This is a genomic window from Achromobacter sp. ACM03, assembly GCF_014851665.1.
GTDB classification, from domain to species: domain Bacteria; phylum Pseudomonadota; class Gammaproteobacteria; order Burkholderiales; family Burkholderiaceae_B; genus Achromobacter; species Achromobacter aegrifaciens.
The window spans coordinates 851,379-908,032 of sequence record NZ_JACVAD010000001.1; the positions used below are offsets into that span (position 1 = coordinate 851,379).

Sequence of the window (56,654 nt, forward strand, 5' to 3'; positions counted from 1 at the left end):
TGGGCGCCGCGGCCGGCTTGCCGAAGCCCGGCTTGTCGGTTCCGAACTGGCCGCTGCGATGCGCCGCCTCAGTTTGCGTGCGCGGCGCATTGGCCTTGCCTTGCTCGGTGTCCGCCTTTTCATGGTCTGCGCGCTTGGTTTGCATGTTCGTATCCCCGGGCTCGTTCAATGGATGCTTGCAGCGTGCGCATGGGCACCGCCTGCGGCAAGGTGCCGGAGCAAGCGGCGTGCCCGGCCGGCCCGGGAACGCCGCTTGCTTGCACATGCGGCCAGGCCCGGGCGATGCCGGGTCCCCATCCTAGGAGTCAGCCATGAATCTGTCCCGAGTCGTTCTCCCCGCCGTCGCCCTGAGCCTTTCCGCCCTGGCTTTTCAGGCGCAAGCCCAAACCGCGCAGACCAGCGGCGGCGCCGTGCGCAGCAACGCGCAGATCGATGACCAGTACAAGCTGGACAAGAAACGTTGCGACGGCATGAAAGGCAACCAGAAGGACGTCTGCCAGCAGCAGGCCGAAGCCACGCGCGACAAGGCCCGGGCCGACGCCAAGGCAGGCAAGGAAAAGGCCGAGGCCTCGCATGACGCGGCCAAGGTGCGCAACGATGCCGACTACAAGGTCGGCAAGGAAAAATGCGACGCCATGTCCGGCAATGCCAAGGACGCCTGCATGGCGGACCTGAAAACGCGGTACGGCAAATGAGGTCAGGACCGGTCCTGTTTCCGGCCAGGCGCCGCTGCGGCGCCTTCCGCGTCCGCAGCGGCGTATTCCTCAAGCCGGTTGTACAACGTCTTGGGGCTGATGCCGAGCACTGCCGCGGCCTGCTTTTTCACGCCGTTGCAACGCTCCAGCGTCGCCAGGATCAGGCGCCGGTCCGCTTCCGCCAAGGTTTCTCCCACGGGCACGCTGACCTGGCCGCCCGCGCCCTCGCCCGCCGGCGACACCCGGGGCGTCAGCATATCCACTTCCAGCGTATCGCCATCCGCCATGATGAAGGCGCGGCGCACGTAGTTCTTGAGCTCCCGCACATTGCCCGGCCATGCGTATTGCTGCAGCGCGGCCAGCGCGCGCGGCGAGAATTCCTTGTTCTTGCCGGATTCCTGGTTCAAGCCTTGCAGGAAGCGATTCGCAAGGAACAGGATGTCGTCGCCGCGTTCACGCAGCGCCGGCAGCTTGATGGGGAAGACGCTCAGCCGGTAATAGAGGTCCTCGCGCAGCTTGCCATCCTTCACCGCCTGCTCGGGATCGCGGTTGGTCGCGGCGACGATCCGGATATCGCAGGCGATCTCCCGATTGGTGCCCACGCGCATGAACTGCCCGGTCTCCAGGACCCGCAAGAGCTTGACTTGCAGGTCCAGCGGCATTTCGGTGACTTCGTCCAGGAACAGGGTTCCGCCGTCAGCGCGCTCGAAATAGCCCTTGTGCTGGCGGTCCGCGCCGGTGAAGCTGCCGCGCTCGTGCCCGAACATTTCGCTTTCGATCAGGTTGGGCGAGATCGCGCCGCAATTCACCGCGATCAGGGGACGCTGGCGCCGCGCGCTGAGTTCATGGATGGCATGCGCGGCCAGTTCCTTGCCGGTGCCGCTTTCGCCGATCAGCAAGGTCGTCACATTGGTGGTGGCCACGCGGCCGATCTGACGGTAGAGTTCCTGCATGCAGGCCGACGCGCCGTACATCTTTCCGTAGCGCCCCGGTTCTTCGAACGGAGCCCCCCGCAGATCGCCGCTCGAATTCGCATTCACGCGCGCGAAGATTCCGTTCAGGCGTTCCATGCAGATCGGCTTGACCAGGTAATCGGTGGCTCCGAGGCGCAGGGCCTGCACGGCGTTGTCGACGGTGCCGTGGCCGGTCATCACCACCACCTCTGCGCTGGCGGCGGCGTCGCTCTTGAAAATTTCCATCCCGCTGCCTTCAGGCAAGCGGATGTCGGTCAGCACCAGATCGGGCGCGTGCCGCTCCAGCTGGATCAGCGCATCCTTGACGCTGGCGGCCAGGGCTACTGAAAAGCCGCTTTCGCGCCCGATTTCGGCCAGGGTTTCGCGTATCGCCGGGTCGTCATCAACGATCAACAGATGAGGCATGCTTGCTCCGTGTCGCGGATGTTGAGGGTCAGTGATTCAGCATAGCGATAACCGCCGGCCCGGTGGCAAATGTTCGACACTTTCCATCAACATTTTCGAATGCTTGCAAATCGTCGCATACCGTACTGCGTCGATTCTCTAGCATGGAAACAGACTCACGGCCCGCGCGGGCCCTCAGGAATCAGCATGCCCAATCGCAGCACTACTACTGCCCCGCGTGCAGCGGCGTCCGCGAAGTCCGACGCGCTGCTGGACCCATCAGCCCTGTCCCCCGTGATGCAGAAACTCGGCGCGCAACTCCAATTGGCCGCAGCCACCGACGCCAGCGTCTTCATCGTGGGAGAAAGCGGGACCGGCAAGGAAATCGTCGCGCGCGCCATCCATGACGCCAGCGAACGCCGCGAACAGCCTTTCGTGGCGGTCAATTGCGGCGCCATCAGCGGCAGCCTGGCGCATGCCGAATTGTTCGGGCATGAAAAAGGCAGCTTTACCGGCGCGGTCGCCCAGAACGCCGGCTACTTCGAATACGCCAGCGGCGGCACGCTGTTCCTGGATGAAGTCACCGAAATGCCGCCCGACCTTCAGGTGAATTTCCTGCGCGTGCTCGAGGCCGGCACGTATCAGCGCGTAGGCGGCTCGGATTTGTTGCGCGCCAATGTCCGCATCATCTGCGCCAGCAACCGCGATCCCTTCGCCTCGGTCGCTGAAGGCCGCCTGCGCCAGGACTTCCTGCACCGGCTCCTGGTGATTCCGTTACGCGTGCCGCCGCTGCGTGAGCGTGGCGAAGACGCCCTGGTGCTGGCGCACTGGTTCCTCGACACCTTGAATGCTGCAAACGGCACGCGGAAGTCGTTCTCCCCCCGCATGCTGGAAGCGATCTCCCTGCATGATTGGCCGGGCAATGTCCGTGAACTGCGCAACGCGGTGCAGCGGGCGTTCATTCTGGCAGACGGTGAACTCGAAACCGAGCTATTGCCCCGGTCGCGCGAGGCGCAGCGGCCGATGCTGCGTAACGGCGCGCTGACCCTGCCCATCGGCATGTCGTTGGGCGAGGCGCAGCGCGCATTCATTCTTGCGACGCTGGCGCACCATGCGGGCGACAAGCGCATCGCCGCGGAGACGCTGGGCCTGAGCCTGAAGACGCTCTACAACCGCCTCGAAGACTACGACCAGAACGGGCAGGACGACGCCGGGGCTTGAGCGCCAGGGCCGATCTTGCGGCCACCGCGCGCGAGAGGCGCGAGAGGCGCGAGAGGCATTTCTTACCACTGGCTTGTAATACTGGGGCTGCGCCGCGCGCGCAATCAACCCGCCTCGCCCGCCGAGACGCCTGGCATGGTCTTTGCTTCAGTACAAGGATGGACTGCCGCCGGCAGCCAGTCCCCAGGAGGCTCGATTGGTCTACCCCACGCAAGAACTGCGCCTGCGCCAGCAGATGGCGCTGGCGCCTCGCCTGCAGCAATCCGTCAAGCTGCTGCAGATGACCGCGCTGGAATTCACCACGGCAGTGGAACAGGCCTTGGCCAGCAATCCATTCCTGGAGGATCCCGACGAGCTGGAGGACGACCTGCCGGCCGCCGCGGAGGGCTTTCCTCCTGCTGACCCGCCCCAGCCCGCGCCGCTGGAGCCTGCGCCCCAGGATGATCTGCCCCCGCCTGATGCTCCCGCCTATTCCGGCGACTACCCCACGCGCGCGCAGGGCGACGGCCCGGACCGGGACCAGGGATTGTGGGTCAGCGCACCCATATCGATGAGCCAGCGCTTGTCCCAGGAACTGGGCAACTATCAATTGCAGGCGCGCGACCGCCTGCTTGCCGAGTACATCATCGACGCGCTGGATGACGACGGCTATCTGCGCACGCCGCTGTCCAATCTGTGGGAAGACGCGCCGCGCGGCGCCGAGCCCGTCCCGGATGAATGCGAATGGATGACTGCGCTGCGCCTGGTCCAGCAATTGGATGCTCCGGGCCTGGCCGCGCGCGATTTGGCCGAGTGCCTGACGCTGCAGCTGGCGGCGGCAACCGGCATCAGCGACGAGTTGCGGACGCTCGCCCTGCGCATCGTGCACGAGCAACTCGAGCGGCTGGCCCGCAACGACTGCGTCGGCTTGCGCCAGCAGCTGGGCTGCTCCGAGGACGCCTTGCGCGAGGCCTGCGCGCTGATCCGCAGCCTGGACCCGAAGCCCGGCGGCCGCTATAGCGCCGAAGCGCCTGTCTACGTCGTGCCCGACGTATTCGTCGACAAATGGCAATCGCGCTGGCGCGTGCTGCCCAACCGCAACGCCATGCCCCAGGCGCGGCTGCACCAGACCTATGCCGAATTGTTCCGGCGCGCTCGCCTGGACGACCGCAGCCCCATGGCCCAGGAGCTGCAGGAAGCCCGCTGGCTGGTGCGCAACGTCGAACAGCGCTACATCACGATCCAGCGCGTGGCCGAAGCCATCGTCAAGCGCCAGCAGACCTTCTTCGAGTATGGCGACGTGGCCTTGCGGCCGCTGATGCTGCGCGAGGTCGCGGATGACCTGGACATGCACGAATCCACGGTGTCGCGCGCCACCGTCGGCAAGTACATGGTGACGCCGCGCGGGGTGTTCGAGTTCCGCCACTTCTTTTCGCGCGAACTGGCCACCGACACCGGCGGGTCCTGCTCCGCCACGGCGGTGCGGGCCCTGATCAAGGAGATGGTCGAGGCCGAGGATCCGGCCATGCCGCTCTCGGACGTGGCCTTGACCCAGCAACTGGCGGCCAGCGGCATACTGCTGGCGCGGCGCACGGTATCCAAGTACCGCGGGCAATTGCGCATGCCTCCCGCGGAACTGCGCCGCCGTCACTAGGCCGGCGCCGGCCAGGGCTTGCGCGGACTAGTGGCGGGACTCCTGCCCCGGCCTGCTGGGCGCGCTGTCCAGCATGCCCTGCACGCGCTCGGTCAGCTTGTCCAGCTGGAAGGGTTTGACGATCAGCTCCAGCCCCTGTTCAAGAAAGCCCTGGCCGCGCGCCGCGCTTTCGGCATATCCCGTCATCAGCAGCACGCGCAGGCCGGGACGCGCCACGCGGGCGGCGTCGGCCAGTTGCCGGCCATTGAGCCCCGGCAGCCCCACATCGGTTACCAGCAGGTCGATGCCGCGCGCGGATTGCAGCAGGTCCAGGCCGGCCTCGCCGTCCACCGCCGTCAGCACCTCCAGGCCGAGTTCGGCCAGGCATTCGCGCACCATTTCCCGCACGTTCGCATCGTCTTCCACCACCAGCACGACTTCCTTGCGCGCTGCGCTGGGCGTAGCGGCCGCCGGGCGTTCGCCATCCTGCACGCTTTCGGGCGCGCCGTCGTAGCGCGGCAGGAATAGCCTGACCGTGGTGCCCACGTCCACCGTGCTCTCCAGGCTGGCCGCGCCGCCAGCCTGCCTGGCGAAGCCGTAAATCATGGACAAGCCCAGCCCGGTGCCCTGGCCCAAGGGCTTGGTGGTGAAGAACGGGTCGAAGGCGTGCGCCAGCACGTCTGGCGGCATGCCGCAACCCACGTCCGTCACCGATACTTCCACGTAGCGTCCCGCATGCTCTCCGGCGCAGAGCGACAGGAGCGGATCGTGCGGCTCCACATTACGCGCGGCAACCGTCAGCGCGCCGCCGTTCGGCATGGCGTCGCAGGCGTTGATCACCAGGTTCAGCATGGCATTCTCGAACTGGTTCTTGTCGCAGCAGACCGCCCACAATTCCTGCGGCAGGTCCAGCCGCAGGGCCACGCGTTCGCCGGTGTAGCGGTGGAACAGCGCCACCATGGACTGCAGCGCGGAGGCCACGCAGAACGGCTTGGGGTCAATGGGCTGGCGGCGCGAAAAAGTCAGTAGCCGCTGGGTCAGGTGCGCCGCCCGGTTCGCCGAATCCATGGCGACGTCCACGAAACGCAGCGCCTGTTCCGGCGCGCCGGCCGTGATCTTGCGTTGCACCAGGTAGAGCGCGCCCGAGATCCCCTGCAGCATATTGTTGAAATCGTGGGCGATGCCGCCGGTCAGGCGTCCCACCGCTTCCATCTTCTGCGACTGCCGCAGCGCGTTCTCGGTGTCGCGCAAGGCCTCGGCCTGCAGCTTCAGGTCGGTGTCGTCCCGCCCCGTCATGTACAGGCTGTCCTGGGTCCAGGACATGCTCCATGTAATCCAGCAATAGCCGCCCTCGCGCTTGAGCAGGCGGTTTTCCAGATGCCTTGCGCCGGGACGCGGACCCGCGTCGCCCGAAGACCAGCCCCAGGCCGCCAGCGTCGCCGCCAGATCGTCCGGATGGATCAGGTCGGCCAGCGCCAACGACATGAACTGTTCAGGGGTCCAGCCTAGAATGGGCCGCACCGCAGGGTTGACGCTGACGAAGCGCCCTTGGCGGTCGACCACCGCAAGCAGTTCCGGCGAAAGGCGCCAGATCCGGTCGCGCTCCGCGATCGCGTCTTCCACGCGCTGTTCCAGCATGCGCGAATACTGTGAACGCTCGACCGCGCCGCACATGCGCTCGGCCACTTCCTCGAGGAAGGCGATATCGCTGTTCTTGAGCCTGCTGCCCGATGCGGGACACGCCAACATCGCGCCGGTATGCCGGCCCCAGCGCCGCAGCGGCACGACGATGGCCCACGGTCGGATCTCGCCGCCGGCTTCTCCCAGCAGCGGCGCCAGGTATGTGGTGCGCCCCAGCCGCAAGGCCGCGTGATAGTCGTCGCCCAAGGCATCGAGCGTGTGCGGCGGCTGGCCAAGCAGCGTGGACCCCGGGGGCCAGACCGAAGATATGGCGGGAGCCTGGTCTTCGCCCTGCGTATCCAGCACCGCCATCTGGCCAAGCGCCAGATGCAGGCACAGCCCTTCGCATGCGGCCTGCTCTATGTCCTCCTGGCGATGCAGCTCGCGCATGCGGTCGCCCAGCGCGCCGAGGTAATTCTTGCGGTGCTGCCCTTCCCACAGCTCGGCCTCGGCTCTCTTGCGCGCCGTCACGTCCAGGAACAACGCCATCATCCTGTCGGTTCCGTCCTTGCGCGCGCGGGCCTCGTACCAGGCCTCCGTGGGCGCGGGCACCATGAACTCGAACTGGGCCGGCTCGCCGGTCTCGATGACCTGCGCGAACGTATCCATGATCTGGCCGGGCACGCCGGGAATCATCTCGCGCAGTGTATGGCCCAGGGTATCGCCTTCCTTCATGCCTGTCTGGCGCTCGAAGGCGGGGTTCACCTCCAGGAAGCGGAAATCGACGATGCGGCCGGCGTCGTCGCGCAATGCCTCACTGAGAAAAAAAGCCTCCTGCATGCCGGCAAACATGGCGCGCCAGCGTTCGCCGCTCTGGCGCAGCGCCAACTCCGTCAGATGGCGTTCTATTGCCAGGGCGGCGCTACGCGTGACCAGCGCGATCGCGTCGATATCATGGGCGGAGGGCGAACGCACCACGCCGTAGTAATTGGAGAAGACGCCCAGCAGACGGCCGTCGGGCGCCTTGATCGGGGTGGACCAGCAGGCCCGCAGGCCGTGGGACAAGGCCAGGTCGCGCCAGCGCGCCCAACCGGGGTTCAAGGCGATATCTTCGACGTAGACCGGGCTGCCGGTGTATGCGGCCTCGCCCCAGGACGCGCTGTCCGGGCCGATAACGGCCTTGTGCACCGCGCTGTTGTAGGCGGCCGGCAGGCTGGGCGCGGCGCCATGTACCAGAAAGCCGCCGCTTTCATCCACCAGCGCGATGGAAGTGCGCAGTTCCACGCTGGACTGCGCCTCGATGGCATGCAGCACGTGCTCCAGCACCTCGGCCAGCGGCATGCCGGCGGCTATGCGCTGCAACATGATGCGCTCGTCTTCCAGGCGGGCAAGCGTGTCCGTCCAGGGTAGCGCCACTCGGTCCCGCTTGGTCAGCATGTCGGCCCCCTTGCCCCTAGACTGTATTGCGGCAATGGCCGCGCAGCCGAAACGCTAGGTAACGCGACGCTACGGTTAGCGCGCGGGAGACGGACGAATCAAGCGTCCGTCTTCAGCGGTGCACCCTCCAGCCGCAGCGCCTGCAAGGCTTCGGGCTTGTCGACCAGCACGCATTGTTTACCGGTGCGGGTGCAATGGTCCTTCACGCGCCAGTAGGCGCCGTGGCTGACGCAGCCGGTCTGGCAGATCACCAGATCCGCGGCCACCAGGCTGGCTTCCAGCGTGTCACCATCGGCATCCGCGCCGCCATCATGGCCGAGATAGCGCCCGCCGGCCAGTTCGACCACCTTGCGCGTCAGCGCCAGGGCCACCGCGTCCTCGCCCACGCACAGCACCGCCTTCTCGCGCAGCACCACGGCTGACGGCGCGGGACGCCAGGCAGGAGGTTCCGCGAGTGTTTCGAGTTCACGTGCGGCAGCGCCGGTCCGCCCTTGCCAGGCCAGGCGTTCACGCATGAGCGTCTGCACGCGCTCCATCAGCTGGGCGACGCTGCGCGCCAGCGCCACGCGCTTGGGCAGGCCTGGAATGGAAGTCTCCAGCGTCTTGCGGTCTTCACGCGCCCAAGCCAGCGCCGTGTCGCGCACGATGACGGCTGCGCGCAGGCACATGGCCTCGCTCTCCAGATACAGGATGCGCGCGGCCTGCGCTGCCAGGAGCCGGCTGCAATGCGCTTGCGCCTGCCCGTAGGCGGCGAGCAGCGCGGCATGTTCGCGTTGCAGGTTCTGGCTGTCGGGAGAGGTAGGATTCATCGCGGCCCTCGGAACTGGATGGGATGGCGCTCACCGAGCGTGCCGCAAATTATAAATGAGAATTACTAGCTTTTAGGCCATCCTAAGATATGCCCCGCCCCACCGCGGCGGATGCCGGCACGCGGCCCGTGCGCTTGTACAGGCCGGCGCTGATCGCCAGCGCCAACGCGAGCAGCCCGCCGGCCATCGCGGCCACGCCGGGCCACTGGCCCGTGGTCCAGAAGTGTCCGCCCAGCGATCCGAGCACGCTCGATCCCACGTAGTACACCAGCAGATAGAGCGACGCCGCCAGCGCCTTGTAGCCGCGCGCCATCTGTCCGACCCAGCCGCTGGCGACGGCGTGGGCCGCGAAAAAGCCGAAGGTGAACACCACGATCCCGGCGATCAGCAGAGGCAGCCAGTTGGACAGCGTCAGCAGCAACCCCGCCAGCGCCAAGCCGGTGGCGGCCGACAGCATCGCGCCGCGTCCATGGCGGTCGGCCAGGCGGCCGAACCAGGTCGAGGCGAAGATGCCGACCAGATAGACCACGAAGATGAAGCCAATGAAGGTCTGGCTCAGCGAAAACGGCGGCAGCAGCAGGCGAAAGCCCACGTAGTTGTACACCGTGACGAACGCGCCCATCAGCAGGCCGCCCAGCGCGAACAGCCCGCACAGGGGGCCATTTTTCAGGTGCGAGGCGGCGCCTGCGCGCACATCGCCCCACACGCCAGCCCAGCCCCGGCCCCGCTGGGGCGCGAACCTGCGCGACGCAGGCAGCAGCCAGACGAACAGCACCGCCGCCACGATACCCAGGAGGCCCAGCGTGCCCAGCGCGGCGCGCCAGCCGAAATGATCCGACACCAGGCCGGTGATGACGCGGCCGGACAAGCCGCCGAACGCGCTGCCGCCGATGTACAGGCCCATGGCGAAACCCAGCGTTCCTGGCTCGACCTCTTCGGCCAGGTAGGCCATGGCCAGCGCCGGCACGCCGCCCATGGCCAGCCCTTGCAGCGCGCGCAGCGCCAGCAGGCTGTGCCAGTCGGGCGCGGCGGCGGCGATGGTGCCGAGCACGGCGGACGCGAACAGCGACAGCGCCATGGCGCGTTTGCGCGGCACGGCTTGTGAAAACAAGCCCACGAAGAAGATGGCGACGGCCAGGAAAGCGGTGCACAGGGACAGCACCAGGCTGCTCTGCGCGGGCGATACGCCGAACGCATGGGTGAACAGCGGCATCAGCGGCTGCACGCAATACAGCAGGGAAAAAGTGGAGAAACCGGCCGCGAACAAGGCCCACTGGGCGCGCCGCAAACCGGGCGTGCCGCGGGCGAGATGATCGGTGGAAGCAGAGACAGGCTCCGCCGGCGCGGACGCGGCGGTTGGGGATGAGGGACTGGCTAATGGGGCAGACATCGGGATTCTCGAGAACAGCGGGCATGCAGCCCACGCCACCAAGGTAGACTTTTCCCCTGCATATGTCCAATATATGAAAGTCATCCCGACCATATTTAATAACGATGGAATTGCGCCACCTGCGGTATTTCACCGCCGTCGCCGAAGAGCTGCACTTCACGCGCGCCGCCGCCAGGCTGGGCATAGGCCAGCCGCCGTTGAGCCAGCAGATCCAGCAGCTGGAACGCGAAATCGGCACCCCGCTGTTCCTGCGCCTGCCGCGAGGCATCGCGCTGACCGAGGCCGGCGCCCAGTTCCTGGAAGACGCCCGCGCCATCCTCGCCAGCGCCGACCGCGCCATCGACACGGCCCGCCGGCTGGGCCGCGGGGAACGCGGAGCAATCACCGTGGGATTCACGGCGTCCGCGGTGTTCCACCCCTACCTGCCCCGCGCCATCCGGGCGTACCGGGACCGGTATCCCGACGTGCGCGTCACGCTCACCGAGAGCAATACGGTCACGCTGCTGCGCGGCCTGCGCGCGGGCGACGTCGACGTGGCCTTCGTGCGGCCTCCCTATGTGCTGGACCCGGAGTTCGAGTCCGAGCGCGTGCTGGACGAACCCATGCTGGTGGCCCTGCCGCCAGACCATGCGCTGAGCCGCAAGCGCAGCGTGCCCATCGCCGCGTTGGCGGACGAGGATTTCGTGCTGTATCCGCGCCCCATCGGCGCGGGCCTGTACGACGCCATCATGTCGGCGTGCCAGCGCGCCGGCTTCGTGCCGCGGGTCATCCAGGAAGCGCCGCAGATGGCCTCCATCGTGAGTCTGGTGGCTGCCGGCGTGGGCATTTCGGTCGTGCCTGCGGCGATGCGGCACATGGGCGCGCAAGGCATCGAGTACCGGCCCATCAAGGGCGACGCGCCGCACGCCCTGCTGGACATGGCCTACCGCCGCCACGACCGCTCGACCGCGGCGGGCAACGCCGTGGACATGCTGCGCGCGCTGGCCCACCCCTAGGCCGCGCCACGGTATCGCCCTGTCGCGTTTGTCATTTTCTGTAAGATCAGCGTCCGGGCCGCAATGTAAATTTGGCGCGCGCGGCGGTCCGTCCCTGTCCAAGGACACGGCGTCGCGCGATTCCAACCTGTACAAAGGTGAAATAGTGCGACGTACCCTTCTGGCCTTGGCCATCGCGACGATCCCCGGCCTGGCCGCAGCCGCCGGACTGCCTTCCTCCATCGGTTCCGTGACCGTCTACCAGGACCGCGCCGTCGTGACGCGCGCCGCCAGCAGCGAGCTGGCCGCCGGCGAACACGAGCTGGTGCTGGAGAAGCTGCCGGCCAGCCTGCAGGAAAATTCGCTGCAAGTCTCGGCCAAGAGCACCGGCCAGGCGACATTGCTGGACGTGAAGGTGCGCGACGCCTATCAGGCAGACACCGCCAACGAGCGCGTCAAGCTGCTGGAGGAACAGGTACGCAAGCTGCAAGGCCAGCAGGCGCTGCTGGACGACGAGGCCGCGGTGCTGGACAACCAGCGCGAGCTGGTGCTGATGATGCAGCGGGGCGCCACCGAACCGTCGAAGGACGGCGCGCGCCTGACGCTGGACGAACTGAAGGCGATCCAATCGCTGAGCGCGGACTCCCTGGCCAAGTCGCTGGCCGGACTGCGCCGGGTGGCCGAACAGAAAGAGGTGCTGGAGCGCGAGCTGACCGCCTTGCAGAACCAGCTGGATCAGCTGCAAAGCTCGCTCAACCGCCGCACCAAGACCGTCACCCTGCGCGTCAACCTGGCCCGCGCGGGCAAGCTGGACCTGAACGTTTCCTACGCCGTGGCCGGCGCCCGCTGGACGCCCGCATACGATGCGCGCCTGCGCCCGGCCGATCGCAGCGTGGACCTGGGTTATTTCGGCGTCATCCGCCAGGACACCGGTGAAGACTGGAACAACGTCAAGCTCACGCTGTCCACCGCAAGGCCCTCGCTGGGCGGCGGCGCGCCCGCGCTGCAGCCGTGGATCGTCGACGTGGCCGCCCCGCCGCCTCCGCCCCGCCCGCGCCCCAGCCCCGCGCCGGTCGCGGCAGCCAGGCAAGAAGCCGAAGCCAAGATGTCGCGCCAGCGCGTCCAGTCCTTCGAGGACGCCGGCGCGCCGGTCGCCGAGATGATTCCCGAGCCGCTGGAGCAGGCGACCGCCCAGGTGCAGGCCGAAGCGACCAGCGCATCGTTCCAGATCAAGAGTCCGGCCACCCTGCCGTCCGACAATTCCTCGCAGCGCGTGGCCATCGCCACGGCCAAGCTGCCCGCCACGCTGCAATACCAGTCCACGCCGGCGCTGCGCGAAGCCATGTTCCTGACCGCGCACGCCAGCAACAACACGGAGTTCCCCTTCCTGGCCGGTTCGCTGAACACCTTCCTGGACGACGCCTTCGTCGCGGCCAGCTCCATGAAGGCGGTGATGCCCGGCGAGAAGCTCGAATTGGCGCTGGGCGCCGACGAAGGCATCTCGATCAAGCGCCAGCTGGTCAACCGCTATACCGAAAGCACCGGCTTTTCGGGCAGCGGCAAGCGCGTGACCTATGAGTACAAGATCACGGTCAAGAACAACAAGGCCACCAAGGAGCAAGTGTCGTTCAAGGACCGCCTGCCCATCTCGCGCAACGAGAAGATCGTGGTCAAGCTGTTGTCGCCGGCAGACCGCGAGATCAAGCGCGAGGAAGACGGCAAGCTGGTATGGGACTGGGAAATGGAGCCCGGCAAGTCGCGCGAGACGGTGCTGAAGTTCTCGGTCGACTATCCGGGCGACATCGAGGTGTCCGGCATCTGACGCGCTCAGCGCATCTGGAACGCCTCTTGGTGAAACAGCTCGCTCACCGGCATGCCGCGCCGGTGCAGCCCGTCCTTCAAGGCATCGGCGAATCCCGCCGGGCCGCAGAACCACACGCTGGGCCATGCCGCGCCCGGCTTGTGGTCCGCGGCCAGCTCGGCGGCCGTCAGCGGCCGCTGGGTATCGCTGTAGCGCACATGCAGGGTCACGTTCGGCACGCGCGCGCATAGCGCTTTCAGGTGATCCGCGAACGGCGCGTCGTCGGCGTTGCGGGCGCAGTAGTACAGGGTCGCGACCGGTGCGGTATCCGGGTCCGTCTGCAAGGATTCCATCCATGAAATGAACGGCGTGACCCCGATGCCCGCGGCCACCCAGATCTGCGGCCGCCCATCGTCGCGCTGGAAGTCGAAGCAGCCGTAAGGGCCTTCGATGATGACGTCCTGCCCCACTTGCAGGCTGCGCTGCAGACGCCGCGTGTAATCGCCCAGCGCCTTGATCGAGAACTGCACCCGGCCGGTGCCGTCGTCCGCGCCGGACACCGTAAAGGGATGCGCGCCCTCGCGCCGGTCCGCGGTCAGGAAAGCGAACTGCCCGGCGCGATGGTGCCAGTTGCCCTCCACCCTACAGGTCAGCGCCAGGATGTCGTCCGAAAGATGGTCGATGGCCAGCACCTGCCCCCTGTAGCGGCGCCCGCGTCCGATATTGCCGGTCAGCGCCATGACGGCGCAAACCGTCCCCACCGCCGTGCACAGCGCCACCAGCCAGCCGGCGGGCTGCCACCACCAGGCGGCCGGCGTCAGGACCACGCCATGGAAGGCGACCACCAGGAAGATCACCGCGGCGATGCGGTGGACCTGGCGCCAGATGTGATACGGAAAGCGCCGCCACAAGGTGAGCAACACCATCGCGGCCAGGATCCACACGGCCCATTCGCCGATGTCCTTGGCGGATCCGCGGAACATGTCCAGCAAAGCGGCCGCGCGCGGCGTCTTGGGCACGGGGTCGAACAACGCCAGCAGCAGCGGCTTGCCCAGCTTGATCAGGTAATGCGCCGCCGCCAGCGCGGCAGCCAGGATGCCGCTCCATTTGTGCAGCCGGTACATCTTGTCCAGCCCGCCCATCCGCGTTTCCAGCCACATGGGGCGCACCGCCAGCAGCATGATCAGGGCCATGACCGCGTAGGCGCCCAGGCCCGTCAGCAGGATGAGCTGATCGCGCGCGGTCCAGACGTTGAGTTCGGCCGGCGGTTGCGCCCAATAGGCGCCGGCCCAGGCCAGCAGGGAAATCAGCAGAACAGCGGCCAGTATGCGTCGCATCGGTTCATCGCTCCATCTTGGGGACCGCGCCACCGTGCGCAGCCCGCATGAAGCCATGGTAAATCCGCCCGTGGGGGCAATTTTCCATGCGCGGGCGCAGTCTTGATCGGGGTCAAGTCCGCCGACAATCGGGAGGGCCCGCAGGAGCCCGGCCTGCGCCAGGATACCCCATTGCGCCGCGCGGATGACTCAATGGCTGCGGCAGAATTCGAAGAAGGCGTCGGGTTCCAGCGGCACGGAAATGCCGTAGCCTTGCGCCACGTCGCAGCCCAGTTCGCGCAGCAGCTCCACGTCGCGCTCGTGCTCCACCCCTTCGGCGACCACGCGCCGGCCCAGCACGCGGCCCATCTCGATGGCGGCGGCGACCACCGCGCGCGACGCGGGCTCGCGATGCATATGGACGATGAAGTCGCGGTCTATCTTCAGTTCGGTGAAGGGCATGGCCGAGAACAGGCGCATGGAAGCGATGCCCGCGCCGAAGTCATCCATCGCCAATTCAAAGCCGCGCACGCGCAGCAGGTTCAGGGCCGACGACAAGGCCAGCCAATCGGTCACCGGCTCGTCCTCGGTCAGCTCGACCTTGATCAGCCGGGCCGGCAGGCCGGCCTGCGCCACGCGCTGCTCCAGCAGGCCCGGCAGGTCGCGCGAACACAATGTGGAGGCCGAGGCGTTGATCGCGATGGGCACGGCGATGTCCTCGGCATGCATGCGCTGCTGCAGCTCCAGCACCGTGTCGGTCACCCGGCAGAACAAGGTCCGGTCCAGTCCCAGCCGATGCGCCGCAGGCACGAAGTCCGCCGCCGGAATCGCGCCCAGTTCGGGGTGGTCCCAGCGCGACAGCGCCTCGGCGGCCAGCACACGCCCTGTCGACAAGCTCATCTGCGGCTGCAGCACCACGCTCATGCCCTGCCCCGTGATCAGCGCATGGCCCAGCGCCGCCTCGATGACGTCGCGCCGCAGCGAGCGCGGCCGGGGCGAGGCGGCATCGTCCTCATCGATGCTGCGCAGCGCCGTCTTGATGGCCTGCTGCATGGCCGTGCGGGACACCGGCTTGGACAGCGCCTGCGCGGACGGACAGCCGGCCTGCAAGGCCAGCCGCACATGCGACTGCAACAGTTCATCGCTGAGGCTGCTGATCCAGATGATGGGCGGCATGCTCTTGAGCCGCCCGGCGTCCACCAGGCGCCGCAGTTCGTTCGGCAGCCGCGTGCCGTCGCCCTCGCCCGTGACGATATCGCTGATGACCACGTCGTAGAACTGGCGCGCCAGCGCGCTGACCGCTTCTATGCTGCTGCCCAGGCCGGCGACCCGGCGGAAACCCAGCGCCAGCAATACGTTCTGCAGATAGGCGCGTTCAACCGGATGGTCTTCGACGAGAAGTATCCGTCGGGTCCCGCCGGGTTCCGTTTTAGGCATGGTCTACCGTCCTACTCATATAGGGCGGGCCCCCGCAGGCGGCCGCTGGAAAACTGTGTACACCATGCTAAGGCATCTGCGCGCGCCCTGTCGTTATCGCTAACGGGTTAATGCAGCCCCATCGCCGATAGTCGTAGTATTCGCGGCATCAGCCAGACGGAGGCAGCCTTCCGTCGCCCCACGGCGCGGCCGGTGCCATAATAGATGTCTTTCTTTCCGCATCTACGGCACGGAGCTACCCTTGACCCGCATTGACGACCCCCTGCACGACCGCGAGGTCGGCGCGGCCGACTCCACCCAGGACAACACGCGCACCGACGACACCCGCATCAGCGCGGTGCGCCCCTTGATCTCGCCCGCCCTGCTGCAGGATGAACTGCCGGTGTCGGCCGAGATCCAGACGCTGGTCGAGCAAAGCCGCGTCCAGATCGCCGACGTGCTGCACGGCCGCGACGACCGCCTGGTGCTGGTGGTGGGCCCCTGTTCCATCCACGACCATGGCCAGGCCATGGAATACGCGCGCCTGCTGCGCACCGCCGCCGAACAGCACCAGAAAGACTTGCTCATCGTCATGCGCGTGTACTTCGAGAAGCCGCGCACCACCGTGGGCTGGAAGGGCTATATCAACGACCCGCGCCTGGACGGCAGCTTCCGCATCAATGAAGGCCTGCGCCGCGCGCGCGAACTGCTGCTGGACATCAGCGGCCTGGGCCTGCCGATCGCCACCGAATTCCTGGACCTGCTCAGCCCGCAATACATTGCCGACCTGATCGCCTGGGGCGCCATTGGCGCGCGCACCACCGAAAGCCCCAGCCACCGACAGCTGAGTTCCGGCCTGAGCTGTCCGCTGGGCTTCAAGAACGGCACCGACGGCGGCGTGCAGATCGCCGCCGACGCCATGGTCGCGGCCAGCGCCAAGCACGCTTTCATGGGCATGACCAAGATGGGCATGGCCGCCATCTTCGAGACCCGCGGCAACCAGGACACCCACGTCATCCTGCGCGGCGGCAAGCAAGGCCCGAACTACGACGCGGCCAGCGTCGACGCCTGCTGCGCCGCCCTGCGCGCCGCCGGCCAGCGCGAACAGGTCATGATCGACTGCTCGCACGCCAACTCCAACAAGTCGCATCTGCGCCAGGTCGACGTGGCCAACGATATCGCCGCCCAGATCGCCCAGGGCGACGGCCGCATCACCGGCGTGATGATCGAAAGCCATCTCGAAGAAGGCCGCCAGGACCTGAAGCCCGGCCTGCCGCTGCGCCGCGGCGTGTCCATCACGGACGCCTGCCTGGGCTGGTCGCAGACCGCGCCGGTGCTGGAAACGCTGGCCCTGGCCGTGCGCCAGCGCCGCGAAAAGGCCGCAAAACCGGCCTGAGAACCGCGGCTCTCGGGTCTCTTGCCGCGTACGGCCTCAGCGGCCGACGCGGTAAGGCGCCGGATCCATGTCCGGCGCCTGGCCGGTGATCATGCTTGCCAGCAGCTTGCCCGTCACCGGACCCAGCGTGAAGCCATGATGCGCATGGCCGAACGCCAGCCACAAGCCGGGATGGCGCGGCGCCGGTCCGATGACCGGCCGCATGTCCGGCATGCAAGGCCGGCAACCCATCCACGGTTCGCGCTCCACGGCCCCGCCCAGCGGCAGCAGTTGCCGCGCCAGCGTCCGCGTGCGCTCGATCTGGATCGGTGAAGGCGGCGCATCGCGCGCCGCGAATTCCGCGCCCGTGGTCAGGCGCACACCCAGGGTCATGGGCGTCACGACGAAACCGCTTTCGATATCCGCCACCGGGTGCGACAAGGTCGCCCCCTCTTCCAACGCGTAATGCTGGTGATAGCCGCGCTTGACCGCCATGGGGATGCGATAGCCCAGCGGGCGCAGGACGTCCGGCGACCACGGGCCCAGCGCCACCACCACGTCGCGGGCCTCGATCGGCCCTTGTTCTCCCTGCACCTGCCAACCCTTGCCTGACGGCTTGAGGCTGCGCGCGTCGCCGCGCGCCAGCACGCCGCCGCGCCGCTCGAACAAGGCCGCGTAGCCGCGCGTCACCGCGCCCGGGTCCGACACATTGACCGGATCCAGCCAGTGCACCGCGCCCGCCATGCGCGACAGCGAAGGTTCCAGCGCCGCCAGCGCCTTGCGGTCCAGCACGCGGTGGTTCAGCCCGTAAGGCGCGAGCGCTTGGGCCTCGGCCACGGCCCGGGCCAGGCCGGCCTCGCTGCGCATGCCATCGATCCAGCCGCTGCGCCGGAACAGGTGGGAGATGCCGGCCTCGTCCTTGAGCGCGTCATGTTCGGCGACGCAGCGCTCGATCAACGGCAGCATGGCCTCGGCCGCGCGCGCCAGCCGCGACGGCGCCGAATGCCACCAGTAACGCAGCAGCCATGGCGCGATGCGCGGCAAAAAGCGCGGGTGATAGCTCACGTCAGGCGTGTTGTTCCTGGCATAGCGCCACAGGCTGCGCCAGTCGCGCGGGAAGGCATAGGGAATCACGCTGGCCCGTTCGATCAGGCCCGCGTTGCCATAGCTGGTTTCCTCGCCAGGGCCGCGCCGGTCCAGCAGCACCACTGAACGGCCGCGCGCCGCCAGATGCAGGGCGGTGCTCACCCCGACGATGCCCGCACCCAGGACCAAGGCGTCTGTTTTCATGCGGCGCATTCTGCGCTTGCGTGCGGTGTTCGGCAAGGGCGCGCGCGCGTAGAATCCCCGGCTGCACGCCCTGCCCTCCGCGCCCACGCTCCAATCGAGGAATACGTCATGACCAGCCCCCGCCTGCAACCCGTCACGCTCGCCGGCGAGGTCGTACGCCTGGAACCGCTGACCGCCAGCCATGCCGCGCCGCTTGCGCAGGTGGGCCTGCACCCCGAACTGTGGCGTCTGCAACCCGAGCCCGTGCAGACGCTGGACGATATGCAGCGCTATGTCGACCGTGCGCTGGCTGGCCAACGCGACGGCAACTGCCTGCCATTCGTCATCGTGCGGCAGGACAACGATCAGATCATCGGCGCGACCCGCTACATGGACATCGCGCTGGCGCACAAACGCCTGGAGATCGGCGGCACATGGCTCACGCCAGCAAGCCAGCGTTCCGGCGCCAATACCGAGGCCAAGTTCTTGTTGTTGCAGCACGCCTTTGAAACAATTGGTATCATGCGGGTTGTATTCAAGACTGAACTGAGCAATATGCAATCGCGCCAGGCCATCCTGCGGATCGGCGGCGTGGAGGAAGGCGTGTTCCGCAAGCACCTGATCGCGCAATCGGGGCGCGCGCGCGACATGGTCTACTTCGCGATCCTCGACGAGGACTGGCCGGCCGTCAAAGCGCGCTTGCTGATGCGCATGCGCCGCGCCGGTTAGCGCGCGCCTCCCGCTCATTTCGCAGCTTGTCCGGGCCGCGAGGCCTGCCCCGCACTATTGAAGCCAGTTATGCAACAGACCTACGCCGCGCCCGCGCGCCACACGATATACATCTACACCGAGGAACAGCGCGGCAACCAGCTGGTCGAGTCGCTGGTGCTCGGCATGCTCTCCGACATATCGGGGTCCGACAAACTCGTGGTGGTGCAGGATCCGCACAGCAGCCTGAAGTTCGTCTATCGCATCGATCACGACAGCAGCAATCTGGACGCCGCGGCAATCACCGAACAGGACGCGTCCCTTTTCAATGGCAAGACCTCGGTCCAGATCAACTCGATGACCTATCGCCTCGGCACGGCCGAGAACGCGATGAAATTGCTGCGTGGCAAAAACCAGTGGATACAGGACAAGGGCGCGGTGCTGTCCGTGCTGCTGCAGAACGCCGCTGCCCGCAAGACCCGCTTCGCCCCGCCCCGCATCGAGCGCGACCGCATGCGCAAGGTACCGCCGGGCGTTGCCGTCGAACACCTGCCTACATAAAAAGCACAGTATCCACAGGGCCGGCCTTATCCACAATTTCTGTGGATAAAAAAGCCTCGAACCCACGGCTGATGGCCGTTCGACCGATGCGCAACGGGCTGCTCATTTTTTGACCACTAAAAGAATGGGCGGCGCGCGGCTGCCATCCTTGATTCTTGACGCGGCGCCGCAGGGGCGATGATGATATTCTCCGCAAGCGCGCGATACGAAAAATATCGCGCTCGCGGACTCCCCCTATACAAGAAGACCCACATACAAGGAGCGGATAGCGTGTTTGCATTCGAAGGTCCCTGCGCGCAACCGCTGACGCCGGATTCGCCGTGACCATCATCATCGTCGACGACCACGGAGACTGGCGCGACACCATCGCTGAATACATCGAGGATCTGGGCCTGGGCCGCAGCATCCTCACCGCCGGTTCCCTCGCGGAGCTGGACCAACTGCTGCTCACCGTGACGCCAGGCATCCTGGTGCTGGACGCCATGCTGCCCGACGGCGATGCGCTGACCCGCGTCTCGCACCTGCGGACCTCCTTCCCGTCGATGGGCATCATCATGCTCACCGGCCGCCTCTTGAGCGAAGACAAGGTCTCGGGCCTGAGTCTGGGCGCGGACCACTACCTGACCAAGCCCGTCAATCTGGCCGAGCTTGGCGCCACGCTGGTGTCGCTGTCGCGCCGACTGCGGGTGGTGCCGGCGGGCGAAGCCGACGCCGCGGAATCGGATGCCTGGCGTTTCGATCCGTCGCGGCGCATGCTGGTATCGCCCAAGCAGGTCTGCGTGGACATCACCGATACCGAAAGCCGGCTGATCGGCGCGCTGATCCAGGCCGCGCCGCTACCCCTGTCGCGCGCACGCCTGATCGAGGCGCTGGGCGCCAGCGTGGAGGCCTACGACACGCACCGGCTGGACGCCCACATGCACCGCCTGCGCCGCAAGCTGCGCGCGCAGGCCGGCGGCGACATGGGCATACGCACGGTGTACGGCGTGGGCTATGTGTGCACCACGCCTGTGCAGATCGTCGGCAATACCAAGAACTGAAACCGCCTCATGACGCTACCTATCCGCCCTCGCCGTTCCGTACTCTATATGCCTGGCGCCAACCCGCGCGCACTGGACAAGGCGCGCAGCCTGGACGCCGACGTCCTGATCCTCGACCTGGAGGATGCCGTCGCGCCGGACGCCAAGGCACAAGCCCGCGAGCAAGTCGCCGCGGCCTTGCGCGCCGGCGGCTATGGGCGCCGCGAATGCGTGGTACGTATCAATGCGCTGGACACGGCCTGGGGCCTGGACGACGTCAGGGCCATCGCCCAGGCGGGCGCGGACGCCGTGCTGCTGCCCAAGGTGCAGTCCGCCGCCGAGCTCGACGCGCTCGCGCGGGCGCTGGACGCGGCGGGCGCGCCAGCCAGCCTGCCCTTGTGGGCCATGGCCGAAACGCCTTTGGGATTTCTGCGTCTGGACGCCATCGCTTCCGGCCACGCGCGGCTGGCGGCCATCGTCGTGGGCACCTCGGACCTGGTGAAGGATCTGCACGCGCGCCACACGCCGTCACGCGAAGAAACCTTGCTGGCGCGCTCGATGGCGGTGATGGCGGCGCGGGCCCACGGCCTGGCGGCGCTGGACGGCGTGCATCTGGACCTGCACGACGACACGGGCCTGGAGGCCGCCTGCAAACAGGGACGCGACCAGGGCTTCGATGGCAAGACGCTCATCCATCCCAGGCAGATAGCGGCAGCCAACGCCGCCTTCGCGCCCTCGGCGGAAGAACTTGCCGCCGCGCGCAAGCGCCTGGACGCCTGGCGCGCCGCGCAGGCCGCCGGCCTGGGCGTGGCCGTGGTCGACGGCGCGCTGGTGGAAAACCTGCATGCGCGCGAAGCGGAACGCGTGCTGGCGCTGGCCGAGGCCATCGCACAAGCCTGGTGACAACAGCGGCGGCAGCAGTAATATCGGCTTTCAAATGCATATTGTCGGTAACGCCGGGCCAGGCGCGTGATCGGCGTATCGGGGAGCGGTCGTGACGTTGATCTTGCGGCAAATGTCGATCTCATTCTGCGTGGCGGCGTTGTGGGCCGCCACGGCGGCGGGCTTGCCGGCGCCGGCGCGGGCCCAGGCCGCCAATTTCCATCCCTGCAATTCCCAGCCTTCCCTGCCGATGTGCCTGCATGGCTATGGCAAGCGCATAGCAGTGCAGCGCTGGGGCGCGCAGCCCGACCCGCTGGACCCGGACGCGGCCGTCAACGCCTCGCTGGTCACGCGCGACCCGGCCAAGGAAATCGGCAAGCTCAAATCCAGCACGATCCTGGTGCAGGACATGGACACCTCCGAAGTCCTGTTCGCGCGCAACGAGGACGCCGTGCGGCCCATCGCCTCCATCACCAAGCTCATGGCGGCGCTGACGCTGGTCAAGGCCGGCCTGCCCATGGACGAACTCATCACCATCGACGCCAGCGACACCCGCTCCACCAGCGAGCTGCCTTCGCGCCTGACCGCCGGCACCAAGCTGAGCCGCGCCGATCTGCTGCGCCTGGCGCTGGTCCCGTCCGAGAACAGCGCCGCGCAGGCCCTGGGCCGCACCTATACCGGCGGCACCGCCGCCTTCGTCGCGGCAATGAACGCCGAAGCCCGCGCGCTGGGCATGACCGACTCCAGCTTCGCCGAACCCAGCGGCCTGTCCAACGAAAACCAGTCTTCGGCCAAGGATCTGGTCAAGTTGCTGCAGGCGATTTCCGCGCAGCCGCTCTTGCGGCAATACACCGGCGAGACCAGCTACCAGGCCGCCGGCCAGACCTTCCGCAACACCAACATCCTGGTGGGCCGCCCGCAATGGGACATCCTCGTGTCCAAGACCGGCACCACCCGCGAAGCCGGCGATTGCCTGGTGATGGCGGTCAAGGTCGGCAAGCGCAACCTGGCCATGGTGCTGCTCAACGCGCAGGGCATCAACGGCTCGCGCTTCGGCGACGCGGTTCGCCTGCGCCGGGTGCTCGACAGCCGGTACGCCTCACGCTGATTGACGGCATCGCGCGCCAAGCCCGGTACAATACCGGCCTTTGACGCGGAACGAACGCCCGTTCCGTCCGCCCGCCGCGCCGCCTGAGCGCCCTACTTCCCCGATTATTTTTCATTGCGCCTGGCCGGCGGGAATCCTGCCGCGTCCCCTGTTGCACCATCCATGATCCGCTTCCAACAAGTTTCCCTCATGCGCGGCGTCAAGCCCTTGCTCGACAAGGTCGACCTGCTGCTCAACCCCGGCGACAAGATCGGCCTGATCGGCGCCAACGGCGCCGGCAAGTCCAGCCTGTTCGGTCTCTTGCGCGGCACGCTGCACGCGGACCAGGGCGACCTGGACTATCCGGCCAGCTGGCGCATGGCCTATGTGGCGCAGGAAACGCCCGCGCTCGACCGCCCGGCCATCGAATACGCCATCGACGGCGACGTGACGCTGCGCAAGCTGGAGGCGGAACTGGCGCAGCTGGAAGCCGAACCGGAAAGCACGGAGAACGGCCTGCGCATGGCCGACATCTACGCCGCGCTGGCCGACGCCGACGCGTACACCGTGCATTCGCGCGCCGAACAGCTGCTGACTGGCCTGGGCTTCACGCAGGCGCAGATGCACCTGCCGTTGACGAGCTTTTCCGGCGGCTGGCGCATGCGCCTGAACCTGGCGCAGGCGCTGATGTGCCCGTCCGACCTGCTGCTGCTGGACGAGCCCACCAACCACCTGGATCTGGACGCCATCATCTGGCTGGAAGACTGGCTCAAGCGCTATCCGGGCACGCTCATCGTCATCTCGCATGACCGCGACTTCCTGGACGGCGTGGTCAACGTCATCGTCCATATCGACGAGCGCAAGCTCAAGCGCTATTCGGGCAACTATTCGTCCTTCGAGCGCCAGCGCGCCGCGCAGCTGGAGCTGGCGCAAGGCATGCTGGAAAAGCAGATGCGCCAACGCTCGCACCTGCAATCCTTCATCGACCGCTTCAAGGCCCAGGCCAGCAAGGCGCGCCAGGCGCAGAGCCGTATCAAGGCGCTGGCCCGCATGGAGGAAGTGGCGCCGCTGCGCGCGGCCGCCGAGTTCTCGTTCGAATTCCGCGAGCCCTTGCGCGCGCCCAACCCGCTCCTGACCATGGACGCGGTCAGCGCCGGGTATCGCGTCGCGGACGAGGAAACGGAAGTCGAGTCCGACAAGATCATTGTGTCGGGCATCAATTTTTCGCTGCAGGCGGGACAGCGCATCGGCCTGTTGGGCATCAACGGCGCGGGCAAGTCCACCTTCATCAAGACCATCGCGGGCGAACTTGCAACGCTGGCCGGCGAAGCGCAGTTCAACAAGGGGCTGTCCATCGGCTACTTCGCCCAGCACCAGGTGGAGATGCTGCGCCATGACGAATCGCCGCTATGGCACATGACGAAGATCGCGCCGACCGTGCGCGAGCAGGAGCTGCGCAACTTCCTGGGCAGCTTCAACTTCAACGGCAACATGGCCACCAGCTCCATCGCGCCGTTCTCCGGCGGCGAAAAGGCGCGGCTGGCGCTGGCCCTGATCGTGTGGCAGCGTCCCAATCTGCTGCTGCTGGACGAGCCCACCAACCACCTGGACCTGGAAACCCGCGAAGCGCTGACCACCGCGCTGGCGCAGTTCGAAGGCACGCTGATGCTGGTGTCGCACGACCGCCATCTGCTGCGCGCCACCACCGATGAATTCATCATCGTGGCCGACGGCGAAGTCAGCCCGTTTGACGGCGACCTGGACGACTACAAGGACTGGCTCTACAAGACCAAGCTGGCCGCCAAGGCCGCTTGAAGCCGGGCGCGGGCGGCCTGCCCGCGCCACCTCACGCCAGCGCGCTGGGATAGGGGCTGGTGTCGATGTGTTCCAGCATGCCGTAGGCCAGCCGTTCCAGCAGCCGCGCGCGGTCGGCGGCATGCGCGGGGTCTTCCCACAGGTTGCGCAGCTCGTGCGGGTCCTGATTCAGGTCATAGAGCTCGCCCCAGCGCGCGCCGTCGTAGACCGTGACGCGAAATCCGTCGGCCAGCAGCGTGCGGCAGCGGATGCGGCTGTTGAAGCCCAGTATCACGCGCTGCCCTTCTTCCTCGATCATCAGCGCGTCGCGCACGGCAGCCTCGCTTCCTCCGATGAGGCCTGCCATGTCGCGCCCCTGGATGCCGTTATAGGGCTGCACGCCAGCGCGCGCCAGCACCGTGGGCGCGACGTCGATGGTGCTGAGCAAGGCGTCGCTGGCCGCGCCCGCCGTTCGCGCCGCGGCAGGGTCGCGCCAGATGAACGGCACGCGGGTCAGGCCGCGGTAATGGATGGGCCCCTTCAGCATCAACTGATGGTCGCCCAGGTAATCCCCATGGTCGCTGGTGAAGATCACCACTGTATTGTCGGCCAGCCCCAGCGCGTCGAGTTCGGCCAGCACGCGGCCGATCTGGTTGTCGATGTTGGCGATCGACCCATAGTTCAGCGCCAGCGCTTCGCGAGCCTCGCGCTCGTTGCAGGAAAAGATCGCGGGCGTGTGCTTGACGGCCGTGCCCGCGTCGCGCTGCGCGCGCAGCCAGGCCACGTGCGGCGGCGGCGTACCCTGGCCGTGGAACGACGCGGGCAGCTCCATGTCCTCGGGCTTGTGCAGGTCCCAGAACCGCCCCGGCGGCGTGAAAGGATGGTGCGGATCCGGAAACGAGCATTGCAGGAAGAATGGCTGCCCGGAAGCCGCATAGCCGCGCAGCGCCTCGATGCCGCGGTCGGCGATGTAGGCAGTGGGATAGAGTTCTTCTGGCACGCGCGTGCGCCAGGCCTGGCGGATGCGCGTCAGCTCGTATTCCGGCGCGGGAATGGCGTGAGCCGGGCCGATCAGCGCCTCGACCTCGGGATGCTCGCGCCGCAGCCAATGCCGGTAATGGCCGTGCACGTCGTCGCTATGATCGTCGACCAGGTCTACCTGCTCGAAGCCGTAATACGGATAGCTCAGATCGTGGTCGGGGCGTTCGAGCCACAGCTTGCGCTGCTCCTGGTCGTACCGGCCGGCGTCAGGCTCGACCGCCTCGCGCGGCAATCTGTCTTCGGCGCGCACCGGCCACGATGGAGGTATGTCCGTCATGTTCTGCAGGTGCACCTTGCCGACCAGCGACGTGCCGTAGCCGGCTTCGCGCATGGCCTCGACGAAGGTGCGGCTGCGCAGCGACAGCGCGATGCCGTTGTGGCGCGCGCCGTGCGCGGACGGATAGCGGCCGGTCATCAAACTGGCGCGGTTCGGCATGCAGATGGGCGTGGCCACGTGCATGTTGTCGGCGCGCCAACCCGACTCGGCCAGACGGTCCAGGTTGGGCGTGTGGACCACGCGGTTGCCATAGGACCCCAAATGGTCGGCGCGGTGCTGGTCGGTTATGAACAGCAGGAAGTTGACGGGCTTCGCAGCGGACGTCATTGCTTCGCTCCCGACATCTCCACGGCGGAACGCCAGGCCGGCATGTCGCGCTTGACCATGTCGCCGAAGGCATCGGGCGTCATGTAGATCGGCACCATGCCCAGCGGCTGCAAGGCCTGCGCGAATGCGCTGTCGGTCAGTACCGCCTCCAGGTCCGCGTTCAGTTTCTTCACCACTGCGGGCGGCGTGCCGGCGGGCGCGAACAGGCCGATCCACGACCGCACGGCGACTCCGGCGGCCACGTCCGAGAACAGCGGCACATCGGGCAGCGCTGCATACTTTTCAGTATTGGCCACGCCCAGCACCTTGACCTTGCCGGATGCGAGGAACGGAATGGCCGGCGCGATGCCGCCTATCATCAGCGGCACGTGGCCCGCGACCAGATCGGCCATCGCTGGCGCGGCGCCCTTATAAGGCGCGTGCACCACGTCCAGGCCGGCGGCGTGCTTCAACTGCTCCATTGCCAGCTGGTGCACCGTGCCCAGGCCGGGCGAGCCATAGGTGTACTTGCCGGGATTGGCCTTGATCAGTTTGACGGCATCCGCCAGCGTCGACGCTGGAAACTCGGCATTGGCCAGCAGCACCACCACGTTGTCCGCCACCAGGCCGACCGGCGCGAAATCGCGCACCGGGTCGTACGGCAGGCTGGAATACAGCGCGCTGTTAATGCCGTGCGTGTTGGTGGTGCCCATCAGCAGCGTATAGCCGTCGGGCGCGGCGCGCGCCACCATGGACGCGGCGATGTTGCCGCCCGCGCCCGGCTTGTTCTCCACTACCAGCGTGTAGCCGCGCGGCTCCAGGCGCTGCGCCAGTTGGCGCGCCAGCACGTCCACCGCACCGCCGGGCGAGAACGGCACCACGATCTGCACCGGCCGCGCCGGGTAGGTATCCGCAGCCGCCGCCGCACTCGCAATGCCACAGGCCCAGCTCGCGGCCAGGGCCATCCAGAACTTCTTCATGAATCGTCTCCATCCCGGCGTCCTTCCCGGCCCAGCCTGGGCAACGCCTGTCTTTCGTAGAGCGGCAAGTATGCCTAGCGCCCGGTGTCGGCGTGAAATGAAATAAACTGAACGATTCATAACCATTTGAATATGTATCGCCCATGCCTGACCGCGCCGGCACCCACCTCAAGCGACGTCATGCCGAACTGCTGGTCGCACTGGACGACGAACGCCACCTGGGCCGCGCGGCCGAACGCCTGCATATGTCCCAGCCCGCCGCCTCCAAGGCGCTGGCGCAGCTGGAGGAACAGGTGGGCTACGCGCTATTCGAGCGCGGGACCCGGGGCACCCTGCCGACAAATGCCGGAATGGTTATGATCCGCCACGCCCGCCACAGCCTGGGCGCAGCCCAGCGCGTGGCGGCCGAACTGCGGGCCGCCGAAGAACGCGGCGCCAGCCTGCTGCGCCTGGGCACCCTGCCCTCGGCCGCGCCCCATCTGGCGCCGCAACTGATCGCCCATCTGCTGGGGCTGTCGCCGCGGCTCGAAGTGAAACTGGTGGAAGGCGCGCTCGGCGAACTCATGGACAAGCTGGCGCGCGACGAGCTGGACATCGTGCTGGGCCGCCTGGGCAGCCGCCTGCTGCCCGCGGACTGCGAGGTGATCCGCCTGCACGAAGAACCTATCCTGGTGGTGGCGCGCCCCGGCCATCCGCTGGCGGCAAGCGAGGCGCTCGCGGCCGCCGAACTGGCGCGCTGGCCCTGGGTGCTGCCGCTGGAAGCCACCATGATGCGCGAGCGTCTGGACGAGGCTTTCGTGCATGCCGGCGCGCACGCACCAGTTTCCAGTATCCAGTCCAATTCGCTGCTGGCCACCCTGGCCCTGCTGGCCCAGGACGATCGCCTGGCTGCCTTGCCCCAGGCGATTGCGCGCTACTGCGAGCGGCAAGGCAGCGTTACCGTACTGCCGCTACGGCTGGACGCCAACTTCGGCGCCATCGGCGCCGTGGTCAACCGCAACACGGCCGGCATGCCCGTGGTGCAGGCGGCGGTTGCGTGGCTGCGCGGCTTGCCGGCAGGCGCGATTCAGACCGCGCCGACCCCAGGCGCCTGATATCCCAGCAGCACGCTGGCGGCTTCGGCCTCGCGCCGTACCGCCTGCGCGATCGGGCCGTCCGCCGAGGCGTCGAATCCGCCCGTCGCGCCCAGCGCAGTCAGCGCGGCGCAGGGGCGGCCGTTGTGGTCCAGGAGCGGCGCCGACACCGCGCTGATGCCCTTTAGATTGGTGTCGCGCACCGTGGCGCAGCCCTCGGCCAGCACCTGGCGGCGCAGGCGGCCGATGGGGTCGGGGGCGTCCAGCAACGCCCGCATGTCGGCGGGCGCACGAGCCAGTTCGGCCTCGGCCAGTGCCCGCACCCGCGCATCGTCCTGCAAGGCCAGGAACACCCGCCCGGTGGCGGACCACAGCATGGACAGCACCGAGCCCATGCGCACGTTGACCGTCACCGGCAGGCCCGGTTCTTCAAAGCGCACGATGGTCGGCCCCTTGTTGCCCATGACCGCGATGAAGCAGGTCACTTCCAGGCCTTCGCGCAGGCGCACCAGGCTGGGCTCCGCCAGGCGGATGGGATCGGCCTGGCGCAGCGCGGCCAGGCCCAGCAGCATCGCTTCCAGTCCCAGGTAGTACTGTTGAGTGGCGGCATCCTGCGCCACCAGGCCCTCTTCCATCAGGCTGACCAGGTAGCGGTGCACTTTGGCGGGGCTTTCGTCCACCTGCGCGGCCAGCAGCGTGAGGCTGGCACGGCCGCCCAGCCGGCCCAAGCCCTTCAGCACCGCCATGCCGGTTTCAGCGGCCTGCACGCGCTGGCGCCGTTCGCGCGGCCGGGGCGCGTCGGTAGTCTGGGCGGGGACGGACGAAGTTGCGGGAGTCTGGGTCATGGACGCGGGTTGGGGGCTGCCAGGCGGCTGCGGATGCAGCCCGGAGATTACCCCAATTGAATAATTACGCAATGCGTATATGATTTACGCAATTGTAATCCGGAGCGACGACATGGGCCACCCAACCACCCCTGCAACCCCCGCGCCCGCCAGTACCGGCGGCTGTCCCATCGACCATGCCGCGCTGGCGCGTGCCCAAGGCTGTCCGGTCAGCCCGCGCGCCGCGGAATTCGATCCGTTCGGCGACGGCTACCAACAGGACCCGCCCGAGTACGTGCGCTGGGCGCGCGAACAGGAACCCGTGTTCTACAGCCCCAAGCTGGGCTATTGGGTGGTCACGCGCTACGACGACATCAAGGCCGTGTTCCGCGACAACCACACCTACAGCCCCTCCATCGCGCTGGAAAAGATCACGCCGACCGGCCCCGAGGCCAACGCAGTGCTGGCCAGCTACGGCTACGCGATGAACCGCACCCTGGTCAACGAGGACGAACCGGCCCACATGCCGCGCCGCCGCGTGCTGATGGATCCGTTCACGCCGGACGAACTCAAGCACCACGAACCCATGGTGCGGCGCCTGACGCGCGAGTATGTGGACCGTTTCATCAACGACGGCCGCGCCGACCTGGTCGACCAGATGCTGTGGGAAGTGCCCTTGACCGTCGCCCTGCACTTCCTGGGCGTGCCCGAGGAGGACATGGATCTGCTGCGCCAGTACTCCATCGCCCACACCGTCAATACCTGGGGCCGGCCCAAGCCGGAAGAACAGGTGGCGGTGGCGCATGCGGTAGGTAATTTCTGGCAACTGGCGGGCAAGATTCTGGACAAGATGCGCCAGGATCCCGATGCCCCGGGCTGGATGCAGTACGGCATCCGCAAGCAGAAGGACCATCCCGAAGTCGTCACCGACTCGTACCTGCATTCGATGATGATGGCCGGCATCGTCGCGGCGCATGAGACCACCGCCAACGCCTCGGCCAACGCCATCAAGCTGCTGCTGCAGCATCCTGACGCCTGGCGCGAACTGTGCGAGGACCCCGGCCTGCTGCCCAACGCGGTCGAGGAATGCCTGCGCCACAACGGCTCGGTCGCGGCCTGGCGCCGCCTGGCCACGCGCGACACCGAGATCGCCGGCGTGGCGATTCCCGCGGGCGCCAAGCTGCTGATCGTGTCCTCGTCGGCCAACCACGACGAGCGCCATTTCGCCGACGCCGACTTCTTCGACATCCGCCGCGACAACGCCAGCGACCAGCTGACCTTCGGCTATGGCGCGCACCAGTGCATGGGCAAGAACCTGGCGCGCATGGAGATGCAGATCTTCCTGGAAGAACTGACCCGCCGCCTGCCGCATATGCGCCTGGCCGAACAGCAGTTCACCTACGTGCCGAACACCTCGTTCCGCGGCCCCGAGCATCTGTGGGTGGAATGGAACCCGGCCGACAACCCCGAACGCCGCGACGCCGCCCTGCTGGATCAGGTGCAGCCGGTGCGCATCGGCGAGCCCTCGACCCACGCGATCAGCCGCAAGCTGGTGGTGACGCAGGTCACGGCCGCGGCCGACGGCATTGCGCGCATCAGGCTCGAATCGCCTGACGGCAAGCCGCTGCCGCGCTGGACGCCCGGCTCGCACATCGACGTCGAATGCGGCGACACGGGCCTGTCGCGCCAATACTCGCTCTGCGGCGATCCGGCCGCCGCGAATGCATTGGAGATCGCCGTGCTCAAGGAAACGGCAGGCCGCGGCGGTTCCGCCTGGATCCACCAGCACCTGCGCGCGGGCAGCATCGTGCGCGCACGCGGCCCGCGCAACCATTTCCGCATGGACGAAAGCGCCAAACGTCTGATCCTCATCGCCGGCGGCATCGGCATCACGCCCATCAGCGCCATGGCGCGCCGCGCGCGCGAGCTGGGCCTGGATTACGAACTGCACTACAGCGGACGCTCGCGCGCCTGCATGGCCATGCTGGACGAACTGCTGCAGCTGCATGGCGCGCGCCTGCATCTGCATATCAGCGAGGAAGGCAGCCGCAACGACTTCGCCGCCCTGCTGTCCCGTCCCGAGGCCGGCGTCCAGATCTACGCCTGCGGCCCCGAGCGCATGCTGGATGCCCTGCAAGCCGCCTGCGCCGCCTGGCCCGAGGACAGCCTGCGCGTGGAGCACTTCCATTCCACGCTCGCCACCCTGGACCCGTCCAAGGAACATACCTTCGAGGCCGAGCTGAAGGACTCCGGCATCGTCGTGCAAGTGCCTGCCGACCAGACGCTGCTGAGCGCGCTGCGCAGCGCCAACATCGACGTGCAGAGCGATTGCGAGGAAGGTCTCTGCGGCTCCTGCGAGGTGCGCGTGCTGGGCGGCGCGGTCGATCACCGCGACGTGGTGCTGACCCGCGCCGAACGCGAGGCCGGCACCCGCATGATGGCTTGCTGCTCCCGCGCCCAGGGCAAGCGCATCGTGCTGGAGCTGTAGCGGCTGGCGTGCCTGCGATGTCGCGCCCTTGCGCCCGGCGGCGCATGCGCGCATTCATATGCCTGAAGTGCGCCTGAAAGCGGTAGAATTCACCCCTCTGCTCATCACCACATCGTCCCGCTGCAACGCGGGACGACGTTTTTTGACGCGGCCAGTCCCGGGCCTGAAGGCGGGCCCCTTGCGGGCCGGCCCGTGCCGCGGCCGGCCGCGGGGTAATTTCTCAGCGCTCCTAGATGCCGATCAAAGACCAACTATTCCTCGCCAGCCAGTATCTTGCCCCTCACCACCTGGTGTCGCGGCTCTTCGGGTACGCATCCGACTGCCGGGAACCCGCGGTCAAGAACTGGATGATTTCGCGCTTCGTCCGCCGCTATGGCGTGGACATGCGCGAGGCGCTGCAGGAAGACCCGCTGGCCTATGACTGCTTCAACGACTTCTTCACGCGGGCATTGAAAGAAGACGCGCGGCCCCTGGACGACGAGCCGGGCTCGGTGGTGTGTCCGGCCGACGGAGCCATCAGCCAGATGGGCGCTATCGAACATGGCCGCATCTTCCAGGCCAAGGGCCATAGCTACGGCCTGGCCGACCTGCTGGGCGGCGACGCCGAACGCGCGGCCCCGTTCCAGGGCGGCGAATTCGCCACCGTCTATCTGTCGCCCAAGGATTACCACCGCGTGCACATGCCGGTCGCCGGCACCCTGCGCGAAATGATCCACGTACCCGGCCGCCTGTTCTCGGTCAACCCGCTGACCGCCCGCAACGTGCCGCGCCTGTTCGCGCGCAACGAACGCGTGGTCTGCATCTTCGACACCGAGCACGGACCGATGGCCCTGGTGCTGGTGGGCGCCATGATCGTCGCGTCCATCGAGACGGTGTGGGCCGGCCTGGTCACGCCGCACAAGCGCCGCGTGAAAGCCACCCGCTACGACGACGCGGCGCGCGCCCCGATCCATCTGGCCAAGGGCGCGGAAATGGGCCGCTTCAAGCTGGGCTCCACCGCCATCGTGCTGTTCGGTCCCAACCAGATCCGCTGGGCCGACACGCCTGCCGTGCTGGGTCCGGTGCGCATGGGCGAACTGATGGCGCTGCCTGCGTAGTTTTCTCCGCAAATATTCGATTTATTCGAAATTGGATGTCTGGTTTTATTCGCTTTATGCGATGAATCGGCGTTGCTAGATTACGGGCTTTTACCGGCCCGCCATGACATCCCTGCTCTCGTCCTCCGCCAGTCCCCGCGCCGCCTCGGCCGACCGCCCCTTGCCGCGCGCGCTGGCGCGCATGCTGTCGCTGGACGACTTCGAGGCGGCGGCGAAACGCCGCCTGCCGCGGCCGATCTTCGGCTATGTCGCGGGCGCGGCCGAAGACAACCAGTCCCTGCGCGGCAACCGCAGCGCCTTTACGCAGTACGCGTTTTCGCCGCGCGTGCTGGTGGACGTGTCGCGCCGCACGCAGCAAACCGAACTCTTCGGCCGCCGCTATGCCTCGCCCTTCGGCATTGCCCCGATGGGCATCAGCGCGCTGTCGGCCTACCGCGGCGACATCGTGCTGGCCCGCGCCGCGCGTGAGCAAGGCATACCCGCCATCCTCAGCGGCACCTCGCTGATTCCGCTGGAAGACGTCATCCGCGCAGCGCCCGGCACCTGGTTCCAGGCCTATCTGCCTGGCGATCCGCAGCGCATCGACGCACTGGTCGAACGCGCCCGCCGCGCCGGCTACGAAACCCTGGTGCTGACGGTGGACATTCCCGTGTCGGCCAACCGCGAGAACAACGTGCGCACCGGCTTCTCCACCCCGCTCAAGCCCAGCCTGCGCCTGGCCTGGGATGGCTTGACGCGGCCGCGCTGGCTGGCCGGCACGTTCATGCGCACGCTGCTGGCCCATGGCATGCCGCATTTCGAGAACTCCTTTGCCACGCGCGGCGCGCCGATCGTGTCGTCGTCGGTGCTGCGCGACTTCAGCGCGCGCGATCACCTCAGCTGGGAACATGTGGCGCGCATCCGCCGCCAATGGCCAGGCACGCTGATCATCAAGGGCATCCTGCATCCGCAGGACGCGGCGCTGGCGCGCCAGCATGGCGCCGACGGCATCATCGTGTCCAACCATGGGGGCCGGCAATTGGACGGCGCGGTCTCGCCGCTGCGCGCCCTGCCCGCCGTCGCCGAGGCCGCCGGCAACATGACCGTGATGATGGACAGCGGCGTGCGCCGCGGCAGCGACGTGCTCAAAGCCCTGGCGCTGGGCGCGAGCTTCGTCTTCGTCGGCCGGCCCTTCAACTATGCGGCCGCAGTCGGCGGCGAGGCCGGCGTATCGCACGCCATCGGCCTGCTGCGCGCCGAGGTCGACCGCAACATGGCGATGCTGGGCATCAACCATGTACAGGAGATGGGACCGGATTTGCTCGTGCGGGAGTATCCGCACCCGGCATAGAATGGCGGTTCCCTTGCCCCGCGCGCCGCTGCTCCCGGCCTGGCGCGCCCCAGAGCCGCCGTGTCCCTACGCCAATCCTCATTCTTCCTGCGCTTCCTGACCCTGGGCGCCCTGGCTCACGTCTACGTGGGCGCCCGCCTGATCCCCGACGCCCAATTGGGCGGAGCGGGTTCCGCCGCCGCCATTCTTGCCTTGCTGCTGTCCTGCATCCTGATCCCGCTGGGGATGCTGGGGCGTTCGTCCGTGCACCCGCCCTGGGGCGACCGCATTGCCTGGGTCGGGCTGTTCGCGATGGGCCTGTTCTCGTCGCTGTTCGTGCTGACGGTGCTGCGCGACGCTTTGCTGCTGGTGACGTGGCTGGCGAATCTACTGATCGGCGCCGATCTGCCTTGGACCACGCTGCGCCGGGTCAGCGCCTGGGCCGTGCCCATATTGGCCCTCGCCGGAACATTGGTCGGCCTGTACAACGCCCGCAAGCGGGCGCGCGTGGTCGATGTGGACGTGCCCATCGCCGGCCTCGCGCCCGACCTGGACGGCTTCACCATCGTGCAGATCAGCGACATCCACGTCGGCCCGACCATCAAGAAGCGCTACGTGCAGGCCATCGTCGACGCCGTCAATGCACAGCTGCCGGACATGATTGCGATCACCGGCGACGTGGTCGACGGCAGCGTCGAGCAGCTTTCCGCACAGGCCAGCCCGCTGGGCCAACTGCGCGCGCCCCATGGGGTCTATCTGGTGACCGGCAACCATGAATACTATTCGGGCGCCACGCCCTGGATCGCCGAGTTCCGCCGCATGGGGCTGCGCGTGCTGATGAACGAGCACGTGGTCATCCACCCCGCCGGCCTGCCCGTGGTGGTGGCGGGCATCACCGACTACAGCGCCGGCTCGTTCGATCCGCAGCATCGCAGCAATCCCAAGGCGGCGCTGGCGGGCGCGCCTGCCGACGCCATGCCCCGGATACTGCTGGCGCACCAACCGCGCAGCGCGGCGGCGGCCGAGCCACTCGGCTATACCCTGCAACTGTCCGGCCATACGCATGGCGGACAGTTCTTCCCATGGGGTTTCTTCGTGCGCTTCCAGCAGCCCTATACGGCCGGCCTGCATCGCCTGGGCAAGATGTGGATCTACATCAGCCGCGGCACGGGCTACTGGGGACCGCCCAAGCGCCTGGGCGCGCCCTCCGAGATCACGCGGCTGCGGCTGCGCGCGGCCTGAACGGCGCGGCTCAGCCGTTGTCCGGCAAGGGCCCGCGTTCCAGATAGCTGGTCAGGGCGATGTCGCTGGTGGTGTTGGTGATGCCGTCGATCTGATGGATGCGGGCCAGCAGCGCCTCCAGCGCCTGCGTATCACGCACGCGCACTTTCAGCAGCATGGCGCTCTTGCCGGTGATGGTGTGGATCTCTTCCACCTCGGTCAGCTCGGCCAGCCCCAGCACCTGCTGCGTAATGGTCCAGTTGTTGGTGTCCACGTGCACGAAGGCCAGCAGCGGCCGGCCGATGCGCGCGCCGTCCAGCTTGGCGGCAATGCCCTTGATCAGACCATCGCGCTTGAGGCGCTTGACCCGTTCATGCACGGCCGGGGCGGAGAGGTTCAGCATTTTGCCCAATTCGGCGTAGCTGGGGGAGGCATCGTCGGCCAGCAGCGTTAACAGCTTTCGGTCGCGGTCATCAAGATCAGGCATTGGAATCAGGTTCTGCCGAACGGCATTCGAACTTTTACGGAATAAGGAAATATAAGCGTTAACCCTTATTTTATTCCAATAAAATTTCGCGATGCAGAACCGTAGCACCCGCAGCGCCCGCCCCGCCTCTTCCGTCCCCGCCCTGATGTTCGCCGTCAGCGTCGTAGGCTCCAACGGCCTGGCGCTCAGTCCCATCCTGAGCGACGTGGCGCGCTCCTTTTCCACCTCGCCGCTGAGCATCAGCACCGCCATTTCCGCCTATGGCGCGGCCACGGCCGCCAGCGCTTTCTTCCTGGCCGCACGCATCGACCGCATCGGCGTACGCCGCTCGCTGCTGGGCGCGATGGCGGTCCTGATCGCCGCGTTGATCCTGTCCGCCTGCGCGCCGCACTGGGTTGTGCTGACGCTGGCGCAAGCCTTGGCGGGCGCCGCTGCGGGGGTCATCCTGCCCGCCGCCTATGGATCTGCCGCGCTGATCGCGCCGCCTGGCCAGGAGGCGCGCACCCTGGGACGCGTCATCGCGGGCTGGTCGGTGTCGCTGGTGGCGGGCGTACCGCTGTCCGCGCTCATCTCCGACGCGGTGGGCTGGCGCGCCACCTACGCCACGCTGGCGCTCTGCGCCGCCATTGCCGTGCTCGGGCTACGCAAGCTGCCGGAACGCCGCGCCGGGAATCCCGCGCCGCTGCGCCTGTCGCGCCTGCTGGCGCCGCTGTCCTACCGCGACGTGCCCGCCCTGCTGTTGGGCTGCCTGGCGTTCTCGTCGGCCTTCTATGGCGTCTACGCCTTCCTGGCGGACCACGTGCGCGGCCTGCTCGCGCTGTCTGCAGGACAGGTGGGCTTCATCGCTTTCGCCTACGGAGCGGGGTTCCTGCTGGCGGGGGTGGCTGGCGCGCCGCTGATCGAGCGGCTGGGGCCGCGCCGCGCCCTGCCGTTGGCGCTGGGCGTGATCGCGCTGGTGTATCTGGGGCTGCTGCCGGCCGCGCATGCGTTGAGCGCGGTGCTGGCCATCGCCACGCTATGGGGCGCGGCCTCGCAGCTGAGCCTGAACCTGCTGGTGCTGCTGCTGTCGCGCGCCCGGCCCGAAGAGCGCGGCGCGGTGCTGGGGCTGAACACCTGCACCACCTACCTGGGCGCAAGCGTCGGTACCGCGATCGCCGGCACCATCTACACCCACGCGGGATTCGAAGCGCTGGGCCTGGCCGCGGCCTGCGCCCTGGCTGCCGCGGCGGTGGGCCTGCATTGGCGGCTCAATGGCCGGCGCTCGGCGCGCGGCCAGGCGGCTGCCTGAATGCCATAGGCTGGCGGCAGCAACATCGATCAGTTGCGATACTCCACCGCGCAATCCCTGCCCGACCGCTTGGCTTGATAAAGCGCGAAATCCGCACGGCGCAGCACGTCCGAGGCGGTGGCATCGCCGGGCAGAAAGCCCGCAATGCCGCCGCTGACCGACAGCGTCACCACCGCCCCGTCGATATCCGCCGGATGCTGCCGCAGGCTGGTGCGCAGGCGCTCGCAGATCGCGCGCGCCACCGCCGCATCGGCGTCCGCCAGCAGCACCAGGAACTCCTCGCCGCCCAGCCGACCCACGGAATCGCCCTCGCGCAGACAGGCGCGCAGTTGATCGCAGAAATGCCGCAAAGCGATGTCGCCCCCCAGATGTCCATAGCGGTCGTTGACCTGCTTGAAGTAGTCCAGGTCCAGCATCAGCGCGGTGGTCGGACCGCCCGCGCCACGGCGGACGTCGGCCAGGCGCTCTTCCATCCGCTTGAGGATTTCGGCGCGATTCCAGCAGTCGGTCAGGCTATCCACCCGGGCCATGCGCTCCAGGGCGGCTTCCGCACGCCGGCTTTCGGTGACGTCCATGCCCAGGTTCACAACCTTGCCGTCGGGCAGTTTGACGTTGGACCAGAGCACCGACAATTGCTCGCCGTCGCGCGTGCGCGGCTGCCATTCGCGGAACGAGCGGTCGGGCCGCGCGACGACGCTATCCATCGCACGATCCCGTACGGCCGGATCGGGGTAGAACAGCGCAAAAGGGTTCAGGCTCAGCTTGATCTCGGCTTCGGACCAGCCGAAGCGCCGCACACAGGCGTCGTTCCACAAGGTGCAGCGGCCGTCCTGGTCGAAGGCGTTGATCAGCACCGGCGCCGACCGGAACAGCGCCCCAAACTGCGCGATGACTTCGTTGAGCCGCGCCAGCTCGCGCTCGCGGGCGGCGGCGTCCAGCACAGCGTGCTGCGCGAAACTGGCGAGTATGGCTTGCGCGCTGACGTAGGCTGACGCATCGGCCAGTTCGCGCCTGAAGAGGAAAGCGATGTGACCGCAGGCGACCCCGTTCGCGTCGAAAAGCGTACGCGCCACCCAGGCCCGCACGCGGGCTTCGGCCAGCCAGGGATTGTCTTGCGGCGTGTGATGCAGGCAGACATGCGAGGTCTGATCCGCCAGCCGTGCGTGCAAGGCGTCACCCGCGCCCGCGGGACCAGCCGCCAGGCCAGCGCCGCAACTGGCGCTGGCGATCAGTTCCGTCCCGCCGCTGGCGTCCTGCAGCCGCACCCAGGCGTAGTCCACGCCCATGTCCGCGGCCGCGCGGCTGACCAGCGTTTCGAAAAAGCCGGCCTGCGGCCCCGCCGCCAGAATCGCGCTGGCCGCGGCCAGGATGCGGCCGTCATCGACGGGCAGGACCTGGGCATGGACGGCATCGTCGGACGATGGAATACGCATGGCGTGGGGCTCGAGAGTAGAGGGCGCGCCCTGCGGCGCAGCCAAGACGGCGCCTCATCTCCGGGCGGGAGGAAAATTGGGGCCAGTATACGAGCTATCCCTGAGCCGAACTGCCAAGAATCGTCAATGCCCACGCCCCCGCGCCCCGCTACCAGGGAAAGTCGATCAGATCGCCATAAAGGCTGCGCAGCTTGGCCTTCACTTCGGCCGAGTTCTGGTAGATCGAGATGAACTTCAACAGGCGCGGGTCCTGCGCGCCGGCCGGCGTGGCCACCCAGCGGATGGCATAGCGCCGCACATTGGCCGGATCGGTGTTGTCAAAGGCCAGGCCGTCCTTCTCGTTCAAGCCGGCCTGCTTGGCGAAGGTGGTGTACGTGACGGACGCGGTCACGTCGTCGAACGTGCGCGCCGACTGCGAGCCTTCGATCTGCACGAACTTCAGTTTCCTGGGATTGGACACCACGTCTTCCAGCGCGGCCTGGTGCGCCACGCCGGGCTTGAGTTTGATCAGGCCGATGGATTCCAGCAGCAACAGCGCCCGGCCCGTGTTGACCGGGTCGTTCGGCACCGCGATGGTCGCGCCGTCAGGCACGGCGTCGCCCTTCTTCAGCTTTTTGGAAAACAGGCCGATGGTGGTGGAATAGCCGTAGGCAATGGGCTTCAAGTCCGCGCCGCGGCGCTGGTTGAAGAGTTCCAGGAAGGGTTCATGCTGGAAGAAGTTCGCGTCCACCGAGCCATCGGCGACCGCGATGTTGGGCAGCACCCAATCGTTGAACTCCACCAGCTTGACCTCCAGGCCCTCTTTCCTGGCCTGGGCGATGGCGATCTCGGTGGCGGCATTGGCCACGCTGGGGATCACGCCGATGCGCAGCGGCTTGTCCTGCGCCATGGCGGCGGAGGCGCAGGCCAGCGCCAACCCGGCCGCGGCCGCGCAGCGGGTGAATTTCAGTAGCAGTTTGTGCAACAACATGAGAACCATCCAGGTAGGAAAACAGGGCATCGCCCCGCGCAGCCGCTATTGTGCAGCAGCCCGCGGCGTCGCCCGGCAATGGCCTTTGTCACGCAATGGCAATGCCGCGGACCGGATTGCGGCGCTAAGATGGCTGCAATACCTCCTCGGGAGACGCTCATGAGCGCGGTATTGAACAATCAGCCCGGCGCACCGTCCGCCGCCAGCCACCGCGACCGCGTCGAAGACCAGCTCGGCGCGCACAACTACCACCCCCTGGATGTGGTCATCGCGCGCGGCAGCGGCGTCTGGCTTTACGACGTGGACGGCCGCAAGTACCTGGATTGCCTGTCGGCCTATTCCGCCGTCAACCAGGGGCACTGCCATCCTGCCATCCTGGCCGCGATGGCAGAGCAGGCGCAGAAGCTCACGCTGACCTCGCGCGCCTTCCGCCACGACCAGATGGCGCCGTTCTATGAAGACCTGGCGCGCCTGACCGGAGCGCACAAGATCCTGCCCATGAACAGCGGCGCGGAAGCCGTGGAAACCGCCATCAAGGCCGTGCGCAAATGGGGCTACGAAGTGCGCGGCGTGCCGGAAAACCAGGCCGAGATCATCGTCTGCGCCAACAACTTCCATGGCCGCACGCTGGGCATCGTGGGCTTCTCTACCGATCCCGACGCCTACGGCCACTATGGGCCGTTCGCGCCGGGGTTCAAGATCGTTCCCTTCGGCGATTACGACGCCTTCGACGCCGCCATCACGCCCAACACCGTGGCATTCCTGGTGGAACCGATACAGGGCGAAGCCGGCGTGGTCCTGCCGCCTGCGGGCTATTTCGCTCGGGTCCGCCAGCGCTGCACCGAACGCGGCATCACGCTGATCCTGGACGAGATCCAGACCGGCCTGGGCCGCACCGGCAAGCTGCTGGCCGAAGAGCACGAAGGCATCGAAGCCGACGTCACCCTGATCGGCAAGGCGCTGTCGGGCGGCTTCTACCCCGTGTCGGCGGTGCTGTCCAACGCCGACGTGCTGGGCGTGTTCCAGCCCGGCCAGCACGGCAGCACCTTCGGCGGCAACCCGTTGGCCTGCGCCATCGCGCGCGCCGCGCTGCGCGTGCTGACCGAGGAAGGCATGATCGAAAACGCGGCCGCCATGGGCGCCTACTTCCTGGACCGCCTGCGCACCCTGCCCGGCCCCGTGCGCGAAGTGCGCGGTCGCGGCCTGATGCTGGCCGTGGAGCTGGAGGCCGATGCCGGCGGCGCGCGCCTGTGGTGCGAACGCCTGCAGGCACGCGGGATGCTGGTCAAGGACACGCACGGCCACACGCTGCGCCTGTCGCCGCCCCTGATCGTGACGCGCGAGCAGATCGACTGGGCCTGCGATCAATTGAGCGCGGTACTATCCGCCACTTGATGCACCCTACCGGAGTCCGTGACTTGCAGAACACCGCCAACCTGCCCCACCACATCACCCTGATCGGCGCGCCCACCGACATCGGCGCCGGCGCGCGCGGCGCGTCCATGGGGCCAGAAGCCCTGCGCGTGGCGGACCTGGGCCCGGTCATCGAGGCCCAGGGCTTCCAGGTGACCGACCGCGGCAACCTCTACGGCCCCGCCAATCCCTGGCTGCCGCCTACGGACGGCTACCGCCACCTGGACGAAGTCGCGGCATGGAACCGTGCGGTGCACGATGCCGTCTACGAGGAATTGAGCCAGGGCCGCTTGCCCATCCTGCTGGGCGGCGACCACTGCCTGGGCATAGGCTCGATCAGCGCGGTCGCGCGCCACTGCCGCGCAGCGGGCAAGAAGCTGCGCGTGCTGTGGCTGGACGCCCATGCCGACTTCAATACCAACGCGCTCACCCCCACGGGCAACATCCACGGCATGCCGGTGGCCTGCCTGTGCGGTTACGGCCCGGCGCAGATCACGGGCCTGTCCGGCCAGACTCCCGACATCGAGCCGGGCTGGGTGCGGCAGATCGGCATCCGTAGCGTGGACCAGGGCGAAAAACGCCTGGTGCATGAGGCCGGCCTGGAAGTCTTCGACATGCGCTACCTCGACGAAATGGGCATGCGCGCCACCATGGAGGCGGCCTTGGCCGGGCTGGACGCCGACACGCACCTGCACGTGAGCTTCGACGTGGACTTCCTGGACCCGGAGATCGCGCCCGGCGTGGGCACCACCGTCCCCGGCGGCCCCACCTACCGCGAGGCCCAGCTATGCATGGAAATGATCGCCGATACCGGCCTCATGCGCTCGCTGGACGTGGTGGAACTGAACCCGGCCTTCGATGTGCGCAACAAGACCGCGGAACTGGCGGTGGACCTCATTGAAAGCCTGTTCGGCAAGTCGACCCTGATGCGCCGCGGTTCCTGAGCCGCTTGCGCGGCCCCTAAGCTTCCCGGCCGAGACGGATCGCTTCCGCCGTCTCGCTCAACAAGCGCAGGTTCTCTGCGCGCCTCTCGGCAACGCGCGACGTGGGTCCCGCCATGCACAGCGCGTACCATTCGCCGCCCAGATCCAGCGCCACCGCCAGCCCGGTCAGGTCCGCCACGCTTTCGCCGGCGTTCTCGGCCCAGCCCCTGGCCGCCGTCCGCTCGATTTCATCCAGCAGCGCCTGGCGTGTGAGCAGCGTGCGATCCGTATAGCGTTCGTACCCGACATCCTCCAGGATGCTCTCGCGCTCGGCCGACCCCAGCCGCGCAAGAATCGCCTTGGCCACGGCGCTGGTATGCAAAGGCCGCCGCACCCCGGGTCGGGTCGCGTAGTGCACCGGGTGCGTGGATTCCGCCATGTCCAGAAATAGCACCGCGCCGTCCTGGATCTTGCCCAGCATCACCGTTTCATTGGCCGCATCGCGCAGCGCGGCAAGCTGCGGACGCACCCGTTCCATCCAGGGGTCGCCCGATTGGATCAGCCCGCACAAGGCGTGCAGCTTGGGCGTGGGGTAGTAACCGGCGCGCCGCCGGACCTCGTACAGATAGCCCCGCGCCACCAGCGTACGCACCAGCGCCAGGCAGCTGGACATGGGCGCGCCCAGGCCTTGCGCCAGTTCGGTCAGCGGCATCGGCCGCCGCTCCTGGGCGAACAGTTCGATCAGTTCCAGCGTTCTTGCGACGAGCTTCACTTCCATGCGTCTACCCCTCGCGCGGCATTCCTCCAGCCGGCGCAAGCGCGCTTCGACTTGGGAAATCCACCATGTTGACTTTTGATATGTGCGAACCTAAATTCTTGCACAAGAATTTTCTTTCACCAATGTGAAATAATTTTCGGCCAGATGGAGAACTGGCGCCCCGCAAGCAGATACACAGCATCCCAACGAGACACCAATAATTCGGCCCTCATCGGGCCGGGAGGCAAGCAGATGCGTATCAAACCCCTGTTGGCGGCGCTGGCCGCCTCGCTGGCCGCCTGCGCGGCCCAAGCCCAAACCGACGTGGTTCGCCTGGGCGTATCCAACGACCGCTCCGGCATCTATTCCGACCTGGGCGGGCTGGGCTCCGAGATGGCCGTGCGCATGGCGGTCGAGGACTTCGGCGGCAAGGTCGCCGGCAAGACCGTCGAAGTCATAGGCGCGGACAACCAGAACAAGGCGGACGTGGCCTCGGCCCTGGTCCGCCGCTGGTTCGACACGCAAGGCCTGGTGGCCGTGGTGGACGGCGGCGCCAGCTCCGCGGGCCTGGCCGCCCAGGGCGTGGCGCGCGAAAAAGGCGGAACCGCCCTCATCAGCGGCGGCTTCGCCGGCGACTTCAGCGGCAAGCAGTGCAGCAATCTCAGCACGCAATGGGCGCCCGACACCTATGCCCTGGCCAATGCCGTGGTCAAGAGCGTGGTCGAAAGCGGCGGCAAGTCCTGGTACTTCATCACCACCGATTATGTCTTCGGCAAATCGCTGGAAGCCAACGCCTCGCGCTTCGTGGACAAGGCCGGCGGCAAGGTGCTGGGTAGCACGCGCCATCCCCTGGGCGCGCTGGATTTCGCTTCGTTCCTGGTGCAGGCGCAATCGTCCAAGGCCGACGTGGTGGGCCTGGCCAGCGCCGGCGGCGACCTGGTCAACCTGATCAAGCAGGCCCAGGAGTTCGGGCTGACCGGGGGCAAGCAGCGCATGCTGACCTTCCTGACCTTCATCAACGACGTGCAGGCGATGGGCCTGCCCGTGGCCCAAGGGCTGACCTTCCCCACCGGTTTTTATTGGGACGCGGACGAAGACACCCGGGCCTGGACCCAGCGCTGGCAGAAAAAGATGGGCGTGACGCGCGCGCCTTCCATCGTGCAGGCCCTGAGCTACGTCGCCACCACCCATTACCTGCAAGCCGCCCAGGCCGCCGGCACCTTCGACGGCGCGACAGTCAACCAGAAGATGCGCGAGTTGCCCATCACCACCAAACTGATCAAGAATGCCCGGGTGCGCCCCGAAGACGGCCGCGTCATCATGGATCTGTATCTGGTCGAAGTGAAGAAGCCCGCCGAATCCAAGTACCCCGGCGACTTCTACCGCATCCTGTCCACGGTGCCGGGCGAAAAGGTCTTCGTGTCCCTGGCGGACAGTGAATGCCCGACCGTGAAGAAATAGCCTTGCCACGCCGCGCCCGCCTCGCGGGCCGGCCGTAAAACCACCCAGGAGGAGACATCCCATGAAGTGCTATTGCGTCGTGAACTTCCGCGAGCCCTTGCAGGAAATGAACCAGCCCACGCCCACGCCGCAAGGGTCGCAGGTGCTGCTGAAGGTGCGCGCGGCTGGCGTTTGCCACAGCGATATCCACTTGTGGGAAGGCGGCTACGACCTGGGCCAGGGCCGCACGCTGTCGTTGAAGGACCGCGGCGTCTCGCTACCGCTCACCATGGGCCATGAAACCGTGGGCGCCGTCGTCTCCGCCGGTCCCGATGCCCAGGGACTGTCGGCCGACCGCAACTACCTGGTGTACCCCTGGATCGGCTGCGGCAACTGCCCGCCTTGCCTGGCCGGCATGGAAAACCACTGCTCCGCGCCCGCCTGCCTGGGCGTGCACCGCGCCGGCGGTTACGCCGACCACATCCTGGTGCCGCACCCGCGCTACCTGATCGACATCGGCGACCTCGATCCCGCGCAGATCGCGCCCTATGCCTGCTCGGGGCTCACCACCTACTCCGCGCTGAAGAAAATTGGCCCGGACATCTACCGTTCGCACCCCGTTGTCATCTTCGGCGCGGGCGGCCTGGGCCTCATGAGCCTGACGCTGATCAAGGCCCTGGGCGGCGCCGGCGCCATCGTCGTCGACATCGACCCCGCCAAGCGCCAGGCCGCGCTGGAAGCCGGCGCGCTCGCCGCCATCGACGGCGCCGCGCCGGACGCCGCGCAGCAGATCATCAAGGCGGCCGGCGGCAAACCCGCGCAGGCCGCCATCGACCTGGTCGGCGCGCCCGCGACTACCTCGCTCGCCTTTGACTTCCTGACCAAGGGCGGCAAGCTGATCATCGTGGGCCTGTTCGGCGGCGCATCGTCGTGGCCCATCGCGCTGATTCCCATGAAAGCCCTGTCCATCATCGGCAGCTACGTCGGCAACCTGACCGAACTGCAGGAACTGATGGAGCTGGTGCGGGCCGGCAAGGTGCCGCCCATGCCCGTGCACCGCCATGCGTTGGCCGAGGCCGACAGCGTTCTGGCATCGCTGCGGGCCGGCAAGGTCGTGGGCCGCGCGGTACTGACGGACTGAACTAGACGGGGCGCAGGCGCGGATCGTAGATGAAGCGTTCGCGCCGCACCACTACGATGTGCTCGGCGTCGGGGTGCGCCGGATTGATCAGGAAATTGCAGTCCGGCACGCCCCGGTAAGGCACGATGGCGCTGGGCAGTTCAAGCAGCGCCGACACGCCGGACTGCACCCAGTTGTCGCCCACCGCCTGCGACGCTTCCGCGAAGGGCACGGCATCCCAGAACGGGTAGTCCTCGTGCAACTGCGTCAGGCTCAGCGCCTGGCGGGCTTCGTGTACGGCGCGCGGCACCGCCAGTTCGATCAGATAGCGGTTGGCCTGCTCGGACGCGCGGGCGGCAAAATGCACCACCGTTTCCAGCGCCGCCAGCGCCACGCTGGCCGAGGCATAGACCACCGCCGTGCCCGGGCTGTTGTAGCGCCCGCCCACGGCCGCGGCGCCCGCCCCGCTCAGGTCGTCGGCGCGGTATTTGCCTGCGGTAGTCCCGATGCGCCAGATCGAAACGCTGTCGTCCGTCATGCGTAGACGCCCGCCGCGGCGCGCGCCAGCGTGTCCTCGACAATGCGGCTGCTGGCGTCGGAGGTCAGCAGCGACAGCGGCTTGACGTTGCCCAGGGCGGGCACTGGCGTGTTCAGCCAGGCGACGGCTTCTTCGTCGCTGCCCAGAACCTGGCGCGCCACCCGCGCCACCCGCGCGACGCGGGCCAGGCGGTCGGATTCGCCCAGCGGCAGCATCAGGCCTTCGCGGCTCCAGCGCGACAGCGAGGCCGCCTTGACCTCGGTGATGGCCATGATTTCCGACTTAGGCACTTGCAGGTAATCGGCCGCGTCGTCGACCATCTGCGCAGGCAGGCCGCGGCGCACGTCGCGCGCCATGTCGACCAGGGGGCTGTCGACCAGGCTGCGGAACAACTGCTTGGCGTGCGCCGCCGCATGGCGGGACGGACGCTTGGCGGGACTTTTTTCGAGGGCGGCTACGCTCATGGCCTGACTCCTGCAAGTCTGGGCGCCACGACTGCGTACGCACCAGAAATTCCAAATTGAATTCATGATATCCCATTTGGAAGGGCCATCACAAGATCCGTCCCCAACAATGCCATGCCTCCGGATAGGCGCGGGATTTGGGCATATCATAGGCGGCTGTAACACAATTGATCAGACACTTATAAGGACTGGCGATGACGGACCGGCAGCTGACGATACTTGCGGCGTTGAATCTCATGGTGGCGGTGGGCGCGGGGGCCTTTGGCGCGCACGGCCTCAAGCGCATGCTGACGCCGGAACTGCTGTCCGTCTGGCAGACCGGCGTGCTGTACCACCTGATCCATGCGCTGGGCCTGTTCGTCGTCGCGCTGCTGGGCGCCCGCTACGGTTCGTCCCTGCTTTCCGCGGCCGGCGTGGTGATGTTCGTCGGCATCGTGCTGTTCAGCGGCAGCTTGTATGTGCTGTCGCTGACAGGCACGCATTGGCTGGGCGCCGTTACCCCCTTCGGCGGCGTCGCCTTCCTGGCGTCTTGGGGCATGGTCGCCCTGGCGGCCTATCGCGCCCAAGGCTGAATCCTCCCCCTTTCCTTTCCATTCGGGCGGCCCGAACCGCCGCCCTCCCAGGCTGTAGATGTCCACCTCTTCCGTACTTCCCGCCGCCCAGGCCCAATCCGCCGCAGCAGGCATCGCCTGCGTGGTGGGCGGCATTTTCTTCCTGACCTTGAGCGACGCCAACGCCAAATGGCTCGGCGCCAACTACAACCCGCTGCAGATCCTGTTCCTGCGGGCGCTCATCGCCCTGCCTTTCGTCGCCACGCTGGCGCTGTGGCTGGGCGGACGGCGAGTATTGCGCACCGCGCACCCTGGCCTGCACCTGACGCGCGGCGCCATCAACGTCGTGTCGGCCTATTGCTTTTATCTGGGCCTGCGCACGCTGCCGCTGGCCGAAGCCACCGCCATCGCCTTCGCCGCGCCGCTGTTCGTGACGGCGCTATCGGTGCTGGTCCTGAAAGAACGCGTGGACGGCAAGCGCTGGCTAGCCGTGCTGGCCGGGTTCGCCGGCGTGCTGATCGTGGTGCGGCCCGGGGCCGCAACGTTCCAGGCGGCCACCCTGCTTCCGCTGATCACCGCCTTGCTGTATGGGGTGATGATGATCACGGCGCGCGGCATCAACCGCAACGAAGGCATGCTGACGACCACGCTCTACATCGTGCTGGGCCAGCTGGTCTGTAGCGCGGTCGCCCTGCCTTTGGTCTGGGAGCAGCCCGCGATGGAGGATCTGCCGTACTTCGGCGCCGTCGCCCTGTTCAGCACCCTGGGCCTGGCGTTGATCACCCAGGGATTCCGCATCGGTCCCGCCTCGGTGGTTGCGCCCTTCGACTATACCGGGCTGATCTGGGCCACCATCCTGGGCTGGGTCTTCTGGCATGAGACCCCGGACGCCTATGCCTATCTGGGCGCGCTCTTCATCGCCGGCAGCGGCGTCTACATCGCCCTGCGTGAAGCACGGGCCAAGTCCAGGACCCGCAAACCAACCAAGGCCTGACGCCCGGCTACTCCGTAGGCGGCGGAAAATGCCGTTGCAGCACGCGCGCCACATTGGGCTCCTGCGCCGCCTCGCGCGCCACAGCGGTCAGCGCCGGGCACTCGGACGCGAACCACGCCGGCCCGGGACGCCAATGCGTCATCACCGTGACGTACAGATCCAGCGCAGAAAAGCGCCGGCCCAGCATGTGCGGGGCGCCAGCCTGGCGTTCCAGCTCCTGCCAGATATCCGTCCGTCGCGTATGCACGCGCTGCCTCAGCAGCTCGGCCGCGGGGCCTGCGGTGGTCCATTGCGGCGGGTCGTCGCCATAGGTGAACGTGGGATAGATAGCCGCCACCAGCCGGATCAGCAGATTCAGAAACCGGGCCCGCTCAGGCTTGTCGGGCGCGGGCGCCAGGCCGGCCTGGGGCGCCACATCGTTCAGATGCAGGATCATGGCCGCGCTCTCGGTCATGATCTCGCCGTCCGGCAGGACCAGGGTAGGCACCTGCCCCAACGGATTCAGTTGCAGCAGCCTGTCGCGCTCGGCGCCGGGCTTGAGGTACGGCAGGTCCGTCAAGGTGTGCGGCACGTTGGCCAGTACCAGCGCCATCTCGACGATGGCGGACCCGCAGCCGGCGGACCCGATCAGCTCATACGGTTTCATAGCATTCACTCTCCCTGTTCGGCCGGCGCCAGGCGCAGCAACTCGCCTGGCGAGGCGTCCGTCAACACGTACACATAACCGTCCGGCCCTTGCCGCACGTCGCGTATCCGCTGCTTGCGGTCCGTCAGCAGCCACTCCTGGGCCACCACGCGGTCGCCGTCCAAGGTCAGGCGGATGAGATTCTGGTTGGCCAGTGCGCCGATGAACACGGAATTGCGCCAGGCGGGGAACCGGTCCGCGTTGTAGAAAGCCATGCCGCTGATGGCCGGCGACTTCGGCCACCAGTAGAGCGGCGGCTCCATGCCGGGCAGCTCCGCTGCCTTGGCTTCGGGGATGGGCTGGCCCGAGTAGTTGATGCCGTGGGTGGCCAGCGGCCAGCCGTAGTTCTTGCCGCGCTGGACCAGGTTGATTTCGTCGCCGCCGCGCGGTCCGTGCTCGTTTTCCCAGAGCTGGCCGCTCCAGGGGTTGAGCGCCATGCCCTGGGGATTGCGATGCCCGTAGGACCAGATCTCGGGCCGCGCGCCGGCCTGGCCCACGAAGGGATTGTCGGTCGGCACCGACCCGTCGGCCTTCAGCCGCACCACCTTGCCCTGCAGCTTGTCCAGATCCTGCGCGGTGGGCCGCTGGTTGTTCTCGCCCAGCGAGATGTACAGATAGCCCTTGCCGTCGAACACCAGGCGCGATCCGTAGTGCAGGCCCGACGACAGCTTCGGTTGCTGCCGGAACAGCACGCGGAAATCCTCCAGCGCCGAACCATCGGCGGACAGCTTGCCGCGGCCCACGGCGGTGCCGCTCTTCGAACCATCGGCCTCGGCATAGGACAGATAGACATACCGGTCCTGCGCGAAGTCGGGCGACAGCGCAACGTCCAGCAGGCCGCCCTGGCCCTGCGCCGCGACCTTGGGCACGCCGGCCAACGGCTTGGACAAGCCGCCCGGGATGCGCAGCAGCCTGAGGTTGCCGGGACGCTCGGTAATGAGCACGCCGCCCTCGGGCAGAAAGGCCATTGCCCAGGGATGATTGAGTCCGCCCACCACGGCCGTGACGCGGGCCGGGACCGATGCGGGTTCGGGCCCCGGCTGCGCGGACGCGGGCAGCGCCAGGCACAAAGAGAACGACAGGAACAGCGCGCGCGTGATCGCGGCGGGACGTGACGGCATGGGCATCTCCGGCAACGGGTGGCGTACCATATCGGCCAGGAACGGAGATCCCCGTCCTTGCTCTCAGGAGACCCCATCTGATGAAACTGTACTACATGCCCGGCGCGTGCTCGCTCGCTTCCCATATCGTTCTGGAATGGATCGGCAAACCCTACGAAACGCACAAGCTGAGCCGCGACGAACTCAAGGGCCCGGAGTTCCTGAAGGTCAACCCGCTGGGCGCCGTGCCCGCCCTGGCGCACGACGGCTGGACCGTCACGCAGAACGCGGCGATCCTCGAGTACCTGGCTGAACACGCGCCTGAACTGCAGTTGCTGGGCGACGGTTCGCCGCGCTCGCGCGCCGAAGTGCGCCGCTGGCTCGGCTTCATCAACTCGGACATCCACAAGACTTTCTCGATGATCTTCGGTGCGTCGCGTTTCGTCGGCGACGAAGGCGCACAGAAGGAGCTGGCCGGCTCGGCTTCCGCGCTGCTGACCAAGCTCTTCGCGCAGCTGAACGCACAGCTCGCCGGCAAGTCCTACCTGACGGGCGACAAGCCCTCCATCGCCGACGCCTACCTGTACGTGGTGCTGCGCTGGGCGCACGCCAAGGAAGTGAACCTGTCGGGCCTGGACAATCTGGCCGCATTCTTCAAGCGCATGGAAGCCGACAAGGGCGTGCAGGCCGCGCTCAAGGCCGAAGGCCTGTAAGGTCCGGCCGGGCTTGCCCCTCCGGCGCAAGCCCTCAGCTGGAAGCGCAGGGCGCCAGTTCGCGCGGCTCCCCCTCTTCCAGCGTTTTCTTCACCGCCGCCAGAAAGCGCCGCGCCAGCAAGGGCGGCGCGCTCAGATTCGAATGCGTGGCCCAGATATCCACGCTGGCCGGCGGCGATATCGGGCGCAAGACCATGTGCGCGGCCTGGTCCGGCGTCACGCACCAGGCATCGACCAGCGCCGGCCCCAATCCCTGCTGCACGAAAGAACAGGCGGTTACGGGCGAATGCACCTCCACCGCCGCCGCGCAAGCGGGCCCTTCGCCGAAGAAGGGCTTGAGCGCGCGCGCCAGCGGCGTATCGCGCGGATAGCCGATCCAGGCCGCGGTGGAGAAATCCTCCGGCCGCACCACCTCGCGCGCCGCCAGCGGATGCCCGGCAGGCAGCGCGCAGACGATGGGCACCCGCGCCAGGCGCACGGACCGCAGATTGGGATGATCGGGCGGCTGCATGGAGACGCCTATGTCCGCCTGGCCCGATAGAAAATACGCAGCCAGCTCATCGAAGGTCACGCTGCGGTAATCGACGCGCGCGTCCGCATTGCGGCCGCGGAAGCGATCCAGCGCCATCGGAATGAGGCGCTGCCCGAAACTGGCGCTGGCGACGATCTTCAGCATGCCCGCGCCCGACTGGCCCAGGCTGGCAGCCAGGTCGTTCACGCGCTGGATGCCGCCATAGACCTGCTCCACTTCCGCGTACAGCCGCCGCGCCTCGGCCGTCGGCGAGAGCCGGCTCTTCACGCGCTCGAACAGCTTGTAGCCCAACCGGCTCTCGGTCAGCGCCAGCACGCGGCTGACCGCGGGTTGCGATACGTGCAGCATGCGGCCCGCGCCGCTGATCGATCCGGCCATCATGATGGCGCGGAACACCTCGATCTGGCGCAGGTTCAAAGGCCGTCCGGCAGTGGGTCCGACCTCGTCCGCATAGGCATGCTCATCCATTTTTTCCCCTGGCAAATCAGCGCCAAACCGATAACGCCCGATTATAGGTTTTCGACATTTTTCGATGAGGGCGCGCAGAGACGCGGGGTGTAACCTGCCCGCCTCAACACCACAAAACCAAGGGGAATCCACCATGCGTAGCAAACTCTTCCGCGGCCTTTCCGCGTTGGCGCTCGGCGCCGCCATGTCGGCCGCCGCCACCGCCGGCGCGTATCCCGACAAGCCCATCACCTTCGTGGTGCCGTCGGCCGCCGGCGGTTCGCCCGACGTGCTGTCGCGCCTGATCACGACCCAGCTGGCGCGCGACACCCGCGCCACGGTGGTGGTCGAGAACCGCCCCGGCGCCGCCGGCAACATCGGCATCGCCCTGGTCAAGCGCGCCGCGCCCGACGGCTACACGGTCGGCTACGGCAACATCAACACGCTGGCCGTGAACCGTTCGCTGTTCAAGCACCTGCCCTACGACGTGGACGCGGACCTGACGCCCGTAGCCCATCTGTTCGACCTGTACAACGCGCTTATCGTGCCGGCCGACTCCCCCGTCAAGAGCGTGCAGGACCTGATCGACCGCGCCCGCAAGGAACCCGGCCGCCTGTCCTATGGCGCCTCGGGCGTGGGCACGACCGGCCACATGGGCGGCGAACTCTTCAAGAGCATGGCCAAGATCAACGTCATGTTCATTCCCTACAACGGCGGTCCCGCCGCCATCCAGGACCTGCTGGGCGGCCGCCTGGACTACCTGTTCGTCAACACCTCGGAAGCGACCCCGCTGGTCAAGAGCGGCAAGGTCCGCGCCATCGGCGTAAGCAGCCTGAAACGCCTGGCGCTGATGCCCGACGTGCCCACGCTGGACGAAGCCGGCCTGAAGGGCTACGAAACCGTGGCCTGGGGCGGCGTGGTCGCGCCCAAGGGCACTCCGCCGGAAGTGGTCGCCACGCTGAACGCCGCCATCCAGAAGGCGCTGCAGGCGCCTGAAGTCCGCACCGGCCTGGCCACGCTGGGCGCCGAACCGGCCAGCGGCTCGCCCGCCGACTTCAAGCAGCTGATCGACCGCGAAACCGCCAAATGGCAACAGATCATCGACGGCGCCGGCATCGAGAAACTCGACTGATGAGCGCGCGCATGCTGCAAGCAGACTTCATCGTGGCGGGCGCCACGCTCGTCGACGGCACCGGCGGCCCTGCCCGCCAGGGCGACCTGGCCGTGCATGACGGCCGCATCGCCGCGGTGGGCGAATTCGCCCGCCCGGCCGGCGTGCCCGTCATCGACGCCAGCGGCCTGACACTGGCGCCCGGCTTCATCGACTCCCATACCCACGACGACGGCTACCTGCTGGCGCACCCGGACATGCTGCCCAAGGTCTCGCAGGGCATCACCACCGTGGTCACCGGCAATTGCGGCATCAGCCTGGCCCCGTTGGATGGCACTGCCATCCCGCAGCCGCTGGACCTGCTGGGTCCGGCCGAACTGTTCCGTTTCAGCACCTTCCGCGCCTGGATGGACGCACTGCGCGCCACGCCCGCCGCCGTCAACGTGGCGCCGCTGGTCGGCCACACCACGCTGCGCGTGGCGGTCATGGACGACACCTCGCGCGCCGCCGACGCGGACGAACGCGCCGCCATGTGCGCGCTGCTGCAAGAGGCACTGGACGCGGGAGCCTTCGGCGTTTCCACCGGCACCTTCTATCCGCCGGCCAGCGCGGCGCCCACCGACGAGATCATCGAGGTCTGCGCGCCGTTGCGCGGCCGTCCCGGCGTCTACGCCACGCATCTGCGCGACGAGGCCGACCACATCGTTGCGGCCATGGAAGAAGCGCTGCTGATCGGCCGCGAACTCGACTGCCGCGTGGTGTTCTCGCACCACAAGCTGGCCGGCGAGCGCAACCACGGCCGCAGCCGCGAAACCCTGGACCTGATCAACCGCGCCGCCGCCACCCAGGCGGTGTGCCTGGATTGCCATCCCTACCCCGCCACCTCCACCATGTTGCGGCTGGACCGCGCGCGCCTGGCCAGCCGCACCATGATCACCTGGTCCAAGGGCTACCCCGAAGCCACCGGCCGAGACTTCAGCGAAGTCATGGCCGAACTGGGCCTGGACGACGAAGCCGCCATCGCACGGCTCGCGCCCGCCGGCGCCATCTATTTCCTGATGGATCCGGCCGATGTCGGCCGCATCTTCTCGCATCCACTGACCATGGTGGGCTCGGACGGCCTGCCCTTCGATCCGCATCCGCACCCCCGCCAATGGGGCACCTTCACCAACGTGCTGCGCGCCATGGTGCGTGAACAGCGCCTGCTGACGCTGGAAACCGCCATCCACAAAATGACCGGCCTCGCCGCGGACCAATACGGCATCGCCGAGCGCGGCCTGTTGCGGGAGGGGTATCATGCTGATCTGGTGCTGTTCGATCCCGCCACCGTGACAGATGTGGCCACTTTTTCAGCTCCCATTCAGGCAAGCCAGGGCATCCAAGCGGTTTGGGTCAACGGCAGGCAGGTCTGGGACGGGGAACGGACCAGCGCCGAACGCCCGGGCCAGGTCTTGACGCCCGGGACGGCATTAGCTCGGAGTAAATAACGTGAACAGCTATTCCCAGGGTTGTTACCTGGGTGTATTGGGCGGCATGGGCCCCATGGCGGGCGCCGCCTTTGCCCTGCGCCTGGCGGCATTGACGCCCGCCGCGATCGACCAGCAGCACATCCCTACGCTGCTGCGCAACGACCCCCGCATTCCCGACCGGTCCAGCGCCTACATGGCGGGCGGCGAAAATCCTCTGCCCTACATGCAGGAAGGCGTGCGCTTTCTGCAGAACGCCGGCGCGCAGCTCATCGCCATCCCGTGCAACACGGCCCACCTCTGGTACGACCAGATCGCTGCGTCCACCGACCTGCCCGTGCTGCACATCATCCAGGCCGTCATCGACGACCTGCGGCGTCTGGGCTTGCCCACCGGCCGCATCGGCCTGATGGGCACCGCCGCCACGCTGAAGCTGGGCCTCTATCAGCAGCATCTGGAAGCGCAAGGCTACGAGTGCATCGTGCCCGACGACGACGAAGTCGAACGCTATTGCATGGGCTCGATCCGCGCGGTCAAGGCCAATCGCCTGGAAGACGCCTACGCGCCAGCCGCCGAATGCATCGCCCGCCTCAAGGCGCGCGGCGCGGACGCCGTGGTGCTGGGCTGCACCGAACTGCCCCTCGCAGTGCCGCACGCGCTGCGCCCCAGCCTGGGCGTGACGCTGACCGACTCCATCGACGCGCTGGCGCGAGCCGCAATCGCGCATTACCAGGCCGAACAGCTGCTGGCGGCCTGAGCCCGCGGCCCCTTCCCCGCGCCAAACAGGCGAAAAAAAAGGCGCATTTTCCAATGCGCCCCAATTTCCCTTCGCGGGGAACAGCAATCAACCTCCCAGATACGCCTTGCGCACCTGGTCGTTGACCAGCAGGTTGGCGCCAGTGTCCTGCAACACCACGCGTCCGTTTTCCAGCACATAGCCGCGGTCGGCCACGCCCAGCGCCTTGTTGGCGTTCTGTTCGACCAGGAACACCGTCACGCCCTGTTCGCGGATCTCGCGGATGATGTCGAAAATCTGGGCGATCACCAGCGGGGCCAGGCCCAGCGTCGGTTCGTCCAGCAGCAACAGGCGCGGACGCGTCATCAGCGCGCGGCCGATGGCCAGCATCTGCTGCTCGCCGCCCGACATCAGGCCCGCGCGTTGGCTGGCGCGTTCTTTCAAGCGCGGAAACAGCCCGTACACGTGGTCGATGCCCGCCTGGATCTCATCGCGCTTGGCGAAGAAGCCGCCCATCATCAGGTTCTCGGCAACGGTCAGGTCCTTGAAGACCCGCCGCCCTTCCGGCGAAATGGCGATGCCATTGCGCATGATGTGGTGCGTGTCCTTGTGGGTGATGTCCTCGCCCTCGAACGTGATCGTGCCTTCGCGTGCCCGCGGGTTGCCGCAGACGGTCATCAGCAGCGTCGTCTTGCCCGCGCCGTTGGCGCCGATCAGCGTGACGATCTCGCCCTTGTTGACCTCCACCGACACCCCGTTCAACGCCTGGATGGCGCCGTAGTAGGTATGAATGTTATCCAGCTTAAGCATTACTCTTCCCCCAGGTACGCCTTGATGACGCGCTCGTCGTTGCGCACCTGCTCGGGGGTGCCGGTAGTGATGGGCTTGCCGTGCTCCATGACCAGGATGCGGTCGGAAATGCCCATGATCAGGCTCATGTCGTGCTCGATCAGCAGCACCGCGACGCCGAATTCGCGCCGCAACTGGTCGATCAGCGACTGCAGATCGCGCTTTTCCTGAGGGTTCAGGCCCGCAGCCGGTTCGTCCAGCATCAGCAGACGCGGCTTGGTGATCATGCAGCGCGCGATCTCCAGGCGGCGCTGGTGGCCGTAGGCCAGGTTGCCCGCCTCGCGGTTGGCGAACTCGCGCAAGCCCATGAAATCCAGCCATTGCGCGGCGCGCGCCAGCGCGTCGGTCTCGGACTGGCGATAGGACTTGAGCTTGAGCAGGCCCGGCAAAAGCCGCGACTCCACCTGGGTGTGCTGCGCCACCAGCAGGTTCTCCAGCACGGTCAGCTGCTTGAACAGGCGCACGTTCTGGAACGTGCGCACCAGCCCATGGCGCGCCACCTTGTGGCTGGGCAGACCGGTGATGGCCTTGCCGTCCATGGTGATGTCGCCCGCCGTCGGCGCATAGAAGCCGCCCACGCAGTTGAACACCGTGGTCTTGCCTGCCCCGTTGGGGCCGATGATGGCGAACACCTCGTCGGATTTGACTTCGAACGCCACGCTGTCCACGGCCAACAGGCCGCCGAACCGCATGGTGAGCCCGGATACTTTCAGCAATGCCTCGCTCATTTAGCCAACTCCACATGGGGACGCTTCATGGGCAACAACCCCTGCGGACGCCACATCATCATCAATACCATCACCAGGCCGAACATCAGCATCCGGTATTCGGCGAATTCGCGCGCCACTTCCGGCAGCACCGTCAGCAGCACGGCCGCCAGGATCACGCCCACCTGCGAGCCCATGCCGCCCAGCACCACGATGGCCAGGATCAGCGCCGATTCGATGAAGGTGAAGGACTCCGGATTCACCATGCCCTGGCGCGCCGCGAAGAACGCGCCGCCAAAACCGGCGAACATGGCGCCCAGCGTGAACGCCGACAGCTTGATCCGCGTGGGATTCAGCCCCAGCGAACGGCAGGCGATCTCGTCCTCGCGCAGCGCTTCCCATGCGCGTCCAACCGGCATGCGGATCAGCCGGGTGGAGACGAACAGCGTCACCAGCGCCAGCAGCAGCGCCATGAGGTACAGGTACACCACCATGTCCTGGTTCTGGAAATTCCAGCCCATGAATTCATGGAAAGTGGTGCCGCCTTCGGTGCTGGCGCGACGCGTCATTTCCAGGCCGAACACCGTCGGCTTGGGAATGCCCGAGATGCCGTCCGGACCGCCGGTCAGCGTGTTCAGGTTGATCAGCAAGAGGCGGATCATTTCACCAAAGCCCAGCGTCACGATGGCGAGGTAGTCGCCGCGCAACCGCAATACCGGAAAGCCCAGGATGAAACCGAACAGCGCGGCCATGGCGCCCGAGAACGGCAGCGCTTCCCAGAAGCTCCAGCCGCCCCAGTGGTACAGCAAGGCGTAGGTATAGGCGCCGACGGCGTAAAAGCCCACAAAGCCCAGGTCCAGCAGGCCGGCAAAACCCACCACGATGTTCAGGCCCAGGCCCAGCATCACGTAGATCAGCACCAGCGTGGCGATGTCCACCGAGCTGCGCCCGGCGAAGAACGGCCAGATGA

51 protein-coding genes (2 of these 51 cut by a window edge) are annotated in these 56,654 nt (G+C 67.4%); 28 read left to right on the forward strand and 23 right to left on the reverse strand.

What is annotated here, in order from left to right:
- Positions 1–145, reverse strand: partial view of a hypothetical protein gene (locus IB257_RS03830; protein ID WP_054454248.1) — the 5' portion only. Its footprint begins 89 nt before the window's first position; 145 of the gene's 234 nt are visible here — the first part of the coding sequence; it begins with the start codon at positions 143–145; its stop codon lies off the left edge, out of view.
- A gap of 166 nt (positions 146–311) precedes the next feature.
- Between IB257_RS03830 and IB257_RS03835 the strand changes: the two genes are divergently transcribed.
- A complete protein-coding gene (locus tag IB257_RS03835) occupies positions 312–695 on the forward strand; it encodes a hypothetical protein (RefSeq protein ID WP_054454246.1) in 384 nt (127 codons plus the stop codon).
- Positions 696–697: 2 nt separating this feature from the next.
- On the opposite strand, the gene IB257_RS03840 is transcribed toward IB257_RS03835, so the two are convergent.
- A complete protein-coding gene (locus tag IB257_RS03840; protein WP_054454244.1) occupies positions 698–2,074 on the reverse strand; it encodes a sigma-54 dependent transcriptional regulator in 1,377 nt (458 codons plus the stop codon).
- A gap of 276 nt (positions 2,075–2,350) precedes the next feature.
- On the opposite strand from IB257_RS03840, the gene IB257_RS03845 reads away from it, so the two are divergent.
- The gene (locus IB257_RS03845; RefSeq protein ID WP_054454242.1) at positions 2,351–3,274 is read left to right on the forward strand and encodes a sigma-54-dependent Fis family transcriptional regulator; all 924 of its coding nucleotides are present in this window, start codon (positions 2,351–2,353) and stop codon (positions 3,272–3,274) included.
- 196 nt (positions 3,275–3,470) lie between these two features.
- The gene (locus IB257_RS03850; RefSeq protein ID WP_054454241.1) at positions 3,471–4,907 is read left to right on the forward strand and encodes an RNA polymerase factor sigma-54; all 1,437 of its coding nucleotides are present in this window, start codon (positions 3,471–3,473) and stop codon (positions 4,905–4,907) included.
- 27 nt (positions 4,908–4,934) lie between these two features.
- Here IB257_RS03850 and IB257_RS03855 read toward each other — a convergent pair whose 3' ends face one another.
- From IB257_RS03855 to IB257_RS03865, 3 genes are all read right to left on the reverse strand, one after another.
- Positions 4,935–7,943, reverse strand: a complete 3,009-nt coding sequence (locus tag IB257_RS03855) for a GAF domain-containing protein (protein ID WP_192491894.1) — start codon at positions 7,941–7,943, stop codon at positions 4,935–4,937.
- A 98-nt stretch (positions 7,944–8,041) separates the two neighbouring features.
- Entirely contained in the window at positions 8,042–8,752 is a 711-nt protein-coding gene (locus IB257_RS03860) for a DUF2325 domain-containing protein (protein WP_054454237.1), read from the reverse strand.
- A gap of 82 nt (positions 8,753–8,834) precedes the next feature.
- Positions 8,835–10,142, reverse strand: a complete 1,308-nt coding sequence (locus tag IB257_RS03865; RefSeq protein ID WP_054454235.1) for an MFS transporter — start codon at positions 10,140–10,142, stop codon at positions 8,835–8,837.
- A gap of 104 nt (positions 10,143–10,246) precedes the next feature.
- Between IB257_RS03865 and IB257_RS03870 the strand changes: the two genes are divergently transcribed.
- Together IB257_RS03870 and IB257_RS03875 are read left to right on the forward strand one after the other, a co-directional pair.
- Complete coding sequence (locus tag IB257_RS03870) at positions 10,247–11,137, forward strand: LysR family transcriptional regulator (protein WP_054454233.1); 891 nt, start codon at positions 10,247–10,249, stop codon at positions 11,135–11,137.
- A 145-nt stretch (positions 11,138–11,282) separates the two neighbouring features.
- Positions 11,283–12,938 (forward strand): mucoidy inhibitor MuiA family protein, encoded by a 1,656-nt coding sequence (locus IB257_RS03875; RefSeq protein WP_254593298.1) that lies wholly within the window; start codon positions 11,283–11,285, stop codon positions 12,936–12,938.
- Positions 12,939–12,943: 5 nt separating this feature from the next.
- Here the strand turns inward: IB257_RS03875 and IB257_RS03880 are convergent, their stop codons facing one another.
- Both IB257_RS03880 and IB257_RS03885 read right to left on the reverse strand, forming a co-directional pair.
- A complete protein-coding gene (locus IB257_RS03880; RefSeq protein ID WP_192491895.1) occupies positions 12,944–14,254 on the reverse strand; it encodes a ferric reductase-like transmembrane domain-containing protein in 1,311 nt (436 codons plus the stop codon).
- Positions 14,255–14,443: 189 nt separating this feature from the next.
- Entirely contained in the window at positions 14,444–15,670 is a 1,227-nt protein-coding gene (locus tag IB257_RS03885) for an EAL domain-containing protein (protein WP_125472102.1), read from the reverse strand.
- A gap of 241 nt (positions 15,671–15,911) precedes the next feature.
- On the opposite strand from IB257_RS03885, the gene IB257_RS03890 reads away from it, so the two are divergent.
- Positions 15,912–17,045, forward strand: a complete 1,134-nt coding sequence (locus IB257_RS03890) for a 3-deoxy-7-phosphoheptulonate synthase (protein WP_054454226.1) — start codon at positions 15,912–15,914, stop codon at positions 17,043–17,045.
- 36 nt (positions 17,046–17,081) lie between these two features.
- Here IB257_RS03890 and IB257_RS03895 read toward each other — a convergent pair whose 3' ends face one another.
- Positions 17,082–18,314, reverse strand: a complete 1,233-nt coding sequence (locus IB257_RS03895) for an FAD-binding oxidoreductase (RefSeq protein WP_192491896.1) — start codon at positions 18,312–18,314, stop codon at positions 17,082–17,084.
- A gap of 108 nt (positions 18,315–18,422) precedes the next feature.
- Between IB257_RS03895 and IB257_RS03900 the strand changes: the two genes are divergently transcribed.
- The 6 genes from IB257_RS03900 (at position 18,423) to IB257_RS03925 (ending at position 24,365) form a co-directional block, all read left to right on the forward strand.
- The gene (locus IB257_RS03900) at positions 18,423–19,022 is read left to right on the forward strand and encodes a GNAT family N-acetyltransferase (protein WP_054454224.1); all 600 of its coding nucleotides are present in this window, start codon (positions 18,423–18,425) and stop codon (positions 19,020–19,022) included.
- Between the two features lie 69 nt (positions 19,023–19,091).
- Positions 19,092–19,562 (forward strand): hypothetical protein, encoded by a 471-nt coding sequence (locus IB257_RS03905; protein WP_054454221.1) that lies wholly within the window; start codon positions 19,092–19,094, stop codon positions 19,560–19,562.
- Between the two features lie 320 nt (positions 19,563–19,882).
- Positions 19,883–20,602, forward strand: a complete 720-nt coding sequence (locus tag IB257_RS03910) for a response regulator transcription factor (protein WP_054454219.1) — start codon at positions 19,883–19,885, stop codon at positions 20,600–20,602.
- Between the two features lie 9 nt (positions 20,603–20,611).
- Positions 20,612–21,484: a CoA ester lyase gene (locus IB257_RS03915; RefSeq protein ID WP_175160505.1), complete on the forward strand. Its 873-nt coding sequence runs from the start codon at positions 20,612–20,614 to the stop codon at positions 21,482–21,484.
- A 91-nt stretch (positions 21,485–21,575) separates the two neighbouring features.
- On the forward strand, positions 21,576–22,571 hold the full coding sequence (locus tag IB257_RS03920) for a serine hydrolase (protein ID WP_082400980.1): 996 nt from the start codon (positions 21,576–21,578) through the stop codon (positions 22,569–22,571).
- Between the two features lie 162 nt (positions 22,572–22,733).
- Complete coding sequence (locus IB257_RS03925; protein WP_119451554.1) at positions 22,734–24,365, forward strand: ATP-binding cassette domain-containing protein; 1,632 nt, start codon at positions 22,734–22,736, stop codon at positions 24,363–24,365.
- A gap of 31 nt (positions 24,366–24,396) precedes the next feature.
- On the opposite strand, the gene IB257_RS03930 is transcribed toward IB257_RS03925, so the two are convergent.
- Positions 24,397–25,989 carry a sulfatase gene (locus IB257_RS03930; protein WP_192491897.1) on the reverse strand — a complete coding sequence of 531 codons (1,593 nt, stop codon included), beginning with the start codon at positions 25,987–25,989 and terminating at the stop codon, positions 24,397–24,399.
- Positions 25,986–26,948 carry a tripartite tricarboxylate transporter substrate binding protein gene (locus IB257_RS03935; protein ID WP_192352158.1) on the reverse strand — a complete coding sequence of 321 codons (963 nt, stop codon included), beginning with the start codon at positions 26,946–26,948 and terminating at the stop codon, positions 25,986–25,988. The genes IB257_RS03930 and IB257_RS03935 overlap by 4 nt, the downstream gene beginning before the upstream one ends.
- 143 nt (positions 26,949–27,091) lie before the next feature.
- On the opposite strand from IB257_RS03935, the gene IB257_RS03940 reads away from it, so the two are divergent.
- Positions 27,092–28,042, forward strand: coding sequence for a LysR substrate-binding domain-containing protein (locus IB257_RS03940; RefSeq protein WP_192491898.1), 951 nt, complete (start codon positions 27,092–27,094; stop codon positions 28,040–28,042).
- Here IB257_RS03940 and IB257_RS03945 read toward each other — a convergent pair.
- Entirely contained in the window at positions 28,015–28,866 is an 852-nt protein-coding gene (locus IB257_RS03945; protein WP_192491899.1) for an IclR family transcriptional regulator, read from the reverse strand. The genes IB257_RS03940 and IB257_RS03945 overlap by 28 nt on opposite strands.
- A 112-nt stretch (positions 28,867–28,978) precedes the next feature.
- Between IB257_RS03945 and IB257_RS03950 the strand changes: the two genes are divergently transcribed.
- From IB257_RS03950 to IB257_RS03965, 4 genes are all read left to right on the forward strand, one after another.
- Positions 28,979–31,333, forward strand: a complete 2,355-nt coding sequence (locus IB257_RS03950) for a cytochrome P450/oxidoreductase (RefSeq protein WP_192491900.1) — start codon at positions 28,979–28,981, stop codon at positions 31,331–31,333.
- Between the two features lie 233 nt (positions 31,334–31,566).
- Positions 31,567–32,430, forward strand: a complete 864-nt coding sequence (asd, locus tag IB257_RS03955; RefSeq protein ID WP_054454205.1) for an archaetidylserine decarboxylase — start codon at positions 31,567–31,569, stop codon at positions 32,428–32,430.
- A 103-nt stretch (positions 32,431–32,533) separates the two neighbouring features.
- Complete coding sequence (locus IB257_RS03960; protein WP_192491901.1) at positions 32,534–33,760, forward strand: alpha-hydroxy acid oxidase; 1,227 nt, start codon at positions 32,534–32,536, stop codon at positions 33,758–33,760.
- 60 nt (positions 33,761–33,820) lie between these two features.
- A complete protein-coding gene (locus IB257_RS03965; RefSeq protein WP_192354339.1) occupies positions 33,821–34,981 on the forward strand; it encodes a metallophosphoesterase in 1,161 nt (386 codons plus the stop codon).
- Positions 34,982–34,991: 10 nt separating this feature from the next.
- Here the strand turns inward: IB257_RS03965 and IB257_RS03970 are convergent, their stop codons facing one another.
- Entirely contained in the window at positions 34,992–35,447 is a 456-nt protein-coding gene (locus IB257_RS03970) for an Lrp/AsnC family transcriptional regulator (RefSeq protein WP_054454198.1), read from the reverse strand.
- A 91-nt stretch (positions 35,448–35,538) separates the two neighbouring features.
- Between IB257_RS03970 and IB257_RS03975 the strand changes: the two genes are divergently transcribed.
- Positions 35,539–36,735 (forward strand): MFS transporter, encoded by a 1,197-nt coding sequence (locus tag IB257_RS03975; RefSeq protein WP_192491902.1) that lies wholly within the window; start codon positions 35,539–35,541, stop codon positions 36,733–36,735.
- A 29-nt stretch (positions 36,736–36,764) separates the two neighbouring features.
- On the opposite strand, the gene IB257_RS31490 is transcribed toward IB257_RS03975, so the two are convergent.
- Together IB257_RS31490 and IB257_RS03985 are read right to left on the reverse strand one after the other, a co-directional pair.
- Positions 36,765–38,168: a sensor domain-containing diguanylate cyclase gene (locus IB257_RS31490; RefSeq protein WP_225588735.1), complete on the reverse strand. Its 1,404-nt coding sequence runs from the start codon at positions 38,166–38,168 to the stop codon at positions 36,765–36,767.
- Between the two features lie 148 nt (positions 38,169–38,316).
- Positions 38,317–39,138, reverse strand: coding sequence for a MetQ/NlpA family ABC transporter substrate-binding protein (locus tag IB257_RS03985; RefSeq protein WP_119451563.1), 822 nt, complete (start codon positions 39,136–39,138; stop codon positions 38,317–38,319).
- 159 nt (positions 39,139–39,297) lie between these two features.
- Here IB257_RS03985 and rocD point away from each other — a divergent pair, with 159 nt between their 5' ends.
- Complete coding sequence (gene rocD / locus IB257_RS03990) at positions 39,298–40,533, forward strand: ornithine--oxo-acid transaminase (protein ID WP_175213438.1); 1,236 nt, start codon at positions 39,298–39,300, stop codon at positions 40,531–40,533.
- The gene (gene rocF / locus IB257_RS03995) at positions 40,533–41,495 is read left to right on the forward strand and encodes an arginase (protein WP_054454192.1); all 963 of its coding nucleotides are present in this window, start codon (positions 40,533–40,535) and stop codon (positions 41,493–41,495) included. The genes rocD and rocF overlap by 1 nt, the downstream gene beginning before the upstream one ends.
- Positions 41,496–41,511: 16 nt before the next feature.
- On the opposite strand, the gene IB257_RS04000 is transcribed toward rocF, so the two are convergent.
- Positions 41,512–42,252, reverse strand: a complete 741-nt coding sequence (locus IB257_RS04000) for an IclR family transcriptional regulator (RefSeq protein ID WP_054454190.1) — start codon at positions 42,250–42,252, stop codon at positions 41,512–41,514.
- A 231-nt stretch (positions 42,253–42,483) separates the two neighbouring features.
- Between IB257_RS04000 and IB257_RS04005 the strand changes: the two genes are divergently transcribed.
- Positions 42,484–43,692, forward strand: a complete 1,209-nt coding sequence (locus tag IB257_RS04005; RefSeq protein WP_175160468.1) for an ABC transporter substrate-binding protein — start codon at positions 42,484–42,486, stop codon at positions 43,690–43,692.
- Between the two features lie 61 nt (positions 43,693–43,753).
- Positions 43,754–44,812: an alcohol dehydrogenase gene (locus IB257_RS04010; protein WP_054454185.1), complete on the forward strand. Its 1,059-nt coding sequence runs from the start codon at positions 43,754–43,756 to the stop codon at positions 44,810–44,812.
- 1 nt (position 44,813) lies between these two features.
- Here IB257_RS04010 and IB257_RS04015 read toward each other — a convergent pair whose 3' ends face one another.
- Together IB257_RS04015 and IB257_RS04020 are read right to left on the reverse strand one after the other, a co-directional pair.
- Complete coding sequence (locus IB257_RS04015; protein ID WP_054454184.1) at positions 44,814–45,329, reverse strand: RES family NAD+ phosphorylase; 516 nt, start codon at positions 45,327–45,329, stop codon at positions 44,814–44,816.
- The gene (locus IB257_RS04020; protein ID WP_192491903.1) at positions 45,326–45,793 is read right to left on the reverse strand and encodes an antitoxin Xre/MbcA/ParS toxin-binding domain-containing protein; all 468 of its coding nucleotides are present in this window, start codon (positions 45,791–45,793) and stop codon (positions 45,326–45,328) included. Before IB257_RS04020 ends, IB257_RS04015 begins: the two co-directional genes overlap by 4 nt.
- Before the next feature lie 194 nt (positions 45,794–45,987).
- Between IB257_RS04020 and IB257_RS04025 the strand changes: the two genes are divergently transcribed.
- Both IB257_RS04025 and IB257_RS04030 read left to right on the forward strand, forming a co-directional pair.
- Complete coding sequence (locus IB257_RS04025; protein ID WP_054454180.1) at positions 45,988–46,365, forward strand: DUF423 domain-containing protein; 378 nt, start codon at positions 45,988–45,990, stop codon at positions 46,363–46,365.
- A gap of 58 nt (positions 46,366–46,423) precedes the next feature.
- Positions 46,424–47,338 carry a DMT family transporter gene (locus IB257_RS04030; RefSeq protein ID WP_192491904.1) on the forward strand — a complete coding sequence of 305 codons (915 nt, stop codon included), beginning with the start codon at positions 46,424–46,426 and terminating at the stop codon, positions 47,336–47,338.
- 7 nt (positions 47,339–47,345) lie between these two features.
- Here the strand turns inward: IB257_RS04030 and IB257_RS04035 are convergent, their stop codons facing one another.
- A complete protein-coding gene (locus IB257_RS04035) occupies positions 47,346–47,984 on the reverse strand; it encodes a glutathione S-transferase family protein (protein ID WP_054454840.1) in 639 nt (212 codons plus the stop codon).
- Between the two features lie 5 nt (positions 47,985–47,989).
- On the reverse strand, positions 47,990–49,144 hold the full coding sequence (locus IB257_RS04040; protein WP_054454176.1) for a PQQ-dependent sugar dehydrogenase: 1,155 nt from the start codon (positions 49,142–49,144) through the stop codon (positions 47,990–47,992).
- Positions 49,145–49,224: 80 nt separating this feature from the next.
- Between IB257_RS04040 and IB257_RS04045 the strand changes: the two genes are divergently transcribed.
- Positions 49,225–49,836 carry a glutathione S-transferase family protein gene (locus tag IB257_RS04045; protein ID WP_054454174.1) on the forward strand — a complete coding sequence of 204 codons (612 nt, stop codon included), beginning with the start codon at positions 49,225–49,227 and terminating at the stop codon, positions 49,834–49,836.
- Between the two features lie 34 nt (positions 49,837–49,870).
- Here the strand turns inward: IB257_RS04045 and IB257_RS04050 are convergent, their stop codons facing one another.
- On the reverse strand, positions 49,871–50,836 hold the full coding sequence (locus IB257_RS04050) for a LysR family transcriptional regulator (protein ID WP_192491905.1): 966 nt from the start codon (positions 50,834–50,836) through the stop codon (positions 49,871–49,873).
- Positions 50,837–50,969: 133 nt separating this feature from the next.
- Here IB257_RS04050 and IB257_RS04055 point away from each other — a divergent pair, with 133 nt between their 5' ends.
- Genes IB257_RS04055 through IB257_RS04065 form a run of 3 tightly spaced genes read left to right on the forward strand, consistent with a single transcriptional unit; the run spans position 50,970 to position 54,149 of the window.
- Positions 50,970–51,947: a tripartite tricarboxylate transporter substrate binding protein gene (locus IB257_RS04055; protein ID WP_192491906.1), complete on the forward strand. Its 978-nt coding sequence runs from the start codon at positions 50,970–50,972 to the stop codon at positions 51,945–51,947.
- Positions 51,947–53,413 (forward strand): amidohydrolase family protein, encoded by a 1,467-nt coding sequence (locus tag IB257_RS04060; protein ID WP_175213440.1) that lies wholly within the window; start codon positions 51,947–51,949, stop codon positions 53,411–53,413. The genes IB257_RS04055 and IB257_RS04060 overlap by 1 nt, the downstream gene beginning before the upstream one ends.
- Before the next feature lies 1 nt (position 53,414).
- Positions 53,415–54,149 (forward strand): aspartate/glutamate racemase family protein, encoded by a 735-nt coding sequence (locus tag IB257_RS04065; RefSeq protein WP_119451571.1) that lies wholly within the window; start codon positions 53,415–53,417, stop codon positions 54,147–54,149.
- 87 nt (positions 54,150–54,236) lie between these two features.
- Here IB257_RS04065 and IB257_RS04070 read toward each other — a convergent pair whose 3' ends face one another.
- The 3 genes in view from IB257_RS04070 to IB257_RS04080 are tightly spaced (each overlapping or abutting the next) and all read right to left on the reverse strand, a layout consistent with a single transcriptional unit that may run on beyond the window.
- Positions 54,237–54,938, reverse strand: coding sequence for an ABC transporter ATP-binding protein (locus IB257_RS04070; protein WP_054454165.1), 702 nt, complete (start codon positions 54,936–54,938; stop codon positions 54,237–54,239).
- Positions 54,938–55,705: a high-affinity branched-chain amino acid ABC transporter ATP-binding protein LivG gene (gene livG / locus IB257_RS04075; protein ID WP_013393946.1), complete on the reverse strand. Its 768-nt coding sequence runs from the start codon at positions 55,703–55,705 to the stop codon at positions 54,938–54,940. The genes IB257_RS04070 and livG overlap by 1 nt, the downstream gene beginning before the upstream one ends.
- Positions 55,702–56,654: the 3' portion of a high-affinity branched-chain amino acid ABC transporter permease LivM gene (locus tag IB257_RS04080; RefSeq protein ID WP_054454162.1), read on the reverse strand. The gene runs 283 nt beyond the window's last position; 953 of the gene's 1,236 nt are visible here — the last part of the coding sequence; its start codon lies beyond the right edge, outside the window; the stop codon is at positions 55,702–55,704. The genes livG and IB257_RS04080 overlap by 4 nt, the downstream gene beginning before the upstream one ends.

Excerpts from the sequence above, each read along its gene's own strand:
- IB257_RS03835 (WP_054454246.1), top strand. The coding sequence starts at position 312 with ATGAATCTGTCCCGAGTCGTTCTCCCCGCCGTCGCCCTGAGCCTTTCC.
- IB257_RS03840 (WP_054454244.1), bottom strand. The coding sequence starts at position 2,074 with ATGCCTCATCTGTTGATCGTTGATGACGACCCGGCGATACGCGAAACC.
- IB257_RS03845 (WP_054454242.1), top strand. The coding sequence starts at position 2,351 with ATGCAGAAACTCGGCGCGCAACTCCAATTGGCCGCAGCCACCGACGCC.
- IB257_RS03855 (WP_192491894.1), bottom strand. The coding sequence starts at position 7,943 with ATGCTGACCAAGCGGGACCGAGTGGCGCTACCCTGGACGGACACGCTT.
- IB257_RS03860 (WP_054454237.1), bottom strand. The coding sequence starts at position 8,752 with ATGAATCCTACCTCTCCCGACAGCCAGAACCTGCAACGCGAACATGCC.
- IB257_RS03865 (WP_054454235.1), bottom strand. The coding sequence starts at position 10,142 with ATGTCTGCCCCATTAGCCAGTCCCTCATCCCCAACCGCCGCGTCCGCG.
- IB257_RS03870 (WP_054454233.1), top strand. The coding sequence starts at position 10,247 with ATGGAATTGCGCCACCTGCGGTATTTCACCGCCGTCGCCGAAGAGCTG.
- IB257_RS03880 (WP_192491895.1), bottom strand. The coding sequence starts at position 14,254 with ATGCGACGCATACTGGCCGCTGTTCTGCTGATTTCCCTGCTGGCCTGG.
- IB257_RS03885 (WP_125472102.1), bottom strand. The coding sequence starts at position 15,670 with ATGCCTAAAACGGAACCCGGCGGGACCCGACGGATACTTCTCGTCGAA.
- IB257_RS03895 (WP_192491896.1), bottom strand. The coding sequence starts at position 18,314 with ATGAAAACAGACGCCTTGGTCCTGGGTGCGGGCATCGTCGGGGTGAGC.
- IB257_RS03900 (WP_054454224.1), top strand. The coding sequence starts at position 18,423 with ATGACCAGCCCCCGCCTGCAACCCGTCACGCTCGCCGGCGAGGTCGTA.
- IB257_RS03905 (WP_054454221.1), top strand. The coding sequence starts at position 19,092 with ATGCAACAGACCTACGCCGCGCCCGCGCGCCACACGATATACATCTAC.
- IB257_RS03915 (WP_175160505.1), top strand. The coding sequence starts at position 20,612 with ATGACGCTACCTATCCGCCCTCGCCGTTCCGTACTCTATATGCCTGGC.
- IB257_RS03925 (WP_119451554.1), top strand. The coding sequence starts at position 22,734 with ATGATCCGCTTCCAACAAGTTTCCCTCATGCGCGGCGTCAAGCCCTTG.
- IB257_RS03930 (WP_192491897.1), bottom strand. The coding sequence starts at position 25,989 with ATGACGTCCGCTGCGAAGCCCGTCAACTTCCTGCTGTTCATAACCGAC.
- IB257_RS03935 (WP_192352158.1), bottom strand. The coding sequence starts at position 26,948 with ATGAAGAAGTTCTGGATGGCCCTGGCCGCGAGCTGGGCCTGTGGCATT.
- IB257_RS03940 (WP_192491898.1), top strand. The coding sequence starts at position 27,092 with ATGCCTGACCGCGCCGGCACCCACCTCAAGCGACGTCATGCCGAACTG.
- IB257_RS03945 (WP_192491899.1), bottom strand. The coding sequence starts at position 28,866 with ATGACCCAGACTCCCGCAACTTCGTCCGTCCCCGCCCAGACTACCGAC.
- IB257_RS03950 (WP_192491900.1), top strand. The coding sequence starts at position 28,979 with ATGGGCCACCCAACCACCCCTGCAACCCCCGCGCCCGCCAGTACCGGC.
- asd (WP_054454205.1), top strand. The coding sequence starts at position 31,567 with ATGCCGATCAAAGACCAACTATTCCTCGCCAGCCAGTATCTTGCCCCT.
- IB257_RS03960 (WP_192491901.1), top strand. The coding sequence starts at position 32,534 with ATGACATCCCTGCTCTCGTCCTCCGCCAGTCCCCGCGCCGCCTCGGCC.
- IB257_RS03970 (WP_054454198.1), bottom strand. The coding sequence starts at position 35,447 with ATGCCTGATCTTGATGACCGCGACCGAAAGCTGTTAACGCTGCTGGCC.
- IB257_RS03975 (WP_192491902.1), top strand. The coding sequence starts at position 35,539 with ATGCAGAACCGTAGCACCCGCAGCGCCCGCCCCGCCTCTTCCGTCCCC.
- IB257_RS31490 (WP_225588735.1), bottom strand. The coding sequence starts at position 38,168 with ATGCGTATTCCATCGTCCGACGATGCCGTCCATGCCCAGGTCCTGCCC.
- IB257_RS03985 (WP_119451563.1), bottom strand. The coding sequence starts at position 39,138 with ATGTTGTTGCACAAACTGCTACTGAAATTCACCCGCTGCGCGGCCGCG.
- rocD (WP_175213438.1), top strand. The coding sequence starts at position 39,298 with ATGAGCGCGGTATTGAACAATCAGCCCGGCGCACCGTCCGCCGCCAGC.
- rocF (WP_054454192.1), top strand. The coding sequence starts at position 40,533 with ATGCACCCTACCGGAGTCCGTGACTTGCAGAACACCGCCAACCTGCCC.
- IB257_RS04000 (WP_054454190.1), bottom strand. The coding sequence starts at position 42,252 with ATGGAAGTGAAGCTCGTCGCAAGAACGCTGGAACTGATCGAACTGTTC.
- IB257_RS04005 (WP_175160468.1), top strand. The coding sequence starts at position 42,484 with ATGCGTATCAAACCCCTGTTGGCGGCGCTGGCCGCCTCGCTGGCCGCC.
- IB257_RS04010 (WP_054454185.1), top strand. The coding sequence starts at position 43,754 with ATGAAGTGCTATTGCGTCGTGAACTTCCGCGAGCCCTTGCAGGAAATG.
- IB257_RS04015 (WP_054454184.1), bottom strand. The coding sequence starts at position 45,329 with ATGACGGACGACAGCGTTTCGATCTGGCGCATCGGGACTACCGCAGGC.
- IB257_RS04020 (WP_192491903.1), bottom strand. The coding sequence starts at position 45,793 with ATGAGCGTAGCCGCCCTCGAAAAAAGTCCCGCCAAGCGTCCGTCCCGC.
- IB257_RS04025 (WP_054454180.1), top strand. The coding sequence starts at position 45,988 with ATGACGGACCGGCAGCTGACGATACTTGCGGCGTTGAATCTCATGGTG.
- IB257_RS04030 (WP_192491904.1), top strand. The coding sequence starts at position 46,424 with ATGTCCACCTCTTCCGTACTTCCCGCCGCCCAGGCCCAATCCGCCGCA.
- IB257_RS04035 (WP_054454840.1), bottom strand. The coding sequence starts at position 47,984 with ATGAAACCGTATGAGCTGATCGGGTCCGCCGGCTGCGGGTCCGCCATC.
- IB257_RS04040 (WP_054454176.1), bottom strand. The coding sequence starts at position 49,144 with ATGCCGTCACGTCCCGCCGCGATCACGCGCGCGCTGTTCCTGTCGTTC.
- IB257_RS04045 (WP_054454174.1), top strand. The coding sequence starts at position 49,225 with ATGAAACTGTACTACATGCCCGGCGCGTGCTCGCTCGCTTCCCATATC.
- IB257_RS04050 (WP_192491905.1), bottom strand. The coding sequence starts at position 50,836 with ATGGATGAGCATGCCTATGCGGACGAGGTCGGACCCACTGCCGGACGG.
- IB257_RS04055 (WP_192491906.1), top strand. The coding sequence starts at position 50,970 with ATGCGTAGCAAACTCTTCCGCGGCCTTTCCGCGTTGGCGCTCGGCGCC.
- IB257_RS04060 (WP_175213440.1), top strand. The coding sequence starts at position 51,947 with ATGAGCGCGCGCATGCTGCAAGCAGACTTCATCGTGGCGGGCGCCACG.
- IB257_RS04070 (WP_054454165.1), bottom strand. The coding sequence starts at position 54,938 with ATGCTTAAGCTGGATAACATTCATACCTACTACGGCGCCATCCAGGCG.
- livG (WP_013393946.1), bottom strand. The coding sequence starts at position 55,705 with ATGAGCGAGGCATTGCTGAAAGTATCCGGGCTCACCATGCGGTTCGGC.